Here is a 56,879-nt window from a genome sequence, read left to right on the forward strand (position 1 = left end):
GAAAGATATCGCTGAGCATGTGCTGCTTATGCAGCGTGCTCTCTGCATCCCATCCCGTCAGTTTCTTCAAATAATGATAATTCGAGGCTAATCTTTCGATATCCTTAATGACGAGCTTGCCTCTCCAGCTGTTTGCTTCCTCTAAACTTGGTTCCGACAGCCAAACAAACTGCAGAAAATGAAAAGACAGCGACTCCAGCGTCCTCCTTCGAAAACCAACATGAGGCGGGCAAATAACAAAGTCACCAAATCCCGCTTCACCCTTGTGCTCCCCGATTCCATAGACAAATCTGCCTTCTTCCACAGCAAATAACGTCCAGCAAGGATACGAGTCCTCGTTATACATAAACTCATCTTTACGATGCCAGTAAACATGCGAAATGAGTTTTACCGCGACATCACGAAAAGCCAACCCCTCACCCTCTTCAAGTGAAATAAAGTATATGCTTATTGTAACTGACTGCATGTTCAATAGGAATAGAATCTTTTACAATGAAATCAAAGATATTCTATTAACTAGTGAGGTGCTGGTCATGAAACACGAAATCGTTACATCCGACATCACCGTTGTTGGTGGAGGTTTAGCTGGCGTGTGTGCCGCGATCGCCGCAGCCAGATTAGGTCAAACTGTTTCCCTTGTGCAAAATCGCCCTGTTCTTGGCGGTAATTCCAGTAGTGAAGTACGCGTATGGGTTTGCGGAGCTACTTCCCACGGACTTCATCGGTATGCGCGTGAAACCGGTATCATGGGTGAAATGTTTGTTGAGAATCAATACCGCAATATCGATGGAAACCCCTATCTATGGGATCTGATTGTACTCGAAAAAGTAAAAGCGGAGAAAAATATTACCCTCTTCTTGAATACGGACGTCCATGAAGTCGATGCAGACGGAGACGAAACTTCCCGGACCATCCGATCCGTTACAGGCTGGATGATGGGGTCTGAACGCCGTATCCGCTTCGACAGCCGTGTCTATCTCGACTGCACAGGCGACGGGCTCGTCGGGTTTCTGGCAGGCGCCAAATTCCGTATTGGCCGTGAAGCGCAGGAGGAATTCAATGAAGAATGGGCGCCTCTTGTCCCAGATGATATTACCTTAGGCAGCACTCTGCTCTTCTATACCAAAGATGCCGGCCGACCTGTGAAGTACATCCCGCCAAGCTTCGCCAAAGATATTACGCAGACCACAATTCCGATGAAACGGGTTATTCGCAGCGGCGATAATGGTTGCGCTTACTGGTGGATTGAGTGGGGCGGTGAACTGGATACGGTGCATGATAACGAAAAAATCCGTGATGAACTGTCTTCCGTGATTTACGGGATTTGGGATTATATTAAAAATTCCGGTAAGTTCGAAGCCGATAACCTCACACTCGAGTGGATCGGTTCGGTTCCGGGCAAACGGGAATACCGTCGTTTCGTTGGGGACTACGTACTGAATCAGAATGATGTCATCGCGCAGGAGCTCTTTGAAGACCGCGTCGCCTTCGGCGGCTGGTCGATTGACCTGCATCCGCCGCAAGGCATGTACGCCACGGCAAAGGGCTCCAAGCATATGCATGTGGACGGCAGCTACCACATTCCGTTCCGTTCCCTCTATTCGGTCAATACGACGAATATGCTTATGGCTGGACGCAATATCAGCGCGTCCCACGTCGCTTTCGGCACGACACGCGTCATGGCGACTTGTGCCGTCATCGGCGAAGCCGCAGGAACGGGCGCTGCCCTCTGCGCAGCGAAAGGCATTTCCCCTCGCGAGCTGCACGGCAGCCACCTGAGCGAGCTGCAGCAAACGCTGCTGCGGCAGGATGCCTCCGTGCTCGGGATCAAGAATGCCGACGCAGCCGACCTTGTGCTTGGCGCGACCTTGACAGCATCCAGCACCTTGACCCAGCTGGCGGTTGAAAAGTCCGCGTCGGTGTACCCTCTTGCCGATAGCGTCGCACTTCTTGTGCCCGTAGATCCACATATTGAGGGCTTGGAGCTGTTGCTTGACGCCTCGGAGGCTACGGAACTATCCATCGAGTTATGGAGCACAGGGAAGCCGCAGAACTATGTCCCGCACACACAGGTAACAGCCGTTCAAGTAGCCGTCTCGCAAGGATCGGGGCAGTGGGTCCATGTTCCACTAAGCTGGCATCCGGATACCGCTCAAAATGCATTTATTATTCTGCGCAGCAATCCTGCAATATCGGTTCATAAGTCCGACAAACTACAGTCCGGCGTCCTTGGGCTCAAGCATAAAGATAATAGCAATGCCGCAGATTATGGCGACACGACACCGAACCAACCTGTCGTTGATTGGACACCCGGCGAGTTCAACCGCAAGCCGATCTGCTTCCGACTGCTCTCGCCTACTTCGGCTTTCTCGCCGGATAAAGCAGCTAATGGCTTTAAACGGCCATACGGCGGCCCGAACATGTGGTCTTCCGCTCATCTAGAAGCCGATAAGCCGGAGTGGCTTGAAGTCAGCTGGCCGAATGCCGTGCCAATCCGCATCGTACAACTGACCTTGAATGATGATGTCCATGAGGATTTAATTAATTTGCATCATCATCGGACAGCTTTCGAGATTATTCCTGAGTTGGTTAAAGACTACAAACTCCAAGCCTTTGTTGGTGGGGAATGGAAAACAGTCGCTGAAGAGCTTAATAATCACACTCGCCTTCATACTCATACATTCCCAGAGACCGTTGTAACCAGCCGCTTACGCTTGCTAGTCGAATCAACAAATGGAGCTGAGCGAGCCGAAATCGTAGAGATTCGCTGCTACAGCTAATCCCATAAGCACGCAAAATGGCCTAGCAAATGCTGCCGTTTCGCGTGCTTTTTCCTTTGGTGCCCGGCATCGTTTCCGACATTCTTTTTCCATAAATAGGTCTTAATAACCCTTGTTTAACCTTACATGATATGTTATATTAAAAGTGCGACAAATCAAGGTTTCCTCTTCAAAAAGTTGACATAGGAGTGATGGAAATGGATCAAAATTCTATTCAAATTCGTCAAGGTGAAGAGATTATTTATGTAGAAATGACTGTTAAGGAAGCGCTTGCATTAACAGGTGCGAAGTTCAACTTAAACCACAAGTTAGAAAGAGATGCCATCAAGAAGGTTAAGCAACGTCTCGAAGATAAGCTGCTTCCTCCTAACCATTAATTGTACTCTAGCATCTTCGCATACAGCCCAATGAACGATATCCATCGTTCGTTGGGTTTTTATTTTCCTCTTTGATCTGTATCAAAATCAACCAACTGCTTATAATAATCACGCGCTTTCCAACAACGATATCCAAGGAGGACCGGACATGTCAGCAGATCATAAACAGCAAGGGCAATCACGCAAAAATACAACGACGAAAACCCAGGATCAGAAAAGCAATAAAGGGCACAAGTAAATAAAGAAAAGTCCATGCCTCTCTTCCTTTTAGGCGTGGACTTTTTTTCGCTTAATTGATTTTTCTTCTTGTTAAAATACAGGGAACCCCTCTACCAACAGCCCCCGGTTGAGCCATATGCTCCAAATAACGAAGTCCTCTTGTACATTGTGTTTTACAAACCGCGCACGTAGACGACTCCACTATTCTCATCGTGTACTGCTCTCTGGAAGATACTACTTTCTTCTTAGCAACCTTGCCCTTGCCTTTAGGTGGTGCCATAACCTCGCCTCCCAACCGTCTACTTACTCCAGTATATGAAGTCTGGACAGAACGGTTCTTGAGAAACAAGGTTATGTTCCTGTACTTGTCTACCGGTTAACGGTTTGTAAATCCAGCGCAGTCAGCAGGATCGGGACGATCTCCGCATACAATTCGGCGAAAGATTCCACGGGCAGCGGATTGACGCCTACACCCAGCTCGACTGTGAATCCAGGCCTTCGGAATTGTTGGATGAACCAATCTTTATACCCTGCATCGCTATCGGTTAATTTCACGGCCTCATAACCGCTGACAATCGCTAATTGGTCGGCAAAATACTCCGATTCCGGAGGTTCATACCCACGGTAATTCCAATAAATCTCTCTTCCTTGTGTATGTAAGGCAACGACTAACTCAAACGGGTGGCATTCTGTAAAACGCGCGAGCGCTGCAGTCTCTGGCTCCGAGAGCGGCGTCTCACCGCCATAATCCCGCGGTCCCGGCCCTAGCTGCCCCCTACGCTCAGCCTCTTCTTCCCAATGGGCAGGGAATTGGTCGTTGAGGTCTACGCCCCTTATATTCGCTTTCCAGCTGCTAAAATCTGTCTGACCTCCGTTTAATTCCAGCAGATTGGTTTGGTAGGGATGGTCAGCTCCAATGCCATTAAGGACAAGTTCTACACCATCAGGATTCACCATAGGAACAACCCACAGGGAGTACTCGGATAGCAGGCGTCTGGTGTTTCTGCCCTGCCAAGCCGTTCCTCTGGCATAGGAACAAGCGAGATCCTCTACGAACTGCATAACAAGCGGTGTCGTAATCCATTCATTTGCATGGATCGCTGCGTTGACATGGAGCTCCCTGGCCCCCTGACCGATGCGCAGCGCAGGTATGCCTTTTCCCATCACACTTTCTCCTATAACTTCGACATGCAGGAAAGGATATATCCTGCCCAGCCGATTCAATTCATCACACAACGTCTCATACCCGTAACCCAACATACGACCACCTCACAGCTCTTTGATCTCCTACGTAGGTTATGAATATGCCTGCTCCATTAGAAACATGCGGCGTAACGAAGTTAAGTTACTGCACTCTTCCCACAAAAAAATAGACCCAATTGAGGGTCTATTCAATAAATAGTAGGCACCTGCCATACGACAGGCGTGATGGCTATCTGATCTTTGAGCCAACTTTCTGTAATGCGCTTAAATAACGTAGGTTCTCCGCTGCAAAAAAATTGGTGAATCGGCAATATCCCCGATGTTTCCATCCGATCGCGATGATACAAAATCGTGCTGATTTCTCTTGCCGTTTCATCGGCAGATGAAATCAAGGTAACGTCCGGTCCCATCACCCGGGAGATCGGCTCCATCAAAAATGGATAATGGGTACATCCCAATATTAAACAATCAATGGGCTTGTCGACCAACGGCTGAAGCGATTGCGCTACAATCTCCTGCTCTTGCTCTCTTCCAAAAAGCCCTTTTTCCACGAAAGGCGCCAAAAGCGGGCAAGGCTCACTGTACACCTGTATGCCCGGCGAGATTAACCTCAAGGCATGTTCATATGCCTTGCTTTTGATCGTGCCTTCCGTGCCGATCACCCCGACAACCCCGGTTCGCGTCTGCTTAATTGCGGCTCGCGCGCCTGGCGAGATAACACCTAACACTGGAATCGAGACGCGCTCTCGAATATCTTCTATGGCAACCGCGGTTGCCGTATTACAAGCAATCACAATCATTTTAGGGTTAAATTGAATTAAATAATCCACAATTTGCCGGGTAAATGTACGTACTTCTACAGCTGATCGCGGTCCATAAGGACTTCGAGCCGTATCACCGAAATAGATGACTTTTTCTTGCGGCAGCTGCCTCATGAGTTCTTTTACTACAGTTAATCCTCCGACTCCGGAGTCCAGTACGGCTATCGCTTGCTGCACACCTATCCGCTTCCTTTGCCGGTTAATGAATTTCAAAGGCTACATGGATAGAATATGAACGTACAAGCTGAAAGGTACCTAGGCTTACAACACTGATTCTTGGTGGTCTGTCACCTATTTTTTTGGCTGCAAATCATTCACAAGTGCGAATTCATAGCCCTTCTTCTTAATTTCTTTGCAGATGCGAGCGAGAGCCTGCATGTTCTCCAAAGATCCCTGATGCATCAAAATAACATTGCCGTCATGCAAATTATTCATGATATCGTTGTAAGGATCCTCGGCCCCATTCTCTCTCGGTTCCCAATCACGCATGGCCGTCGACCAGAAGACAGACGTATACCCCATGCTCGATACTAAACTCAAGTTGTGCATATTGTAGTGACCGTAAGGGAAGCGAAAGTATTTCTCGACCTCTTTACCGGTTATCTTCTTATATAAGGCTTCAAAATCCGTAATTTCCTTGCGAATTTGGTCATCGCTCAGCTCATTGAAATCTTTGTGCGTCATCGTATGATTGGCTACGAAATGGCCGTCTGCCACAACTCTTTTCAAATAATCCGGGTTTGACTTGATATTGTTCCCTGAGATGAAAAAGTTCGCTTTCACCCCGTTTTCCTTCAAGGATTTTAACATTAAATCCACTTCAATTAGCGGGCCTCCAGCATCAATCGTCAGATAAACCTTTTTGCCGGTCCCAACCCAAACAGCTTTCTGATCAGCGGTATAAGATTTCGTTTCTTTCGGAAAATCAGGAACCTGCCCCGTTTTCTTCTTCATGTAATACCAGGAGTAGGGGGTCTTGTCCCCTGCGATTGGCTTTGTTTTGGTGGCGTCGGTTGCCGGCTTGGCGGATGCTGCAGGGCTAGGCACAGTCGTAGGATGCGGAGTTGCGCTCGGAACTACGGTCTGTTTGGGAGTCGCTATGGGCTTTGTAGTTGGTTTAGGAGTTGGAGTTGAGATTGGCGTAGGCTCCGCTGCTTTGGTGGTTGCTTGCGGACTTGGTGTCGTTACAGCTTCGGCAGCAGGAGAAAGCAGGCTTTTGTCTGCACAACCGACCAATGTTGCGCTTAAAAGGATCAGCAGTGCAGCACTTTTGGTAATTGATGTCATTGTAGCACCTCGCATGATGGAATACGTTCAGTACTCCTTTCGACAGTGTCAGACAAATTACCTGCCTATTTTTGGTGCGCGGTGTTTATTTCGTAGCTCGGTATGTCAAATATTGGAGAATGGTGATCAAAATAAAAGCTGTCCCGGCAAGCATAGGAATCGTAATAAAACCAAGCCAGTTCAAGTAATCCACGTCACATGGAATTGGCCCGCAACCAGTCGCGGATTCGTGGAACACTCCGGATTGAAGCAAAACGTGATAAACGGAAATACAGGCTCCCCAAATTGTGAGAGGTAATACATAAATCGTCAGCTTGTAGTCTCTGCGCACAGCAGCGATCCCCAGAATGATGGCCAGCGGATACATGAGAATACGTTGATACCAACAAAGTTTGCAAGGTATAAAATGCATAATTTCCGAGAAATACAAGCTCCCTAATGTGGCGATTAAGGCAATCAGCCATGATAGGTGCATACCGTTTTCTCTTAAGAATTTTTTTGACATTTGTGCTCGTCCTCCCCTTCCCCATTATTATAGAAAAATATAGGAGGGAAGTCTAACCTTTTGGGTGAGGTTGCTTTTTGGCTCTCACGGGCGACGACTTGTGTCTACAAACTGCTCGTTGCCCCACCTGAAACGTCGTTTTTCGACGTTAATGTGCGCGGCAGCGGCTGAACATAGCTGTTAGCGTCGTAATACACGCTTAACTTCTACGAATCCAAAAAAACCAAGCAGGCACTTCCCAACCTGCTTGGCTCTATTCATACCGAGAAGCTGTACTCAACTTCGTTCGTTTGTTTCACCAGCCCGCGCCACTGCTCCATCGGAACGATGTCGACGACCGCTTTGATCGGGATGCTCGCAAAGTCCAGCTTCGGCACGGCCTCCAGCTTCATCCGGTTGGTGACCAGCCGGTCAAGCCAACCGGGATACACCCGTTCCATCTGCTGCAGCCGATAGATGGCCGTCTCAAAATCCTTGCGTGCCGCGTTCACCGAACCGATCACACATTTGTTCTCCAGCACCATGCTCTGATTAAGCATGTCGGAGGAAATCTCCAGCTTGCGGTCAGCTGGCGTGACCCCGAGCAGCGCCAGCACGCCGTTCGGCGCTAGCACAACCATAGCCTCGAAGGCCAGCGGGCTGAAGCCCGTGCATTCGAGCACAAAATCTATCGGCTTGCCGAGTCCCTCCGCGTAAGCCGTCAAACCGCCGCCCTCGTCCGCCGTTTGATACACGCCCCCGCAGTCCTTAACAAGCTGCGCTTGCAGGCTATCCTGCGGTGATTTCGACCAAACGTGCACGTCCAAGCCGAGCAGCCTGCATGTTATAGCAGCAAGCAGCCCTAACGGGCCTGAGCCAAGGATGAGCGCTGTCTTCGGCTCCCAGATCAGCCGCTGCTGCACGCGCAACACCTGATCCCACACTTTCTCTACAATACTCTGCGGCTCAACCAGAACGCCATGCTCGAGCAGATCCGTAGGAACTTGTACGAGATAACGGCCATCTTCTCTGTAATATTCGGAGAGGAAACCGTGTGCACCTTTGATACCACGCTCCACAAATTCTCCGGTTTGACAAAAATCAGAGTGACCGTTCCGGCAATTGACACAGCTTTGATTCCGGCAGGGCCGCCGCACAATGGCGGTCACGAGATCTCCTGCTTGGAATCCGCTCTCTGCGCCAGCTTCAGCAACAACCCCTAAGGATTCATGGCCTGTCGTCAAATCATCCTCCCCTTGTGGAGGAACACCGTATTTCTCCTGCAAAATTTCCTTATCCGTGCCGTCTAAACCTACTGCCAACACCTTAACAATTACCTCTTGCGGGTGAGTAATCACGGGATCATCCACGGTTTCCAGCGCAATCGAAGGGTTACCTTGTCGCAGTTGTTTGACGCGAATCGCTTTCATCTCATCATCTCCTCCCAACTATTGATGAACAATCGGCTCCAACACTTTGTCTTCACTGGCATCCGTTGCTTGTTTAGTTCCGCTTGAGGTCAATTTTTTTAGTTTAGATAAATACTCTTGCGTAACTTTGATAAAAGAAGCATGCGACCATGTCAATGGCGAAACGGAAAGCGGCGCCCCTGTGAACGGATGCACCTGCTCCGCCATTGTGCCTGATGGCAGAGCATGGCGTATTGCCCAATACATCAGATTCTCCGCTTCTTGTAGGTCTTCGATCACTTTTGCCGAGGCCACCAGCCATTCCGCATACCATAACGTACAGATAAACCACGGATTGCCTGGCACCTTAGCCACATCATTCGTCACCTGATGGTAGTAGTCATTTTCATACCTGGCAATGCCGCCGATATCCGTATGTACCCACAATTTCTCTTTTAGAATCTTCATCGTCGCCACAAGCCTTGGATCCTCCAGCTCGAACAATCCAAAGTCGAATAACCCGTACATACTCATATCCATCGTATAGTCAGGCACGTATTTATTTTCATCATAACTCCAATATAAAGCACGTAAAAAACGATTCTGGTCAGCCGCAAACAGCTGCTGTTCTGCTGCCTTTTTCACTTGATCCGCGATATCGGCATAATAAACGGAACGCGCTTTATCCTGGTGATAATCGGCGAAACGAGCGGCAGCAACCAGACCCGCATATACGGAGGCGACGGTAAAGGCTAGCACGCCATAACGCTCTTCCCAGAGATCATAGGAGGGCAGCGGAAGCCCGGAAGCATCCCGGTAATGAACGAGAAAGTCCGCAGCGGGTTTCACAAATTTCTCGTAATCTTCTCGGGAACGCTCTATCGTGCCTGCCAGCTTGTGATGATGCCATAACGTATACAGAACGAGTGCCGTTTCATCCTCTTGAATGGCCAACTGCTTTTTCCCCTGACCGTCCACCCATGGGTGCCAGCTTGAGCCTACGGAGCTATCGGGATTGTATTTGTGCATGAGATACCCTTCAGGGGTCAACACTTTTATGCAAAAGTCAAAAAATTTCCTGGACAGCTCGTAATACCCGGCTCGGTCTAAGGCATGAGATACCAGCGCCCCGTCCCGCGGCCACATGTAGGAGTAGGTATCTTTGGCAAACTTCAAAATATCCGAGTCGTTGGCTGCAATAATGGCGCCACGATTGTCAACATTCGTTCTAGTGATCAACAGGCATCTTTTGTAAAAGGAAGCCAATTCCGGTTTCAGCAAGGTAAGCTGATGAGCATCCTGGTTGACCCATCTTACCCAGTGATCATGGGTGCGCTGCAGTAAAGCTTGTGGCGACTCTGTGCGCAGTAAGCTTTCCAATCGCTCTACCTCTTGCTTCGTATGGCCGAAACAAACCCAGAACCACGCTTCTTTTGAGCTTTTGGGAGGCAGCACCATCGTCAACTCAAGTGTCCCGTCAACCGAACCTTGCGCAATCGGATTTCCCCCCAAATGGCCATCTTCCGCATCACGCCATGTGCCTTCAAGGCCATGTATGCCTTTCTGCCCCGTTGCATAACCGCTGGGATACGGCTTATCGGCATCTGGAGATAAACCTGACAACGACATATAGCGATGCCCTTTATAAAACAGAAGCGAATTCAACTCCGGGTCAAAATAAATCGTATCACCGACACCATTGCCATAGATTTGCAAATCCAAATGAAAATAAAGTTTAATCTCTCTTTCCTCATCAAAATGGTTGTCCATCTTTATTTTGCGTAAAAAAATATTTTGCTGAACATCTACACCATCTCGAATAACGAAGCTTAATCCCAATCTCTCATGGGTGCATTCAACGTTCGTAACCAGCGAATCTTCTAGGTATTTCAGCTTTTTCGAAACTTCCGGATGATCGATCCAGAAGAAGTCTCGCGCACACCAAATACCAAAATGTGAAAGATGATCGCTAGATTGATTCTCTTGACCTACTAAAGGGTAATACATGTCACGAATATTATAAGCAGCGTCAAAATTAATGAGTACATTCCCGTTCCCAATGGGTAAATCTCTTGCCATGCGATCAGCCTCTTTCCATGATGATGCTACTAATTTTCCAATCGCTAAGCATAAATATGCACGCAGCCCACATGGCAGGGATTTCAGGGAAATAACACCAATTCAAGCCTACACATTTTCATTTCCGCCAAACTCATTTACAATTAAACAATATGGAGGGATTCATCACTATGAAGCAATTAGAAGGATTCGGTAAATTTTTGGAAAGCTTACGGGGCAAAATGTCCCTGCGCGAAGCAGCTAACAAAAGCGGACTTTCACACGCCTACATCAGAGATTTGGAACTGGAGCGCAATCGCTCGACCAATGAGAAAATCAACCCATCGCCTGTTACGTTAAAAAAGCTGTCGGATGCCTACAACATTCCATACACCGATTTAATGGAGAAAGCCGGCTACCTCGAAAACGAGAGTGAGCAAGCAAGCAGCAGCAAAGAAGCCTTGCAGGAACCAGTTTCCATGAACGATACATTATTTATTGAAGTCAGCTCGAAAGAAATGATTTATCACACTCGTTTTGAACGTATTAGCCAAGCTGTAAATTCGTTGCTTGATTTCAGTCTTTTCTTGGATAAGCTCGAGGAGATGGGCTTTAAAAAGATGGATACCGACCTTTTCGTCAATATGAATCATGTGCAAAAGTATATTGAAAAAGAAGGAAAACTTTATTTTGACGCCCTCGGTATTTCGAAATTTGTTGTTATTGCTGCCATTCGTCAAAAGAAGTACCATGATCTCATTGTGCGCAGCGTAGCCCGGAATACGGGGGTGGGCTTGGAATTTCATTACGAACGCCCTTCCGCAGCAGATTCATTGCTGTCTTCAGTAAAGCGCCCCATCTAATACGAATTGTTAAAAAGGAGTAAAGTTCATGAAGAATGAAACTTTACTCCTTTTTTTTCGTCTATCTATAAAGATTGATTGCATTGATTTTTTGGTAGAGAGGGTTGGTAAAGAATACATGGCTGTACAACAGACCACCTCCACACAATCTCGACTAGCGAGAAAGAACAGAAAACGTTCTGTGGGCATGCGTTTTTTTCTGTATACGATTTTAAGTTTTGTCCTTCTTTCGATTCTGTCCTTATGTTGGTTTTTCCTTACAGCGTCAGGTACGACTGTTCGTCTCATGATGGCGGATACTTTGATTACAACTCAGCATCGCGATTGGGCCAAATATTTAATTGGCTCCGAGGAATTGCAGAAGCGCGTTGAAGCTTATTGGAAGCAATTTGACGAAATGGGCGATGAGAAAGATAAAGGCATTGTTCAGATTGAACCTGTGAGTTCTACAGCCCCGGCGGCCGCAGTCAAGAAGGAGCTCGTCACCATTGAACCTATTTCAGGGACGAACTTCAAAGGGCAGCTTGTCACCATTTCTGATCCTAAGAAGCTTCGAATTGCCGTTCCTGAGAAAGTGGGCAAAGGCGAGAAAGTATCCTCCATGGTCAAAAGAACAGGAGCGATCCTCGGCGTTAATGGCGGAGGTTTCATCGACCCCAACTGGGAGGGGAATGGGTTCCAACCGGAAGGTATCGTCATGTCCGGAGGCAAAATCTTTTACAATGACAAAGGCATGAACGGCACTGTGCAAGTGGTTGGCATCGATAAAGAAGGTCGTATGATCGCCGGCAAATATAAAGTCTCTGAACTGGTAGCGATGGGTGTTCAGGAAGCTGTTTCCTTTTCCCCGCGGTTCATTGTCAACGGTGTTGGACAAATCAAAAGCCAAGCGGATGGTTGGGGAATTGCTCCGCGTACCAGCATGGCGCAAACGAAAGATGGCTCCATTCTATTCGCTGTCATCGACGGTAGGCAGACGCACAGCATAGGAGCAACGCTGTACGATATTCAGGAGATTTTCCTGGCGCATGGCGCTGTCACAGCCGCTAATTTAGACGGTGGAGCTTCTACCGTGCTTGTGCACAATAATGCAATCATCAACAAGCCATCCAGTGAATACGGGGAGAGGTATCTTCCTACGGCATGGCTGGTCTTCGAACATCCAGAAACGGCTCCCATCAAAAACGTATGGGAAGGCTTGGATATTCGCAAGATTGATCCATCGAAGTGGTAAATGCAAAAAGCAGCAAGCTCGAATTCATGAGCTTGCTGCTTTTCATTTTAGCGATTTCCTAGGATGACTAAATCTTCCGCGGCTTCAGATGTTTCCTCATCATCTTGCAAATCCGTATCGTCAATCTTGGACTCTTTCCATGAGCGAACCGTGCCCACCACATTTGTTGCCGTGTCTTTTGCTTTGCCTACGAAATCAGAAGTTGTGGTGCTAACGGATTTTGCAACCTCTTGCGTTTTTTGCGAGACGGAAGTAGCCAGTTGAACCGTCTTGTCGCTAACGGCTTTGGCATTCTCCGCAATGTCTTTTCTAAGCTCGCGACCGGATTTCGGTGCGAACAGCAGAGCTGTCGCTGCACCCAGTAAACCTCCAACAATCGCGCCGATGAGAAGATCTTTACCTTTTTTTTCGCTTGCCATGTGAAATCCACTCCTTAATGGTCTGATTTGGCTTTCCGATTCGCCTGCCACCTCTGCCACAGCTCATAACCCGTCGTTGCCCACTCCATGACGTCCTCTATCCGCTTCTGGTGGGTATGTACAACCCTTTCCGCACCGTGAAGCGACTCACTCATCATGCGTGCACCTTTGCGAAGGACCGAAGCGACATCCCCTATAGCTGCTCCAGTCTTCTCTATGGATTGAACAGTTGACTCTAACGCCAGCACCTGCAAGTGCACCTCTTCGGTTAGCTGCCCCGCTTGCTTCAGCAATTGTTCAGCTTCCTCTGCCGCTTTGGCTACATGTTGTTCCGTTTGAGCAACCGTATCGCTAAGTTGTTGTAACATCCTTTTTGCTGTAATCAGCATGCGAACGGCAAAAACGACGAGCACAATAAAAGCAATAGCCGAACTAACTGCACTAATCTCCATCCAAGTCATGACGAGCACCTCCCGAGTCTGCAAACTGCGTTGATTGATGGCGGCTTCTAGACGAATGCCTATGAATTACTACAGTATAGGTAGGAGCAGCTTGTTTTGACACAAAAAAACTGGAAAAATTTCAGGGACCTGTCATAATGAAAAGCAAATCGAACTTTGAACAACTGGAGGAGCCACATGAACCGAGAGCAAGGATTGAAGGAAATTGAACGAACGCGCATTATCGCCATTGTTCGTGGCGTGAAAGAAGCTCACATTTTTTCCGTAGCTGAAGCACTCTTGAAGGGTGGAGTTACCGTTATGGAGGTGACGCTCAACACACCCGGCGCTTTGACGATGATTAGCGACCTACAAACGAAGTTGGGCGAACAAATGTATATTGGTGCAGGCACCGTACTCGATGTGGAGGATGCGCAAAAAGCTGTACAAGCAGGCGCCTCTTTTCTGATAACGCCGAATTTGGATGAGGACGTCATTCGTTATGCCAACCGTGAGGGGGTTCCGATTTTCCCGGGAGCGATGACACCGACCGAGGTCGTCAAAGCATGGAAAGCAGGCGCTACAGCGATTAAAATTTTCCCGAGCGCGAGCCTTGGTCTCTCCTATATCAAGGAATTGATGGGACCGCTTGACCATATTCCGATGATGGCTGTTGGCGGCGTTACCGAAGAGAACATTAAACAATTTCTGGACCTGGGCTGCTACGGGCTTGGTATCGGCGGGTCGCTTATTAATTTAAAAGAAATCGAAGCCGGCCGCTTCGAGTGGGTGACGGACAAAGCTGCACGGCTTCTTGCGGCTTCGCGTTAACTGCCGGGCAGGAAGAAGATTCCCGCGCGATCTGGGAACCGGAGAAACGCATTCTAACGGACACAGCGGCTCTTATTCGGCGAAATATAGCCGTTTTTAAAATCTAACGGACACTAGCGCAGTTATTCGCTTGTTCATACTGTGATTTTGTCATAAAATCAGCAAATAAGGGCTCCTGGGTCCGTTAGATATGAAACAGGACGTTTTTCACGCTATTAACGTCTGTGGTGTCCTCACCATGGAACGTCTGTGGTGTCCGCTAGAAATAGCTCGCGAGAGCGCCTAGGGTGGTTCCCCCATAAGAAAAGGCTGTCCCATGAGTAGAAATTCTACCTTCTGGGACAGCCTTATTTATTTTTTGCTAATGGTATAGACGCACTTGTTTGCGCCTTTGGCCAAGCATTCGGTGCGCTCCACGTTTGCGTCCAGCAAATTGCGGAACAAAGCAAGCTCGCACTGACAGGCCTGCCCGAACGTATTTGCGACCTGGGAGATCGGGCAATTATGCTCGCTAAATGTATAGGCGTCGACACCTGTCTGTGCCCAATCGACCATATACCCGTTTTCGTTCTGGATATGCGCTAATTCAGCAACGCGCTCTTCCAAGTTCTTATTCACCATGCGCGGCTGGTAGCGAGACTCAAGCTTATCCTGCCTGCCTTCAAAAAGCCGCTCTATCTTCTCATGCCCTTGATCTTCAAGTAACTCATCCAGTAAATCTAGTGTCAACTGCATATATTTCTTGGGAAATAGTTCATCTGCTTTGGGAGCTAACGTGTAAACATTAGTAGGTCTCCCCATCGCCTGCCTAACAAGCTTCGTTTCGAGCAGATCTTCCTTTTCCATAGAATGAATATGCCGCCTGACGGCCATCTCCGTAATTCCGAGCTGTTTGGACATCTCTTGAACACTGAGAGGTCCCCCAGTTTTGAGCATGGAAAGAATCACTTTGCGCGTGGATGTCTCAAGTGCTTGATTCATTAGCTCACCTACCCTCGGAACAATCATTATGCTTCATTTTACAGCATCATATCGAAGTTGTAAATTAAGAAACATCTATGTATGTTATTCCAATTCACTCTTGATGAATGCCCTAACACTCGCAGCAAACTCTGCAAATGCCGCAGGAAGTTTAGGCAGAACGGGGTGCAGCGCTTGACGGTTCCAATCCACAAAGTCTTGCACAAGCGGCTTTCTCAGCTTCACAAGCTCAAGCAGCGTGGCGGTCAATGATTCGGAATAGGCACCTTCGCCGTGTACGATTTCCACGATATCTTCGTAGCTGCTCGCATCTCTTAATATGAAAGCGTCGATCAACAAGCTGCCCACATCGGTCACAGTTTCAATAGCCAAGTGTAGTACCCGCTCCTGAGCCAGCTGCCATACGAGGCCGTTATCGCCTTGCTCCCACTGCTGCTCCAATTGTTTGACTGCATCGGTCAATTCCGAAAGAAACTGAATACGCGCATCAATCTGTTCATGATTAATAAAATACATTGTCTATCTCCGTCCTCTTTTTCGCCATTTCGTCCAAATCAACATTGCAAAAAAAGTAATGATAACTAGGAAAATTAACAATACCGCTTGCATGAGATATTCGTAACTCATGTACAATCACCCTCTTGACTTTCGCTGTTTTCACTTCTATTAGTGTATCGCGCTAGCTGTAGAGCGTCAAGCAAGCACCCTTGCTGCCAAAGACTAGCTCATCTTACTGTGATTTTGGAAACCATATTGTTACTTTGGACTAAATACATGGCGTAGAAACCTCCTTACAATAAAAGAGATGTCGCAAATCAAAAGCAGAATGTATAGCTCTCATTATAGGAGGAACTCTCGTGGGTATGAAAATAGGGATTGTTGGGGCTGGCCAATTCTCACAATGCTTCGTACAGTTGTTTCAAGCTCATCCTTATGTGGATGAGGTTGTATTGGCAGAATTGCACGAGGATCGCCGCGAAAAATTTGCAAAAGCTTTCTCCCTCAATCAAACTTACGCTTCATTAGAGGAGCTGCTGAGCAGCGATGTGGATGCCGTTGCTATTTTTACACAAAGACATTTGCATGGCCCTCAAACCATACAAGCTCTGCAGGCTGGCAAGCATGTCTATTGTGCTGTGCCGATGGCTCAAAGCTTAGAGGAAATATCCGCCATTATCCAGGAAGTGCAGCGGTCCGGATTAATCTACATGACTGGGGAGACAAGTTATTATTACCCCTCTACGGTTTACTGCCGGGACCAATTCAAAGCGGGCCATTTTGGCAACTTTGTCTACGGAGAAGCTCAATATTTGCATGATATGACACATGGGTTCTACGATGCTTTCAAATATTCGGGCGGGAAGGATTGGAAGCAAGTGGCCGGCATTCCGCCAATGTATTATCCGACGCATTCCGTCTCTATGGTTCTGTCTGTTACCGGGGCTAAGGCGACTAAGGTATCCTGTTTAGGCTATGTCGACCAGCATGAGGATCAGATTTTTCAGGAAGGGGCTAACCTATGGGACAATACGTTCAGTAATCAGAGTGCTCTAGTACGTACCTCAGATGGCGGAATGATGCGCCTCAATGAGTTCCGACGTGTGGGCTGGGGAGGGAACAACAGCGTATATATGAGCATGTTCGGAACAAACGGCAGCTATGAGGAGCATGCGGGTGGTTCTGCGTGGACTTCTCTGAAATGGGGGGCGGTCGAGAATCTGACACCGCAGCTTGCCTGCAAGGATCGGTATGTACATGTGAGCGATACCAATATGAATCAAACACTGCAAAACGATTTCCATGCCAGCCTTGCCAAGGTGCATCACAGCTTCCGCTTGCCTCATACCTTTGAGGGGCTTCCTAACGGGCACTTCGGCTCGCACCAATTCCTTGTTGATGATTATTTGAAAGCCATATACACGAAAAAATTGCCGCCAAATAACGCTTGGCGGGCTGCGGATTACTTAGCGCCAGGGTTGGTCGCTCATGAATCCTCCAAACGGGAAGGTGAAATGTTAGACGTCCCTGATTTCGGGTCGCCTCCATCCGAGTGGAAGCTGCTGGATCCAGACAGTTTTGTTGCTTATCGCGATTAATTGACGTGTATTGTCCTCCTTTTTCATTCATGTTACAGTGAACAAAGTGAAAAAAGGAGAAGATTACCGTCATGCCGTCAAGACCCAAACTACCAGAGATCGACCTCATCCGCGCAATCGCCATCATCGCCGTCGTGCTTATTCACAGCACATCGGGCGCTACGCTGCTCCCGATCGGGAGCGGCTCGCAAACCATCTTTTTCATCCTTAACAAAGCCAGTTTATTCACCGTGCCGCTATTCATTTGGATCAGTGGCGTCGTGCTTTTTTATACGTATTACGATCGATGGGGCCCAGGAATGTCGCGTGTTTTCTGGACAAAACGACTGCAAAGAATCCTGATTCCTTATGTCCTGTGGTCCCTTTTCTATTATTTGTTTAACCAGTTTATGTTTCATGGAACCGTTGGTTTTGACATCATTTACTTCATCAAACTGCTTATTTCGGGGAATGCCAGCTATCATCTCTATTATATGGTCATCATTGTTCAGTTCTACCTTTTGTTCCCGCTTCTGATTACGGTAGTGAGACGGTTCTCTTGGGTTCGACGGGCGCTAATTCCGATCGGTATCGTTATTCAAGCCGGAGCCTATGTTATTCATCATGAGGTGCAGCCTCTGCCGGAATATGCCTCGCTTTTTGTCAGCTACTCAGGGGTATTCACTTTTGGAGCTTTCGTGGGCATTCATTATTCAGCTATTGCTGCCTGGTCTGAACGTTACAGACACTTAACGGGGAGCATCATGTGCCTTGCAGGCGCCACTTTCGTGGGGATGCTTCTTCTGCACCAGTATGGTCGGGCCAGCTTCGGCAATAGTTGGTTTGAAATGGCTCTCCTCGTGTATTGTATGGCGGTTCCGCTATGGGCCGTCCAGTGGTCGCTAAGGCGTCTTGCCGATAGCCCGAGGCTTAGCGCTGCACTCACCGAATTAGGAGCCGCTTCTTTCGGCATCTACCTTGTGCATCCCGCGTTGCTTACGCTCTGGGGGCGCCTCACACCGATCCAGGATCAGCTCTGGCTCTATGATCTGCATACCATCGCTTCGATCCTGATTGGAGCGCTCTGCTCCTGGCTGCTCGTACGGATGTACGCAGCCATGAAAAAAGGTTCCGCTTAGCAGCGGAACCTTTTCATTTGAAGCGTGCCAGCATGGCCCAGCGTCGCTGCTGTCTGCGGCTGTATCGCGGCAAGCCGCGGTAAATGTCCAACGCTTCGCGGAACGTTGCTTTCGCATCATTACTGCGCCCAAGCTGCTGATACAGCAAGCCAAGGCGGTAATACGCCTCGACCGATGAGGTGTGCAGATCACGGAACTGCTCGATGAGCTGCGCAGCCCTTTCGGGTGCAACAGGCGCTAAGGCTTCCCCTAGGCGTAAATAGGCCTCGCCATATTTAACCCTCGGGTTCAGCTCTACCGCTTGGAGCATGAAGCTCTCTCCCTTTTTCAAATCCCCCAGCTTCAGGTAACAAAGTCCGATTTCGTAATGTACATCCGCGGAATCTTCCATAATAGGCAGCGCTTGTTCCAAGTAAGGAAGCGCTTCTTGGAATTTATTGCGCTGCAGCAAGTTCCTTGCAAGCTCCAGCTTCGCAGAGGTATGATGTGGGTTCGCATGCAATTCCGTTCGTAGCCTAGACGCCCTGCGCCTTAATTGAAATGGCTTAAAAATATTCGGCGTTAATCCGATAAATCTTCTATCTAACACATATAAAATGATTAATAGAATAAGAAGTGCAAGAAATGGATTGCCGACAAGTCGCCATAACAGGCCAAAAGCAAGAAATTTAAGCAGCAAAGCGATACCTCCTTTCAACTTCCTTATACTACCATAATATGAGGACTTTGGTCATCTCTTCCATTAAAAAAAGCTTCCGTCCTATGACTAGCATATGAATGGAGGCTTCTTATGAATACTGATTCGAGATTTATTTCAAGCAATGCTATAATAAAAAGAAAAAGGGAGTTTCGATATGAACGAGGATCCACGCAAGGCCATATGGCTGAAAAGAAAACAGCTTGGCAGAAACAAATATTTAGTGAATTTCGGCCTTCTCCCCTGGGGTGTTGGGCTTACGGCCTTATTTAGCATCATTGAACTACTAAACACGCATGAGATTAGCTTAGTGTGGGTGCCTATTCGATTAGTTCTGTTCTTTTTCATTGGGTTTTTCGTTGCGAATGCTCGCTGGATGGCAATGGAAAACCGTTACGAGCCTAGAAACCGACGACCTTAACGGTCGTTTTTTTATTTGGTAGGAACTAGAAAATTAATGCAAGTAGGTTTGGTCCTCCACATCTTCCGTATGAAATAAGGCTGCCGTGCGGCTAAGCTGAAAATGCTCTTTCAACTCTTCGCGAATAGAGCCGAAAGCAAGGATTTCCTCTTCAAAATCTTCACGTTTCCCCCATTTTTTCGATTCATGGGATTTGGTTCCGAATAGCTCTTTGGAAACGTCTTCATAGGCATTGTGCAAATGATTATCATACCAATCAATTTCACGGGACATGTTTTTTCGGTACACGTGACTCATCTCGAATTGACTCCCTTTGGTCGACGAGAATTCAGCAACCAGCATACCTGAGATACCTTCAGCGATGACTTCGACATCTGCGCACCACACATCGTGACGTTCAAGAAAACGAACGAGATTAGCCTCTTTTATTTTGCTCATACCCATGCCCTCCTGGTATTTCATGATTGTTACCAAGAGTATTTCCAGTTCATCCAAGATTTATCAAGTACTAGGCGTGAACCATATTTTCCGAAAATCAACCCAGCCCAAATCGTTAATGCATACGCCTCTGATCGAATCATGGTAAGTCGTTTGCTGAGAACGGTGAAGAACGAACAAAAACGTTTTCTCCTCCTGAAGCACCTCAACCACCTCGTGAAGTCTCCTAATCCTTTCGTCCCGGGATGTAATCGTAAGAATATGGTCAATTTCCTCATCGATCCATGCCATACGTTCCCGACTTAAGTGAGCCCGAACATAGCTGTTGCACTGTTTCAGCGTCTGAATAATATGAAGATCGTATTCACTCTCCAGACAAATGTGATAAAAAATGAGATCGGCCTCGTGAATCGTGTCCATCTGCGTCATTTCCCCCATGCTTCGGGTTGTGAGCTCGATGCGAATTCCAGCTTTGGCGCACTGCGCACCAATCCATTGGGCATCCTCACTGTTATTGCTGTAGATGTACATTTGAATCGGCTCGCCGTTATATCCCATCTCCTCAAGCAGGCGTTTCGCCTCCTCCACATCGGTGCGGTATTCTGCTGACGTACGTTTGAGATTCATCGTTGGCAAAAAAGAGCTGGCCGGCGCTTCCCTGAAGCCTCCGAGCTGTTCAACCATTTTTTCCCGATCGATGACCAAATCAATCGCCTTGCGAAAGTTCCGATGGCGTTGCGGCCCCATTTTACCCTCATTAAACGTTAGCAAGCTGCAGCCCAGAATCGACTGCTCAATCTGATGCCATTCGGCATCTTTGCCGACGGCACCAGCCGGCTTCCGGGAATTCGTATGATCGCACAGCACCTGCACCATATCCCAGCTGGGTCCAACCTCGGACAGTTCATGCGGCAGCAGCCAAATTTCCAATTGATCCAAATGTGGCCTGACCCCAAAATAGCCGTCAAATGCCCGAAGCTTACAGATGTAATCATCGTTTCGCTCCAGTTTGAACGGCCCGGTCCCTATCGGCATACGCCCGAATATGTTTTCGTTATCCCGGCAAATTTCCTCCGGCACGATCGCTAAAGAAGTATGCGCCAACTGCTGCAAAAAAAGCTCATTTGGCTGCTTCAGCTCAATCGCAATGGCACTTCGGTTCAGCACCCGTATATTCTCGATGCTTTCCGTCATCCACCCTTGACAAGCCTTGGCACCAAGTTCCTTGACTCTGGACAGCGAGTAATACACGTCGTTCGCCGTCATTTCTCTGCCGTGATGAAAGAGGACGCCTTTTCGCAAATAAAACGTATAATGAAGACCGTCCTCACTTTTCTCCCAGTAATGCGCCAAATGCGGCTCGGCTACCATCGTACCGGGGTTGTACAGAACGAGTGTGTCGAAAATTTGATTCATCAAATGCGTATCAAAAGCAAAAAAAGAAAAAGCCGGATCAAGCGATACCAGCCATTTGTACACCGGGAAACGGAGCGTATCCCTGGAGCACTCCTCTTGAACGACCGCGCGATAGCCAAAGTAGCTGAACAGCCAATCGACAAAAGAGTCCTGTAACGACTCTCCCCTGCCCAATTGGTGGATCAGTTCGATCGTTCCACGATAATCCCCTTGAGCCGCCAGTTCCATCGCCTGTTGGGACACCATGTCCTCCGCCGAAACCAGAAACGTCAGCTCCGAAACATTCCCTCGGCCTCTTCCGGGCTTCCAGGAAATCCAGTCCTGCTCCATCATTTTTTTCAGCAAAATCTTAACATTCCGTGTCGTGCAATACATTCTTTCCGATAATTCTTCTAACGTAATAGGCTGCGGTTCATGCTCTATATCATGGGCAAAGCTGGCACGCAGCTCCAAAAAATGAGATAACAGCTGCATGTTCCACCTCCTTCTCCAAAAGGGGAAATTGTTAAAGTGAATTATACACTTTTTGTTCCCCTTATTCTAGATGTAAACTGGATCTAACAGGAAAAGAAAGGAAGGTGAATCGAATCATGCAACCATCCAACTTATATGTATCTGAGAAATTAATGCAGTGGCAGCAGCACGAATTGGAAGTAGAAGCTCGCGAACTTTGGAAATTCAAATCCATCAAAAAAAGAAAAGTGTATATGATGATTACAAGCTTGTTCTTCTTCGTCTAATCGAAGCGCGGATCCCGAGAACCGCCAGTACCAAAAAAACAGCCAAGAGTGCTCCTATGGCATCGACGACCACGTCAATCGCATGACCTGTGCGGCCTTCAATGAACGTTTGATGCCACTCATCGGTCACTGCATACAAAATAGAAATGATAAAGGAGGTGAGCAGTGCCATGTTTACTTGTACTCGTTTTGCAAGTAATGCCAAGATCCAGAGCAGGGTAAGTAAAGCGAACTCGCTTACGTGCCCTGCTTTTCTTATGAAGAATTCGATAACGCCGGCGGGGTCCTGCCACGACAGTTTTTGCCCATCGTAGGTGAATGCCAAATGCGGGGAGTAATTTAAAAGATGAGATCCACTAAGCTTTGATTCTAAAAGTGGACGCAGTGTCTGCTGCTGATAGGTCTGCCCTGACTTAAAAAAAATAAAGGCCATCCATAGGACGGCAGCAATTGTAAAGACATAAAAGTAAACCTTAGAAGAAGATTGTGTCATCAAGAAACCATCCCTCTACGAATTCATTTTCTTGCGAATGCTAAATAGCGCAAAAAACTCGATGACCATCAAATTCACGGCCGATACCCCATAAAACGCCATCCCAAACATCATGCGGAACGGATCCCCCGTCACTGATTTCCACCAGAATGCTGCAGCTAAAGTCAATATAATATTTAAGGCTGTCGTTATCCAGAAAGAGAATCCGAGCCGGTTCGTTTTCCGCATTAACCACACACCGATCACAAATGGCAACACAAATGATATTCCCAAATAAACCCAATACAAAACCCCGTTTGACACTCTTTCGTCACTCCTACACGATCAACTAGTTTCTGTTACTAGGTTAGCATGAAAATGTGAATGAAAACAACGTTTGGCACCGTTTGCAACAGAAACGTCGCAGGCATAAAAGACAATATGAAATATCTGCACAAAGGGCTTGCCTGCTTCAAATATTTCATGTATAATACGAAAAGTCGACGTTAATTCACGTCATTTCGGGGCCTTAGCTCAGCTGGGAGAGCGCATCGCTGGCAGCGATGAGGTCAGGGGTTCGATCCCCCTAGGCTCCATACAAGTAAAAACCTCGATCCCTTGGGATCGAGGTTTTTTGTATGGACCATGGGGGTGAGAACCCCCGAGGGTTCGCCCGCGCGGACGGAACAGATGTGTTGACTTCGTAGCTTTGCTTCGAGTGCAGGAGCACGGTGTTTGAATCTACCGCTAGGCTTGGCCTCGTCGAGTTTACTTCGTCAGCCTTTTAAATCGGGATTCATACATCCCCCTAGGCTCCATAATAAAAAACCGCGATCCTTCGGGATCGCGGTTTTTTGTATGGAACCGTGGGTTGAGAGCCCCGATGGGTTCGCCCGCGCGGACGGAACGGATGCGTAGACTTCGTAGCTTTGCTTCGAGTGTAGGAGCACGGCGTCTGAATCTTCCGCTAGGCTTGTCCTCGTCGAGTTGCTTCGTCAGCCATTTAAATCGGGATTCATACATCCCCCTAGGCTCCACCCCTAGGCTCCATAGAAAAAGAAGCATCACAACCATTTTGGTTGTGGTGCTTCTTTCTTTTGGAGCCTTGGGGAGAGAACCCCGATGGGTTCGCCCGCGCGGACGAAACGGATGTGTTGACTTCGTAGCTTTTGCTACGAGTGCAGGAGCACGGCGTCTGAATCTTCCGCTAGGCTTGTCCTCCCTCGTCATGCAAAGCCTTTTGTCTCATCTCATAGAGCCACCGCGCATCTGCGTCTTGACTAAGGAATTCCAAAACACTCATCGCTTTGCCGAGTTCAGGTTCTTGCAGTTTCAGCACCTCCCAATTTCTGTATTGTCACTTTTAAGAAAAAGTAACCAATTTAACAATCCACCAGACGCAACGGTCTGTTGATGGTTCAATAAATGAATTTCAAGATCGTCTGTTAATGTACATACTCCAACCTCCGTTGGTTTTTTTCATACAATAATTATCTAAACTTAATCTTGGTTTAATCTTAATTCGTTACTCTAAAGACCACCCCACTGTTAGAGCATAAAGAAAATTGGACTTACAGCCCTAGAAAGCTGTAGGTCTAATTTTCATTTACAAGACTCAATCTCTCCACGGTCACATTCATATCTTCTCTGGTAATCTTTCTCCTCGGCAAGTTCTTCTTTCGATTCCGAAGCAATTCTTTTGTATTTCTCCGATTGAAAAAAATTGCTTTTTATCAGAGCACATTTATCATCCCAAACATACTATTTATAGGTGAATGTCATCAAATAAGGCTTGAAGCAGTCCCATACTGCATGAAATCGGAGATGAAATCATGGATAGAAAGAAAACAAAATTGACCGCGAAACTCATACGCCCAGCGGATGCATCGCTTGTTGAGAAGCGCAGGAACGCAGACAATGCTAATGGATCGGCGAAATACTGGGGTTTTCCAGTTCAAATGAGAAATTCTGGGATTTACCGAGGCAAGGGAATAACAAAAAGATTCAACAAAGTTTTTTTCAATAATGATAAAAATCCCGACCAGACCATATATCAAGACGATCGCAGTATACTTAATCAACCGATTGGGCCAAGTGCCAACAATTTAATTGGTAAGGGAACAAAAGTTCATCCCAAAGGAAGTATTACCGATGTTCCGGGTGTCCTGGTGGGGCATGCAGAGGATAAAACCGGTCGTACTGGTTGTACGGTTATTTTATATCCTGAGGGCGCAGTTCCCGGCGTGGATGTTAGAGGCGGCTTTCCGGGTACGGAGCAGACAGATGCTATTAAACCCGGAACTTCAACGGACCTCATACAAGGAGTTCTTCTTACGGGCGGCAGTAACTTCGGCCTTGCGGCAACAGCAGGGGTCGTGAACTGGCTTGCAGAGCATGGGTATGGTACTCCGACAGGTGTTGGACCACTTCCTACCGTACCTGCGGCTGTTATTTTTGACCTTTATTATGCGAAAGGCTCCCGCAGACCTGACGCACAACTAGGCTACAAAGCAGCAAAAGCTGCGAAGGCCGGTACCGTGGCACAAGGCAGTGTTGGTGCTGGAGCAGGTGCGACGGTAGGGAAAATCTACGGTACACCGATGAAGGGCGGAGTTGGAACCGCCTCTTGGCAAATCCCGGGCGGGCCTATAGTAGCTGCTATTGTAGTAGTTAATGCCCTTGGAGATATTTGGGATCATGACCATATCATAGCCGGGGCACTCAAACCTAATGGTAAATTCGTTAACCAAACCAAGGCAATTCTTGAAGGAATACCCCCAATGCCGAGCTCGATCCAGAACAGGAGCACAACCATCGCCGTTATCGCAACCACTGCCAAACTAGACAAAGCTGAGGCGGGTAGGGTAGCGACACTCGCCCATGACGGAATGGCGCGAGCGATTTCACCGGTGCATATTCAAGCCGACGGCGATACTGTATTCTGTATAGCTACCGGAACCGATAGAAGCGGGCTTATAGGCAATGCTGCTGTGACAGCAGTCGGGACAGTAGCTGCGGTAGTGCTCGAGCAAGCCATCGTTAGAGGAGTAATGGCAGCCCAAGCAGGAATTAAACAACAACAAAATACAAAGTAAATGATATTTCAGTCCCATATGATTTGTCCGAAGCCTTATAGAGAAATCCACTTAGCACTGCTTCATTAAATTGAGGTATTGATCGTTCGCAAACTCTATGTATTAAGATGTTGAGATATTTTAGGGATTGTGAAAATGACTACGGTGGTAGGGGGCATCCGCTCGTACAGTAACGAGAAGGAAGTGAATTGTCCACTACTCGACCAAGTTCAGTTCAAAGAAATCATTACAACGAGATCTCTGAGTTTTGCCATAATTTGATGAACCTGTCTACATTACGAAAAATGGCCAAGGCGATCTTGTTGTAATGAGTATTGAAAAATACGAAAGAATAGTTGGTAAATTCAAACTGTATAAACTGCTGGATGAAGGTATGAAAGCTTTGAAAAAGCAGAAAGTACGACCTTTTCGTGAAGCACTCGCAGACATCGAGAAAGGTATTCCTGAGTGAGTTTAGTGCCGTTACAATTATTCGGATTCTTAGTAAAAAAATGATTTGGAGCAGCTTGCTCTAAACGATTAAAGCTCATCTTTTCGGATCATAATGTGTGTATTACAAACATGGATGGTCATACTCATGGATACGATACTCCTTTGGTCCGCTTGGATCGTTACTGTTATTCTGCTGTTAATATTTATCAACCGAAAAAACCTGCTACAAGCAATTCTCAGCTTTTTATTTATGCAAGTACCTTCCTGGTTGTTCGGAGCTTTAGTTGTCGAAGGCGGATTAATTTGAGTATCCTGTCGGCATTCTACAAATGGCTTACAAAGCGAGTTTTTCTTTTGAGTTTTTCATCTTACCAGCTGTGAGTGCCATTTTTAATGTCTATTTCCCGAAGCAAAAAACATGGCTGTTTAAAACAATTTATACACTTAGTTTTCCAACGGTAATTACAATAATTGAAGTCGTTTTAGAGACTCATACAGAATTAATCAAATACATACATTGGACTTGGTATTTGAGCTACATCACATTAACAATTACTTTATTAATTTCATACTGGTTTTACCTCTGGTTTTTTAAAAAAATCAAAGAAAAATACCAGTAACTAAAAAAAACATAGACGAATTCATTGAAAGAAATGCCAGCCAACTGCCTTACTGCAAAAGGTCTTGGGCAGTTATTGCATTTTCGATTGAACAGCCTGGGGATTCTGAGCGAAACAATCCTTTGAATCCTAACGGACATTCTGACGTTATTTGATTTATAATCATGGGATAATTTGTAAAAATAATGATATTCGCACTGGTTCATTTATCCAACCTTTTCCAACTAGATTTGAATCTAATAATAGTGGAAAGGTGGAGGGTATATGATGAACTTACATGAGCTCAACCGAACAACGTATGATTTAGTTGCTAGCTTGGGACAGAACTGTGATCCGGCAGGTCACCTTAGGAGACACAAGTTAAGAAAATTTTCGATGCCTTTGGATTGGGTTATTTCTACATCGCTTACCGATGTAAATAGATTATTAGCTAATAAATTCCAAGGATTTATGGATCTCTCCAACTTGCGAGTAGTAGAGGGCAGTTCACAGTATGTCGATGAATTTGCAGCCGTTGTTCAAAAAGTACCCTCCTATTTCATCAAAGACACGCACTATAATGTGACCTCCGTTCATGACTTTCCTATTATTCCAAATGAAAGTTGGTACTACACTTATCATGTTTATAAAGCGAAATTGAATTTGCGCATTCGGCGGTTTCTAGAAGAATCCTCGGCATCTAACTCCTCACTTTTTGTTAGACTCCTTGCCACCTATGACCAAGCGGCCGAATTGCAGTCAGTTTTGCGGGAGATTACAAAAGGTGATTTTAAAATACTTATCGTTAATCCTATTGCGAATTTAGAGCGAGTTATGGAGTTAGATTGGGGATTGGATCATGTCTGTGTGGTCCAGATTCCAAGCACGAACAACTTGAAAGAATGGGATTATATTTTAACTGGACTTAAAATAAAACTGTAAGCTGGCGTCCTTCCTAACCCGCGTCCCTTTCGGATCGCGGTTTTTTTATTACTCTGCATGACCGCCTTGCGCCACGGCCCCTCGCTTCCATCTCCTTGTTGCACTTTGTACAACATAAAACAGCTTTAAACCCCACCACATCGCTCTTCATTGCACTAAGTGCAATGATTTCAATCGAAATAGCATGAAAACTGCTCTATCCTGCCCAAATCGTTGTACTTTGTACAACGTATAAGGCATTAACGGCCGGCCTAAGGCCTTAATATTGCATAAAATGCAACATAGAGATAGCAGTTGCCTTTGCTCAGGTCTGGCAAGAAACTCTTTATCTAGCAAGCTATGATTGATCTCACGGACCTGCTAGATTATAATACAAGCTTGGAATGGTACATTACACTAAAGGAACTGATGACATGCTTACAAATAGCCCTGAATACTGGATTTCTAAACTGGAACTCGAAGCTCATCCCGAAGGCGGTTATTATAAAAGGACTTTCCAAGCTGAAGAAAAAATTACGGATCAAGAGTTGTCCGTCGCGTTTAACGGCTCACGCCTGCTTTATACGAGCATCTACTTTCTGCTGCAATCTCATGATGTCTCGCATTTCCATCGCTTGAAGTCGGATGAGTTATGGTATTTTCACGCTGGAAGCCCGCTTACGATTCATGTCATTCACGAGGATGGCACGTATGAGGAAGTCAAGCTAGGACTTCATTTGGATAATGGAGAAACCCCACAATATTTGGTGCCAAAAAACTGCATTTTCGGATCTTCGGTCATGGAAGAAAATACGTTTTCGCTTGTCGGATGCATGGTAGCGCCTGGATTTGATTTTCAGGATTTTGAACTATTTTCCCAAGAAGAACTGCTTAAGCTGTACCCGCAACACAAGGATGTTATCAAAAAGTTAGCCTATGAACTGCTTCCTGTTTAAAAGGAGGCGAAACCAACACGTCAATCTGACGTGTTTTTTATTTTTGGCGCTATTTGTTGTAGAATGACAGTATCAAATAAGACCTTTGGGGAATAGCTATCCGATTGGAGAATATCATGATCTATCAAAATTTAGAAGAATGCCTCATTGATTTAGAGAACAACGGACATTTGGTTCGTATTCATGAAGAAGTCGATCCTGAGCTTGAGATGGCCGCCATTCATATGAAAGTTCATGCTGCTGGGGGCCCTGCTTTGTTATTCGAAAATGTAAAAGGATCGAAGTTTCGCGCGGTATCCAACCTTTTTGGCACGGTTGAGCGCAGCAAATATATTTTTCGTCATACGTGGGAAGGCGTACAGCAGGTCATTTCTTTGCGAAGCGATCCCATGAAGGCCATGAAAAGCCCTTTGAAACATTTCGGAACAGGGCTTGCTGCATGGAAAGCACTGCCGCTCCAAGTATCCGGCGGACTGCCAGCTTCTTTCGAAGAAGTCAGCATCGCTGATCTCCCTCTGATTCGACACTGGCCGGAGGATGGCGGTGCCTTCGTCACTTTGCCCCAGGTGTACTCGGAAGATCCGGAGAAACCGGGCATTATGAATTCCAATTTGGGGATGTATCGGATTCAACTGAGCGGAAACGAATACGAATTGAATAAAGAGATCGGCCTGCATTATCAGATTCATCGCGGCATCGGCGTGCACCAGGACAAAGCAACCAAGAAGGGACTTCCTTTGAAGGTAAGTATTTTTATCGGGGGGCCGCCGGCCCATACGTTATCAGCCGTGATGCCTTTGCCGGAAGGCATGAGTGAGATCACTTTTGCCGGCTTGCTTTCAGGACGCCGCTTCCGCTACAGCTATATAGATGGATACTGCATTAGCCATGATGCTGATTTTGTTATCACAGGCGAAATATATCCGGGTGAAACCAAGCCGGAAGGCCCTTTCGGCGATCATTTGGGCTATTACAGCCTGACGCATCCTTTTCCACTCATGAGAGTGCATAAAGTATACGCCAAGAAAAATGCGGTCTTTCCATTTACTGTCGTTGGCAGGCCTCCTCAAGAGGATACGGCGTTCGGCGCTTTAATTCATGAACTAACCGGAGATGCGATCAAGCAAGAAATTCCTGGTGTCAAAGAAGTCCATGCCGTCGATGCAGCGGGAGTGCATCCCTTGCTCTTTGCGATCGGAAGTGAACGGTATACCCCTTATCAACAAGTCAAACAACCGGCGGAGCTGCTCACAATTGCCAATCGCATTCTAGGAACGGGGCAAGTGAGCTTGGCCAAATATTTATTCATTACGGCGGAAGAGAGCCAGCCTCTGGATTCGCATGATGTCGAGCATTTTTTAACGTACATTTTAGCTAGAATGGATCTTCATCGCGACCTTCATTTTCATACAAATACGACCATCGATACGCTCGATTACTCGGGTACTGGGCTCAATAGCGGAAGTAAGGTTGTTTTTGCGGCCGTTGGGGATGTAAAAAGAGAATTGTGCCTTGAGGTGCCTGAAGTTTTAAATGACATAAAGGGAATTGAACACGCTCATTTGGTCATGCCGGGAATCGTCGCGATTCAGGTTTCTGAATTTAAAAGTTACGACGAGACGCAAACGGAAATGAGAGAATTATGCGAGGCCATCGCGGCAAAAGGCCCGCTCCCCACTTGTCCGCTCCTCATCGTCTGCGATGACAGCCAATTTATAAGCGAATCCATTGACAATTTCGTTTGGGGTACCTTTACGCGCAGCAACCCCTCCCATGATATTCATGGGGTGAACAGTTATTATGAGAATAAACATTGGGCATGCGATAATATCGTCATTGATGCCCGAATCAAACCGCACCAAGCGCCTCCTTTAATACCGGATCCAACCGTAGAGACTAACATCATGCGATTTTTCGCCGATGGCGCGAGTTTAAGCGGCTTACACATGTAAGACTGTCACAGCAATGAGCAGCATCACGACCAATCAGGTTGTGGTGCTGTTTTCATTTGCATAAAATTATCCCTGTTCTCCCTTCAATAAATATGGTAGATTGATTGTATCATCCGTTGGAGGTACTTCACTTTGAAAGCAGTCACCGAGAAGCTCATCAAGCAGCATCAACACTATTTGTCTGATAACCCCAGTGAGCTTAAAGATTATGGTTCAATCTATGATCATATGCTTTATTACTTCACAAGCGTGCTAGGAATTGATGAGCAGCAAGCTTTGTATACCATACAAGATTTTAAATCGGATCTTTCCTGTGATGTACTTAAGAATATCGTGCAAACCAAGGTGAATTTGTAAACTTGGGTCACTTATTGCCGCGGCACGAATACCACTGAGTTCAGCTACGAAATCCCTTCCCTTGAGGTTATGCCTCGAGGGATTTTTTTGCTTTCAATTTGCGTGCACCAACAAGCCAAAATTAGCACGATTCTTTTTAGTTTACGGCAAATTCTTTGATCTTTTGAAACGCTTTCAAGTTCTATGGCATGATCGGAATCATCCGTTGTATGATAGAGATAATTCTTCCTACTAGGATAAATACAGGAATGGTGACGGCCATGAATCTATTGCGAAGTCCCTTCAAAACACTGCGCGGGAAAATTCTTATTTCCCTGTTTGTTCTCATCATTTTACCCGTCGTCATCATTCTTTACCGTTTCTACAATTCCTCTGAGCTTATTGTCCAGATGCAGCTCAATCAATCCAACCAAGCCGCTGTGGCGCAAAAAGCAGACATGATGAACGATCTGGCCGTTCGTATTATTAAAGCCTCCAGCCTTATTATCAACGATCCGGAAACTGAAAAATTCCTTCGAGAGCCTGCTGATTGGTCCGATAGTTACAGCTCTTTCATTAAACTGACCAGCTTGCAAAAAAAACTGTCTAACGTGAAAGACCTGCTGCTTGACAGCGATGCTTACTTAGGGCTCTATGACAACCGGGGTTATACACACACCACCTGGTCAGCGGTCACCAAGACGGATATTGCCTCCTATCGCAAGGAAAGCTGGTATCAACCCACCCTGCAGCTTGGCGGCTCTCCCTATTGGTCTGTGCCCTATACGCTGCGCACGGCGGCTGGCAGCCAAGACCTCGTTGCCATGACCAGACAAGTCAATGGCGAATATACGAGCAATTACGGTATTTTCATGATCGGGGTACCGATCCCGATATTTTTCTATAACGCGCAGGAGCTACGCCAGCAGCAGGAGTCCGGCGTCATCTCTTTTCTGTTAGACCAGGACCAGAAGCTCTTGCTCGGGGACAGTACGTCCAGTCATTTTAAAGCCTCAGAGTCACTCCAAAACATGCACAAAGACGCCAGCGGCATTCAGAAAATAACCTTGGACGGCCAGAGTTACCTCGTAAATGACGCCTATGTCCCCCAGTTGGGCTGGCGGCTGGTCCAACTAATGAACCAAAAGGATTTTGCCACACAGCTAAGCCGTGAGAAAGATAAGTCCATCGGTTGGGTCATCGCTTGGTTTTTCTTATTTGCGATCGCTTTCATTATCTTGATGCTTCGCGTGACAAGTCCTTTCAAACAGCTCGCCAAGTCGATGAACAGAGTTGGAAAAGGCGAATTTAATACGATGGTCACGATAAAAGGCGAAGATGAAATCGCCGTCCTGGGGAGTAACTTCAACAAAATGGTCAGCCATCTGCAGCATTTGATTGCAAACTTATACGATGAGGAACAGCGCAAGCAGAAGGCGCAGTTTCAAGCGCTTCAAGCACAAATTAATCCTCATTTTCTGCTGAATACGCTTAATTCCATTAAGTGGATGGCAATTCTTTCGGGCGCAGAGCACGTCAGCGAAATGATTACGAAGCTGGGCAAGCTGCTGGGCTTCACGATGCGCAATGAACAGGAGTTCGTGACGCTCCGTGAAGAACTGGATTACATACAGGTCTACCTTTCCTTGCAGGAAATTCGTTATCATGACCAAATCAAGTTCTCTTGCGATATTCCGGAATCGCTGCTCGACTGTGAAGTGTTGAAATTTACGCTTCAGCCCGCTATCGAGAATAGCATTATTCACGGCAACCACTTTCCATTAAGGATTGAGCTCCAAGCTATCGAAGTCGCCGGTAAACTTCACATCCTCCTGCAGGATAACGGTGTCGGCATGAGCTTGGAGAAAATCCAACAAGTGGAGAACGAACTCCATCAACCCCACGTCAAGTTCAGCGGGATCGGCATTCGGAATGTGAATGAAAGAATCAAGCTGCATTTCGGCGCACAATACGGCATACACATCGCCAGCTCTCCGAACGAAGGTGTTCGATTGACATTGATACTGCCACATAACAGGAGGGAGCCTCATGATGCGCATTCTGATCGTAGATGATGAGATTTTGGTACGTATTGGGTTAAAAACGATTATTCCTATGAATAACGAGGAATTCCAAGTGATCGGCGAAGCAGCGAGCGGCCTCGAAGCTTTGGCGATTCTGGAAAATCATCCTTGTGAAATCGTGCTTACGGATATCCGTATGCCGGACATGGACGGCCTGGAGCTGCTCCAAATCATCCGAGAACGCTGGCCGGCCATGAAATGCCTCATTCTATCGAATCATAGCGATTTCGCGTATGTGCAGAAGGCCCTGCGGCTTGGGGCTACGGAATACATAACGAAGCTGGAAATTCAACCTTCCGAGCTTATGCAGAAGCTTCGTGCCATTAAGGAACAGCTTCAGATTGAGAAGCAGGGCCAAACCGCCTATACAAAGCTGGAGCAAAAAGTGAATCAATACAGCAGCGAAGTAAAGGAAAAGCGGCTGCGCGAGCTCGTACTGGGCCATTCCTCCCGCAGAGAAATCGAGCAGGAATTCATTGAATTTCAACTGGAGCCTTTCCCTCCTCCTCTGTCCGCGATTGCGATTCAAATCGAATCTTATGAGGAACTAACGCATAACAACCGGTTTCAAAGCGATCGGCTTCTGACATACACAGTGAAGAATGTACTCAGCGAGATTTTAAAAAAATATAGAAATGGGGAATTGCTCGAGATCGGCGGCGGCAAATTTTGCGTGCTCATCGGCCAATTGAACCCTGCGGTCCTGCAGGAAATGCAAAACGCGGTGCACACTTTCCTCAAAATTTCCATTTCCTGCGGTGTTTCACCGCCACTAGAAGATCCTTATCTACTTCAACAAGCCTATGAGAAGGCCGATTATTCGCTTAGCTATCGGTTTTATTTCGGACGCTCATGTATCGTTGCCTATCACCAGATCCCACCTGCTGCACACCGGCTGTCGGACCCTTGGGACGAAGAGAACTTACGTAAACGAATTGATGAACAGGATGAGTCCGGACTTAGGCAGCGGTTGAAGGACTGGACGCAAGAGCTCCTGAGTAAAAAAGACGTACCGCCACTTATGCTGCGCGAAACGTGGCTCAGTCTGCTGCATATGTTTTCCCGCAGTCTTAAAGCGGATGGCAACGATATTTACTCCGTAACGCTTCACGAGAATCAATACCCGTATCATGTAATCCGGAACGCGGAAACGCTGCAGGAATTGGCGGATTGGTTCGTCGGCTGGATTCCTGTCTTCATGGATTACAAGCGGCAGCATGGCAAAGAAAAGCTGCGCCCTGAAATTCAAACCGTCATACGCATCATTACGGATCAGTACAATTTGCCCATGAAAGTAGCGGATTTGGCGTGCAAAGTCGGTTACACCGAAAATTACTTGAGCATGTTATTTAAAAAGGAAACCGGTAAAACGATCACGGATTATGTGACCAACGTTCGGATGAAAACGGCTAGAGAACTGCTCAAAAATCCCGATTACAAAATATTCGAAATCTCGGAGAAAATCGGCTACGCCGACCCGAATCATTTCAGCCGCAGCTTTAAACAACTCGAAGGTATGTATCCAACTGAATTCCGCAAATTGTATTTCGGCGGTCGATCATCATAGAATAATGCTTAATTTTGAAAGAATCGTGCGTGTCTTTTTCTGGAGGATTCCATTACGATTTAATTACCAAAAGAAAAGGGGATGAACACATGAAGAAACTCTTTGGAGTAAGTGCATCGCTCGCTCTCGCTGTAAGCGTTTTCGTAGCTGGCTGCGCAAAAACCGATGTCGCACCCGCAGCTTCCGCCACTGCAGCGCCAGCAGCAGCAGCAACGGCTGCCGCAGCTCCGACACCTGAAGCCCAGAAGCCGGTTTCACTGAAGTTTTGGGGAGGCGTACCGCCCGAAAGCGGTCCGCAAGAAGCCGTCGACAATTGGAACAAAGCGAACCCGAACATTAAGGTTGAATATATCCGTTATGTGAATGACGACCCCGGTAACTTGAAGCTTGAGACTGCTCTGCTCTCCAATACAGACGCACCGGACATTTATATGAACTACGGCGATGATAAAATGACGAAGCGCCAAGCCGCCGGCATGGCAGAACCTCTCGACGATCTGATTGCCAAAGCGGGGTTTGACGTGGAAGGGATTATCGGCAGCGCCAATATCAAGAAATTTGCAGACGGCAAATATTATTATCTGCCTGCCAACAAGAACGTCGGTGCCGTGCTTTTCAATAAAAAGGCATTAGACGAAGCCGGCGAGAAGCTGCCCACCGCCTGGACCTGGGATGACTTCAGCGCCCTTGCGGCGAAGCTCAACAAAGGCGAGCGCAAAGGCACGATGCTTGACCCCGCTTTGTCCACCTTCGGGGAAATTATCCTGCAAACCGGCAAAGCCAAAGACTCCTTCATCGCAGATGACGGCACGTCCAACTTCAACAGCCCCGCTCTGAAGAAAGGTTTGGAGCTGCAACAAAGCCTGGAGAGCAAAGGCATTATGATGAAATATTCCGAAGCCGTCGCCGGCAAAATTACAGTGCAGAACGAGCTGCTGACAGGTAAAGCGGCTATGACGCCTTCTCAAATCTATATCATCCGTTATATCAAAGATACGAAGAGCTTCCCTCACGATTTCAAAGTTGCTTTCGCTCCGTATCCGCAATTTACGGCTGGGGGCAACGTTAACCCCGGCGGCGGTATGGGTGACTATATGTCCATTAACAAAAACAGTAAAAACAAAGAAGCTGCCATGAAGTTCATTTCCTGGTACCTGCAAGAAGGCAACATGTCGATGGTTCCCGGCGGTCGTATCCCGACGAATAAAAAAGCCGATGCAGGCAAAATCGCTTCTATCCTAATCGGCGATGCCAAAGATTTGATTGATGAAGATTCCTTGAAAGCATTGCTCGCTGGAAACTACACATTCCCAACAGCTTACAATGTACCTGTCCCTACAGAGCTGAAAGCCATCTACAAGGACGAAATGGAGAAGTATTTACTCGGCGTCCAACCGATTGATAAAACGCTCGAAACGATGAAAACCCGCTCCGATACAACGATCAAAGGCGCCAAAAAATAAGTTCACGCTGCCAAGGAAGCTGTCCCCACAAGTCATTCAGTGACCTGGGGATAGCTTTTTCATAAAGGAAGCCTAACACATGAAACGAAAGGATGACTCGCCCATGAGACCATTCTGGCAAACCGCGAAATTCAGGGAGAATCTCGCCGGTTACCTGTTCATTTTACCTAATCTTACCGGGTATCTCGCATTTATTTTATTGCCCATTCTATTCAGTCTTTATCTGGTCTTTGTGGACTGGGAGTACCTCAAAGGATTCGCCGGTATCACTTGGGTTGGCTTCGATAATTTCAAAGCGCTGCCAAGTGATCCGAAATTTCTTAAATCGCTGCAAAATAATACCGTGTTTACCTTAGTCAGCGTACCCGCTTCCATCGTAATCGGCTTGTTCATGGCCGTTATTCTAAACAAATATGTGTTTTTCAAAAATACGATGCGGCTGCTGATTTTTTTACCTTACGTCTCTTCCCTTGTTGCCGTCTCCGTCATATGGAGCATCATGTACCGTGCAACGAACGGACCCATCAACCAATTCCTGTTATCGATCGGTATCGAACATCCGCCAGGCTGGCTATCAAGTCCGAAATCCGCGCTTTTTACCATTATTATCATGTCCGTATGGGTCACCATCGGTTATGCCATGGTCATTTACTTGGCAGGCCTACAAGGCATTTCTAAAGATTTGTACGAAGCGGCCGAGATTGACGGCGCCTCAAAGATGCGGCAATTTTTCCAAATCACCGTCCCCATGCTAACACCGACCACATTTCTCATTGCCATTACGCTCATCATTTGGTCCTTCCAAGTGTTCGGTCCAGTCGCCGTTATGACGCAAGGAGGTCCGATTGATTCAACGATGGTGCTGTCCTATCACATCTATCTGCTTGCTTTCCGTTTCTATAAAATGGGCTATGCGGCTGCGGTGTCGTGGGTGCTGTTCACCATTATCTTCATCATTACGCTCATTCAGTGGCAAAGCCAAAAGCGTTGGCAGGATCACTTTTAGGAAGAAAGGAGAACTATCATGGAAATGGAAACTACCTATCCGGTGCAATCCACCCAACAAAAAACGCGAGCTAAAAACAAGCAGCTGTCTTGGGTTATCAAAGCCATCATTACCATCGTATTGGCAGCCTTCGCGCTAATCATGATACTGCCTTATATCTGGATGATTTCTACTTCTTTTAAAATCAATGGCGAAGTTTTCAAGTATCCGATTGATTGGATTCCAAAAACATGGCATTTTGAAAATTACAAGCAAGTATGGACGGGTCCTAACCCCTTTTATCTGTTCTATTTGAACTCCATTAAAATTACCGGGATTACAGTTGCTGGAAACTTACTCACGAGTGCAATGGCTGGCTATGCTTTCGCCAAAATCCGCTTCAAAGGCCGCAACTTCCTGTTCCTGCTCTACCTATCAACGATGATGATTCCAAGCCAAGTGCTTCTACTCCCGCGTTTTATCTTGTTCGATTCGATGAAACTGATTAACACGCACTATTCACTTATTTTGCCAGGTTTGTTTACAGTATTTGGCACATTTTTGATGAGACAGTTCTTCAGCACGCTGCCCAATGAATTGCTCGAAGCCGCCCGTGTAGACGGAGCCGGGTACTGGCGCACCTTCTGGCAAATTTCATTGCCGCTGATCAAACCTGCCATCGTCACCCTGCTCATTCTCTCCTTCACTTCCCATTGGAATGAATACGAAGGTCCGCTTATTTACCTCAGAGACAAACATCTCTTTACGATTCCACTGGGGTTAACCAGCTACGTCGAAGAGTTCGGGACCAATTATGTCCTTACCATGGCTGCTTCGGTATCCGCTCTGCTGCCTCTTCTCATCGTCGTAATCGTCTGTCAGAAATGGTTCGTTGAGGGCTTCGCCAGCTCAGGGTTGAAAGGGTAGCAGGCAGCGGGCAGAAGGCAACCCCCTAGGATATTCAATCAACTTGTAGATAGGATGCCTAGGGGAGCCTCATTGGATGATTTCCAATGAACTGGCTTTATTTGCAGGCTAAACATACATTTCATTGGACGAAATCCAACGAACTCCGCAGCACAAAGCCCCTATTACTGCCTTATATTCTATCTCGGCATTGGATTTCATCCAATGAAATTGCCGTTTCAGCAGCCAAAACCATACTTTCATTGGATTACGTCCAACGACGTGCCAATCCAAACGCGCTATCCTCATCCTTTCACCTTACTTCGAAGTCGAATCCGCTCTTTTTACCCATATACCCTTATCTCCACCACTTCCGCGCTCGGACTCCCATTCGTCGACTCGACGATCAATCGCAATTGCGCAGCAGAAACGCAGCTTGCCAACTCATGTCTTCGCGTCCTTTTCCGGTTGTTCGTCTCCCGCAGCAGAACGACCCACGTCCCGTCCACGCAAGCCTCAATCCGGTAGTCTTTCACCAATTCCGGCATGACGTCAAAGGACGTCCTGAACGCGTGCAAATTGATCAGATCCTGATTCACATTGTCATTGAAAGTCACCTGCACCCGCTTCATCTCCTTCGGCTCCTCCCATGCCAGCTCAAGCCACTCTTCCCTGCCTGCTGCCATCGGCTCCGACATCCACAGATGCGGAGTGCCGTAAGGACGCAGATAGCCGTCCGTCACACGCTCAGCCGAGAAAGCCGTTGACGCTTCCGGTGATCGGAAGCAGATCGGCTTGCGGTCTAAGCCGCCTTTCATGCTCCACAGCACAACCGGCTGCTCCGGCTGATGATCCTCCAGCTTCGGATCAACAATCGGCTTCGCGCCCTTTACGAAAGCGATCGTCCCTGTTACCGGCTCATTTGCATGGTAAACAGTCACGTTCTCGTTCGCTTTGACAATGACGAACGCGTTCTGCTCCACCTCCGGCTCCCAGCGTAGATCAAAACCCACCCACTGGCGCTCACCTGTCGCAACACGGGCTGATACAGCCGCAATCAAGCTCTTCGGCACATAGTTCTCAGCGCGTCCCGTATCCCACAGCTCCACGGTCATCGTCGTAGCCTCCGAGACATCCGTCAGAAGCTCGAAGCCCCGCAGCGCTGGAGCTACCGGGAATACCACAGCCACGTCCGTGTGCAAGCGTCTGGGCTCCACAGCCCGCTCCACGCCCACCTGGCGTAATGTACTCGACGCCGTTACCTGGGCCCTGCGGGCCAGATCCGCTTCATCTTCGCTGCGCAGGCCAATGATCGAAGCATCCTGACGCAGCAACGTCATCTGCAGCTCCTTCAGATGCTTCTGATGCAGCTCGCGGGGCATCACTTGCTTTTGCACGCACAGGGCCGCCCCCGTCCCTGCCGCCTCTCCAATGACGGCGCACGTGGCCATGACCCGCGTCGTCCCGAACGCAACATGCGAAGCGCTGATATTGCGTCCCGCCATCAACAGATTGCTGACATTCACCGAGTACAGTGAACGAAACGGAATATGGTAGATGCCGTCGGCATGCAAGTGCTTAGAGCCGCTTTCCTTCGCGTACATTCCCTGCGGAGGATGCAAATCAATCGACCACCCGCCGAAGGCGATACGATCCTCAAAAGGCGTCTGCGCCATAATGTCGTTTTGAGTCAGGACATAATCGCCGACAAATCGCCGGTACTCCCTTTTTCCGGGCAAAGCACCGACCCACTCAAGCGTCATCTGCTGCGCTTCGAAGTTGCCGGAGTTTTTAATATAATCCCAAATTCCGTAGATGACGGACCATAGCTCATCACGAATCTTTTCATTTTCATGCACAGTGTCCAGCTCGCCGCCCCACTCAATCCACCAATAATGACAGCCCGAATCTCCACTGCGTATAACTCTTTTGATCGGTATCGATGTCTTCGTAATATCTTTGGCAAAGCTCGGAGGATGGAATTTAACGGGATGGCCCACATCTTTCGTGTAAAATAAAATCGTGCTGCCCAGCGTGATCCCATCCGCCACCTCCGGCGCCCAATCCTCGCCATGCTCCGCTCTCGCTTCACGTCCAATCCGGTACTTCGCACCAGCCAGAAACCCGATGAGCCCATCCCCTGTGCAATCCAGAAATACTTCGCTTTCGAAACGGATTTTTCGCTCAGAACCCATCATCCAACCTGTAACACTGCGGATCATCCGATGATCCTCTTCGCCATCAGCCTCCACCTCATGAACGTCCGTGTTGAGAAAAAGCTGAATACGGCACTCTGCGCGCACCGCTTCGAGCACCGTCAAATCCCATAAATACGGATTGCCGTCCATATTCTGAAACTGGTTTTCGACGAACAGCTCCCCCATAATGCCAGTTTCCCGCGCATAGCGGTTGACTCCGTGCCCTGTCGCGCCGCAGACCCAAACACGCACCTCGCTGGAGGAGTTTCCGCCTAATACAGGCCGATTCTGGATGAGCGCTACCGTTTGCCCAAGCCTTGCCGCAGCAATGGCTGCACACACACCGGATAACCCGCCGCCAATAACGGAAATATCCGTTTTTACCCGTTCCTCTTTCATTTACCTTTCCCCCTCAACGCTTGCTTATGTCCTCATTTTAATGTATAGTAAGCGCTTTACTCCATGCACGACTGCAACATAAACTTATACAAAATTTCATTCCTATCTATCTTGCTTCTACGGTTTCGTATATGCTAGTCATGTGGGACAAATTGGCAGAAGTGAGGGGCAAATCGTGCGAGTACGCGATATAACAAACACGAAACCGGAAGTGATCAGCCATGTCTACTGGAAGGAGAAAGCCGCCTTTCAAGTTCAAGTGGACATCAACGACTTCTGGGTGGTATTTGGCGTGGAAGATGGCAGTTTCACTTATAGCATCGGTCCGCACGAAGGTACGGCTTCGTTCGGTGATCTCGTGTTTTGTCCGCCTGGCGTTGCTTTTCAGAGAGAAATGGTCCATCCCTTGTCTTTTCACGTGTTTTTGCTGCGATGGGTACATGAAGAGGACGGTGCCTTGCTTACGGAGGACAACATCCCTGCCGGCAAAGTAACCGTCCATGATCTGCATCGGCTGACATCCACTTATACGTATTTACGGAAGTGGACGGAGCTTCATACAGAGGCCTCCACTGCTTTACGTCATCACTTTGTGACGGATATCTGGATGCAGGTTGTGGAAGAATGGCAGTCAGATTCTCGCACACCTTCGGGTGAGGACATCCTTGTGCAGAAAGCTATTGCCTACATGCTGGAGCATGCAGCGTCCTCGTTCAATTTGAAACAGCTCGCCATGGAGCTAGGGCTGACACAGGTGCAGTTTACGCGGAGATTCAAAAAAACGACCGGCATGGCGCCGCTGGATTACCTCACTTCTTTGAGATTGCAGAAGGTACAGAAACTTTTGCTCGATAGCGACTTGACGCTGCAGCAAATTGCGGGAAGATGCGGGTTCGAGAATGAATTCTACTTGAGCCGCGTGTTTAAAAAGCGCATGCGCATTACGCCTTCGCATTACCGGAAGCTGCATCGGTTATGAACCCTTTTTAGCGGAAACAATGGAAGTAAAGAGAGAGGTGTGATCTCATTGAACGTTCTTCTTTTCGGAGCCACCGGCATGGTAGGGCAATCTGTGCTGCGGGAATGTCTCCTTGATACTCGGATCAAGCGCGTAGTAACCATCGGGCGGAATGCGACTGGCCAACAGCACCCGAAACTCAACGAGCTCGTGCACGTGAATTTGCTGGATCTGTCAGCCTTGGAGGGCAAACTGTCCGGATTTGATGCTTGCTTTTTCTGCCTTGGCGTCTCTTCTGCGGGTATGAGCGAGGAGAAATATAAAGCGATAACGTACGATTTAACGATGAGTGTGGCAAAAACGTTAGTGAGGCTGAACCCCGCCATGACGTTCACCTATGTGACTGGAGCCGGTACGGATAGCTCTGAGCGAGGGCGCAGCATGTGGGCGCGGATCAAAGGCAAAACAGAAAATGACCTGCTCAAACTGCCTTTTACAGCGGCGTATATGTTCAGACCTGGTGGCATTCTGCCTCTGCATGGCGTCAGATCCAAAACGAAGCTCTATCAGGCCGTTTATACGGTCATGAAACCTTTTTACCCGATGCTGGAAAAATGGTTCCCGAATTCGGTCACGACCTCGGAAAAGGTTGGCCGCGCCATGATTGAAGTGGCTATTAACGGCTATCCCAAGCCGATCATTGAGAGCAGTGATTTGAATCAGTTCTAACTCGCAAAAGAAAAAGGACTCCTCGCGGAGTCCTTTTCGACGGTGACAAATTGATGGTACTTTTGCCTTGAAACCTACTTCGCTCGGTAACTACCTCATCACATTCCTGCAGTTTTTGACTACATTAATGGCCTGCGGCACATCTCCTCGCTTTACGGTAGATTCAACAACAACTTCCCTGGTATTTCGTCTACATAATATGCGACACAACACCTCTCTGAATCACCGTCGAAAATTAGTATGTCCGATCTCCACTATCTTATACAGAACACCTCAAAATGATTTGACGAATATATATGCTAAGAATATAATTGCTATAGCAACTAATTTTCGAGAAGAGGTTTGTGTTATGCAGATGGATCATTCCCTGGGGTTTATTCTGAATCATGCCGGGCGCCGAATGACACAGCTTTTGGGCTCTCAATTTCAGCCATACGATATGACGACGGAACAGTGGGTCGTGCTTCATCGTCTGGCCTGCGAGGACGGGATTACCCAGAAACTGCTCGCTACTCGAGCGGAGAAGGATCAGACGAATATTACCCGAATACTCGACCAATTGGAGCGCAAAGGGATGATTGAGCGCCGCGCTAATGAACAGGATCGCCGATCCTTTCTAACGTTCATTACGGAACAGGGCAGAGCTATGAACGACATCCTCACCCCGATTGAGCAGAAGGTCATCGCTTCACTGCTCAGCAGCTTCACGGAGGAACAGGCTGCCCTGCTCAAGTCGCTGCTCATTCAAATCACCCAAGAAGCCAATGCACGCATTAAGGAAGTGGAGGAATCACAGTGAATACCGAGACCGATCAGAAATTGTGGAATCGCGATTTTGTAGCTGTATGTCTCAGCAGCTTTTTTTTATTCATGACGTTTTATATTCTAGCCGTAACGTTACCTATCTTTGTCACCGATACGTTGCATGCCGGGCAGCAGCAAATTGGTCTGGTGATGACCGTCTTTATTATTTCAACCGTTATTTTACGTCCATTAACCGGCAAATGGATGGACGAATGGAATCGGAAGAAGATCATCTCCTTCTCCCTTGTCCTGTTTATGATTTGCACCGCGATGTATCCGTTTATTCATCAGTATGGTGTCTTGCTAGGCGTACGGTTTCTTCATGGCATCGGCTTTGGGATGGCTACCACAGCCGCTGGGGCTGTCGCCATTGATCTTGTGCCGGATCGACGCAAAGGCGAGGGCATCGGCTATTTCAGTCTTTTCATGAGCCTGGCGATGGTTGTAGGACCGTTTCTCGGTTTAACGATTATGCAGTCTAACAATAATGCGCTGCTGTTTGGCGTCTGTATCGTGTTCGCCGTTCTTTCCCTTATGTTCGGGTTATCCCTCCGTATTCCGAAGCGCGTTGTACAGGCATCCGTGAAGCCGGAAAAGGGCTGGAGAAAATTCATCGAGCCGCGCGCGATCCCGATTTCCCTGACAGGCAGCGTACTCGCCTTCTCCTATGGCGCCATCACCACGTTCCTGTCCGTTTACGCAAAATCGAACGGATTGGAGAAATACGCAAGCTACTTCTTCATGGTGTTTGCTTTGATGATTGTCATTTCCAGGCCGTTTACGGGCAAATGGTTCGATCGTTCAGGACCTAACGGCTTAGTTTACCCAGGCGTTGTTTTGTTCACGCTGGGGATGATTAGCCTCAGCCTGACATCGTCCCCCGTGCCCTTTTTAGTGGCCGGCGGACTGCTGGGACTTGGCTTCGGCGCCATGCTGCCGAGCTTTCAAACCATCGCGATCCAAGCGGCGCCCGTGCACCGCAGAGGACTTGCCACCGGCACGTATTTCTTGCTCTTCGATACCGGCTATGGCATCGGCTCGTATGTGCTTGGCCTCGTCGCATCCAAAACAGACTATCATACGATGTACTTCGTGGCCGGCATCGTTGTTGCATGTTCGTCACTGCTGTATTACGGGCTGCATCACCGGAAATCGAGTGTCGCCCTGAAGTCCGGTCCAGCGGCTTCGATGAAATAAGCAAACGCCGTTTCTCACTAACACTTCTGAGTGGTAGGGAGGGACGGCGTTTTTATCATTTTCACAGGAAGTTACAGGGAATAGCAATTGACATTAAATTGGCGGAGTGATATAAAAATAATGTGTAGCACTCAAGTAGAGAGAGTGCTAATATTGAACTATTGTTACATATCGAAAGGAGATTTATCCGTGGAAAAGAAACAGTTTCAGGCTGAGTCCAAAAGACTATTAGAAATGATGATTAACTCCATTTACACGCAAAGAGAAATCTTCTTGAGAGAGCTCATCTCCAATTCCAGCGATGCCATTGATAAAATTTACTACAAAGCACTCACAGACGACTCATTGGTATTTGATAAAGACAATTACTTTATCAAAGTCATTGCAGACAAAACGAACAGAACATTAACGATCCGCGATACCGGTATCGGGATGACAAAAGAAGATTTGGAGAACAATTTAGGGATCATCGCGAAAAGCGGTTCTCTTGCGTTCAAAAAAGAAAACGAAGCCAAAGACGGCCACAATATCATCGGCCAATTCGGCGTAGGCTTCTACTCCGCGTTCATGGTAGCTGATGTTGTTACGGTGACAAGTAGAGCTCTTGGCAGCGACACGGCTTACAAATGGGAATCCACTGGCGCTGACGGTTATACCATCGAAACAGCCGAGAAAGATTCCATTGGTACAGAAATCGTACTGCAAATCAAAGCGAATACCGAAGATGACAACTACGACGAATATTTGGACGAGTACCGCCTGAAAGCGATCATCAAAAAATATTCCGACTTCATTCGTTATCCGATCAAAATGGACGTTGCCGGCAAAAGACTTAAAGAAGGCACGGAAAATGAATTCGAGGATTATCAAGAAGAGCAGCAGCTCAACAGCATGGTGCCTATCTGGAGAAAAAACAAAAGCGAGCTAACGCCTGAGGATTATGAGAAGTTCTATCATGAGAAGCATTACGGCTTCGATAAGCCGCTTAAGCATATTCATGTTAGCGCGGACGGAGCTGTTGTCTACCAAGCGATCCTCTTTGTTCCGGAAAGCATGCCTTTCGACTACTATTCCAAGGAATATGAAAAAGGCTTGGAGCTATACGCCAATGGCGTTTTGATCATGAACAAATGCGCGGACCTGCTGCCCGACTATTTCAGCTTCGTGAAAGGGATGGTCGATTCCGAAAGCTTGTCTCTGAACATTTCCAGAGAGATGCTGCAGCATGATCGTCAATTAAAGTTGATTGCCAAAAACATTCAGAGCAAAATCAAAGGCCAACTTCAATCCATGTTGAAGGATGAGAGAGAGAAATACGAGACCTTCTACAAAGCGTTTGGCCGTCAGCTCAAATTCGGCGTCTACAGCGACTACGGCACCCATAAAGACGTTCTGCAGGACTTGTTGATGTTCCACTCCTCCAAAGAGAAGAAGCTCGTTACACTCGACGAATACATCGCGAGAATGCCGGAAGATCAGAAGTACATTTACTATGCATCCGGGGAGTCTATGGAGCGCATCGATAAGCTTCCGCAAACGGAGCTTGTTACGGATAAAGGCTATGAAATCTTGTATTTCACAGACGATATCGATGAATTCGCAATCAAAATGATCATGACTTACAAGGAAAAAGAATTCAAATCGGTTTCCAGCGGCGATCTCGGCATTGAAGCTGATGATAAATCCGAAACCGAAGCGGACAAAAACGATAACAAAGAGCTTTTCGACTACATGACCAGCTTATTGTCCGGTAAAGTTACGAACGTCAAAGCATCCAAACGACTCAAGAAGCATCCGGTTTGCCTGTCTACAGACGGTGACGTAACCATCGAGATGGAAAAAATCTTGAATGCGATGCCGAATAATCCGAATGTGAAAGCTGAAAAAGTTCTTGAAATCAACATGAACCATGAAGTGTTCGGCTCGTTGAAGGACGCTTTCGAAAAAGACAAAGAGAAACTGAACCTTTACACGGCCCTCTTGTACAACCAAGCACTCCTCATCGAAGGCTTGCCGCTTCAAGACCCGGTTGAGTTCACGAATGACATCTGTAAAATTATGGTGTAAATCTTTCGCCATAATCAAGAGCACTGCCGCCGCTATGGTTGCAGTGCTCTTTCTTGTAATCAGGAATGCTCATCAAGCCTGATCATCGGCTGCGCGGCTCTATCCTCACTCCGATTATTTGCCTCCATATTCGAATACACATAAGCCAATAATCGATCTTGATCAATTCCTAAGGAGCTAGCTACCTTCATAATATCTAATTCATAAGAAAAACCTGGAATTTGATTGGATTTGACGGACATATGCTTCAACCATCCTTCGAATAGATGTAATAATTGGAAATAATGTGATATAGTTTTCTTACAAGCATTAATCGGCACGACAAAGGCAAAACCACTGAAAAGTGGTGACGCAAAGCTATAGGGGCTAATTTGGACTAATTTCCATGTCCAAAATGTCAGCCAGCTGCCAAGACCGCCTCCGTCCGATTAATGTAGAAATGACTAGGAGGAGCTGAAAAGGATGGAGAAAATTGTGTTGAATGGAAACATGAGCTTGGATGTGGAGCACTTGATTGCTAACCTGCATCTACCGGAAAGTGATATTTTGAACATGTTCTCCTTTAAGTTTAATAACAACCTGCTGTCCCACGAAGAATCCATTCGGTTTATTCAATTTCTTAGGAGTGAACTGGACAAACGTACCCAATAACAGAATTATGCACGAACGCCCACAAAAATGCAGTCGGTTGGTGTCTATAGCATTATTTTTTTTAAAATCGAAAGAAATCGCGCCATAATAGCTTTTTAAGAATAAACACAGCAAAAAGACAACGGGAATCCCGCTGTCTTTTTCTTATTTTTTGTCAGATTTAAGGTTTAAAGTTTAGTGGATTTTCATACGCTAACATCCAATAATTTCCAAATACACAACATATACTATACTAGATTACTAGATTAGTCCTTGAGTTGAGGATAGAAAGGGAGAATGACGATGAGTTCAGGCTTGATTACCTTGCATTTGACTGCAACCATCACGGTTTCGGGGACCATATTAACAATGCCCTTACGATTGGCGTTACGGTCGTCTTGGAGACGCTCTCCTTTACGGCTACCTCTTCTTCTACTTCAACGACAAATAATTTAGTAGTCACTACGGTTATTCACTCTATCTAACAAATAAAAGCCGATCTGATCACGTTCAATCGAACGAATCAGAACCGGCTTTCTTTATTTGTCCCGGAGTAGGCCGGGATCATGCTTTCCCAATATTTGCGTTAACTCTTTGAGGAACATGTTAATGTCCTTGAATTGCCGGTAAACGGAGGCGAAGCGAATGTAAGCCACTTCATCGACTGGGTACAATTGCTCCATGACGATTTCGCCAATGCCTAAACTGTCTACTTCCGCATGAGCCGTCGTGCGAAGCTGCATCTCAACTTCGGATACAAGCATCTCGAGTCTCTCCATAGACACCGGACGTTTCTCACAGGCACGTATTAAGCCTCTTAATATTTTCTCACGACTAAATTCTTCCCTGCTGCCATCTTTTTTAATCACAATAAGCGGAGTTTCTTCCACCATCTCAAAGGTGGTGAATCTTCGGGCGCATTTCTCACATTCCCGGCGACGGCGGATCGATTTGTTTTCATTAGCTGAACGTGAGTCAAGCACTTTCGTACCGGAATAATCACAGAACGGACACTTCATTCGCTATCTCTCCTTTCTCTTCTATCTGATGGATTACCATATGTTACATGTCATGAACGATGAAGAAGTGCGCACAATACTAGTACCAACCGACAAGGAGGTGAACAGACATGAGCGCAGGAAACAGCAACACACTAGTTGTTCCTCAAGCTAACGCAGCGTTGGATCAGTTGAAATACGAAGTAGCCCAAGAACTTGGTATCTCTATCCCACAAGATGGATACTACGGTAACATGGCTACTCGTGACACTGGTGCCATCGGTGGTCACATTACTCGTCGCCTGGTGCAAATCGCAGAACAATCTTTGGCTGGTCAATTCAAGTAATCTTGAGTAGAAGTAGCCGCTGAATCTGCAAACGGGAAGCATTGGACTTTAAGCCCCCACAAAGGAGCTAGTCCAATGCTTCTTTGTTATGTAGAGACTTCATTTGCTCACTCTTCCATTGTTCTTGTTCGGAGTAAAGCTTTGTGTATTTCTCGTAATAATAAATAACTCTCTGAACATAATGACGCGTTTCGCCGAATGGGATTTGGTCAATGCGCTCTTGTGAGCCGTCCCAAACGTTCGTTTGCTTCCATTTATTCACATTCCCTTGTCCTGCATTGTAAGCTGCAATCGCATAAATTAAATTTCCATTGTAATGCTTGTTCAGCCAGCTTAAATACCAAGAACCGAGATTAATGTTCACATCCGCTTTTAACAAATCCTCCTGGGTATGTGGTCCTAAATTCGTGGACTCTACAATCCATTCTGCCGTGTCCGGCATCAACTGCATAAGCCCCAAAGCACCTTTTTTCGATTCCAAATGATGCTTATAGTTCGTCTCCACCCTGATGATGGCTGCAATGAGAAAAGGGTCTATATTGTGCTTCGCCGCACTTTGCTTAATTTCCTGCTCAAAATAGATTGGATACAACTTTCTTCCTATAAAATTGCTGTTCATAAAGAGGACTAGAACGAAACAAACGAGTAAAAGGGCGAACACTCGTTTTTTGCGCAAAAACTTCATGAAAGCCCCTTCCCTAGCCAAAACCGTTCGACCGAAGATAAGGTATCTTCCCAGGTTCCGCTGTTGTCGATCACGATATCCGCCAATTTGCGTTTTTCTTCTATCGACATCTGCGCGTTGATTCGCTTGTTGGCCGCGCTTTCCGTTAAGTTGTCTCTTCGCATTAAACGTTCTACTTGAATGTGAGGAGGCACATACACGACCAGAACCTCTTCGAACATAAAAGATAGGTTCGATTCAAACAATAAAGGAATATCGACGACAACCAGTTTGTCAGGAAATTGCTTCTCATACGCTTCCATCTGTTCTCTGATCATCCTGCGGATAGGCGGGTGCAAGATGTGTTCTAGTTGTTTACGGGCATCCGTATTCCCAAATACGATCTCACCCAGCTTTTTACGGTGCAGTGAGCCGTCTTCCTGAATGACCGCTTGTCCAAAATGCGCAGCAACCTGTTCGAGAACAGGGCTGCCGGGCTGGACAACATCGCGCGCAATTTGATCCGCATCTACTAATAGGGCGCCGCGGCTAACCAGCATGGCGCTAACTGTGCTTTTGCCGCAAGCGATTCCTCCTGTTAACCCGATATTCATAGGCAAATCTCTCCTAAATGTTTTCCTGTTACTACAGCATTTTCAATAAACCCATAAGTATAAGTACACACCCCGGAAGAATAGATAACTTCTTCATCCACGTCATTTCCGCGTAACGAAAGCCAATGCGCAAGCCTAGTGCAATAAACGAACCGCTCGAAATCGAAATAACGGATGCCGTTAACAAAGGAACAAAACCAATTAATGCAGCGCCAATACCCGCTCCAAATGCGTCCAATGAAAGGGCTAGCCCTAGCAAAGTAGCTTCGGAAGCTGAAATATTACCTGATTTATCCACATCAGCAATGGAGGGTGTACGCAAAATTTGAATAACCAAACCAAAACGCTTGAGCTCGATATTCAGAATTTCCTTCGTCCTTTGCAGCGTATCGAGCGTGGCGGGCTCATTGCCGGAAGGGGGAATACTGCTGAGAGATATCTGGTCGTCAGACGGTTTGGCTGCCTCTTGGGGATCCTGCGACTTCTGTTGTCTCTGTTGATAAAGCGCCCAAATGCCAATCCCGATCAGGATGAGTGCACCGATACGTTTGGCAAACTCGGGAGACATAAAAGAAGACATCAGGACGCCTATTTGCATCGAACTATAAATAATGATACCAGACCAAAGGGATATAATACCAATAGAGAGAAATGGAATTCGAATTTTGCGTAATCCGTACATGACGCCAACGCCGAAACCGTCTAATGAAACTGCGAAAGCCAGAACCAGCAAAGAAAGCACCGGAAGCATAATACCCCTCCTAAGAGTTTTACCACTGACGATAATAAGTTGGGTAACAGATCATCATCTGGGCTAAGTACTCCATATCATATGGGAAGGGCGCGCTTCACGTGCCTATTTCTCAGACTTCTTTATGATTCTCTTTCGCTTTAACGGTTGACAGGTTGGACAAATGTGCGTTCCGCGACCGCCAACCACGGTTTTGTAGATTTCGCTGCCGCATGTTTTGCAGCTTTGCGACTGTCTGCCATAAATGTTCAGCTGATGCTGGAATAAGCCGATTTCACCTTGGCCGTTGACATACGATTTAATTGAAGATCCACCCACCTCAACGGAATCGCTCAGTGTACGAATAATCGCCCCATGCAGCAGCACGAGCTCCTTCTTGCTGAGCGACGACGCCTCGCGTTCAGGATGAATACCGGCCAGGAAAAGGGACTCGTCTACATAAATATTACCGATGCCGACAATATATTCTTGATTCAGGAGCAGCGGCTTAATCTTCGTCTTTTTGTGGGCGATCCGATCCCGGAAAGCTTCAAAAGTGAAGCCCTCATCCAGCGGCTCCAAACCAAGTTTATGCAGCGGCGGCTGTGTGAGTTCTTCCCCTCTCGGGAACAAATGCATCGTACCAAATTGTCTGACATCCTTGTACCGCAGCTCGCTGCCGTCGGTAAACCGAAATAACACATGCGTATGAGACTCCAGCGGATCTTCCGTGTTGTACAGGCCATAGCGGCCTTCCATCCGCAGATGGGAGACCATGACGTAATCAGTTAAAACAAATCGCAAAAACTTGCCTCTGCGCTCAATCGTTTCAATCTGCTGCCCTTGCAGCAGCACTTCAAACATCTGGATATCATCAGGCTTCTGAATAATGCGGGGCAGTCTGACCTGAACCTGCTCGATCGTTTTACCGGTGATCAGATTGTTCAGTGTGCGCTTGACCGTCTCGACTTCGGGTAGTTCAGGCACGGATGTTCACCTCTTTTTGAATTTGTTCAGTTTCCTTACTTGGCGTCATACCAAGTAAGGCCATAATCCACGTCCGCGCTCAGCGGCACGTCCAGTTTCAATGCCCCGGCCATGACTTCCGGCACCAGGCGGCGCATCGTCTCGAGTTCCTCTTCCGGGACCTCGAAGACGAGCTCATCGTGTACTTGAAGCAGCATGCGGCTCTTCAAGCCCTCTTTCTTCAAGCGGGCATCCATCTGCACCATAGCAAGCTTAATGATGTCTGCCGCCGTACCTTGAATCGGCGTGTTCATCGCGGTACGCTCCGCAAAGGAGCGGAGGTTGAAGTTCGAGTGCGTAATCTCCGGCAAATACCGGCGGCGCTGCAGCAGCGTCGTCACATAGCCGTCTCGGCGCGCATCCTTCACGATATCGTCCATATATTTGCGTACGCCCTGGAAGACAGCAAAGTATTGTTCAATGAACTGTGCTGCATCCCGGCGAGTAATGTCCAAGTTCTGAGACAAGCCATAGTCGCTGATCCCGTAAACGATCCCGAAGTTAACAGCTTTCGCTTGACGACGCATGTTCGCGTCGACGGCGCTTTCTTCCACGCCGAAGACGTCCATCGCCGTCTTCGTGTGGATGTCCATATTCTGAAGGAAAGCTTCCTTCAGCTTCTCATCCTGCGAGATGTGCGCCAGCACGCGCAGCTCGATCTGCGAGTAATCCGCAGCGAGAATGTACCATCCAGGCTCGGATGGCACGAACACTTTGCGGATCTTCCGGCCCTCCTCCAGACGAATCGGAATGTTCTGGAGGTTCGGGAACTGGCTGCTGAGCCGTCCTGTGGCGGCAATTGTCTGCCGGTAATAGGTATGCACCTTACCGGTCTCCGGCCGCACCTCTTTCAGCAGCCCTTCGACGTACGTCGATTGCAGCTTCGCCAGCTGACGGTAATTCAAAATCTGCCCGACCACTTCGTTGTAGGGCGCAAGGCGCTCCAGCACCTCGGCATCGGTCGAGTAGCCGGTTTTGGTCTTCTTCCAAGCTGGCAGCCCCAGCTTCTCGAACAGAATCTCGCCAAGCTGCTTCGGCGAGTTGATGTTGAACTCGACGCCAGCGAGCTTGTAAATGCTGGACATAATCGTGTCCAGCTTATTGACAAGTTCCACGCCGAGCGCTTTAAGCCCTTCGGCATCTACGGCGATGCCGCGCAGCTCCATCTCTGCCAGCACGCTGGCCAGCGGCTGCTCCAGTTCATAGAAGAGCTGATGCATCTCGCCCTTCTCCAGCTCTTCCGCCAGCACCGGCACCAGGCGCGCGGTCGCCATTGCTTTGCGTCCCAAGTGGTCGCTAAGCGCTGTTAACTCCGGCAGGCGGAATTTCGCGCCTTTGCCGAACACATCTTCGTCTGCCTTCAGACCAGGCAGGCTGTATTTCGCCGATAAGCCGCTCAACGTTAGATTCGACTCCGTTGGGTCGAGCAGGTAAGCGGCGAGCAAGACGTCGAAATCCACGCCTTTGAGCACGATGCCCTGCCAAGCCAAAGCGAGAATCGAGCGATGCAGATCGAAAAGCTGCTTCTTCTTCGAATCATCCGCCAGCCATGCCCGCAGCGGCTCGCCAGCTTCTCCTTTGAGCAGCTGGAATGGCACGTAATAGGACGTATTCACGTCCTCATCATGCGTAAACCAGACCACGCCGACATTGACGGCTTGATGTGGATTTTCACCGACAGCTTCCACATGGATCACTCCGCTGTCGCTTAATTTGCCAACTAACTCACCCACATTGGCTTCCGTAACGACAACCGCTTCCATGCTTTCAACAACTTGTCCTTCCGCTTCCAAGTCCACAGCGCCGAAATCCATTTTCTCCAGCAAGGATTTAAATTCGAGCTTACGGAACATGCCAGCCAAGGCTTGTCCGTCATATCCATCGTAACGGAACGTATCCCACTCGGTTTCCATCGGCACTTCGCGGAAAATCGTCGCGAGCTCTTTACTCATAATCGCGTCTTTCGCGTGCTCCTCGACCTTTTCTTTCATCTTGCCCTTCAGGCTGGCTGTATTCGCAAGCACTTCTTCCACGGTGCCGAATTCATGAAGCATCTTGAGCGCAGTCTTCTCTCCAACTCCCGGAATACCAGGGATGTTATCTGAGGTATCGCCCATGAGTCCCTTTAGATCAATAATCTGCGCAGGTGTAAGACCGTACTTCTCTTTGATCTCAGCCGGGTTATATAACTCAACTTCCGTAATTCCTTTGCGCGTTATCGCAACGGTGACGTGATCGGAAGCGAGCTGCAGCATATCCTTGTCTCCCGAAACAAGAAGCACTTTCTCGCCTTTGGCGTCTGCGGCTTTGGTCAGCGTGCCGATGATGTCGTCAGCTTCATAGCCGGATAGCTCAAACTGCGGGATTTTGAATGCTTTCAGCAGTTCTTTGATCAGTGGAAATTGTTCGGAAAGCTCTGACGGCGTTTTGGCCCGTCCACCCTTGTATTCCGTATATTCTTTATGTCGAAACGTAATCTTCCCGGCATCAAAAGCAACAAGAAAATGCGTCGGCTTTTCTTCTTCTATTAATTTGAGCAGCATGGTTGTAAAACCATAAACGGCATTCGTGTGCAATCCGCTAGAATTGCTGAGAAGCGGTAAAGCATAGAAAGCTCTGTTTGCAATAGAATTCCCATCAATAATAATAAGCTTATCCATAAGTTCACACCCCGTTTTTAGACATACTTCCTTCATCATAGCATACGAAATTAAAATAAAAAAACGCTAGCGCACATAAACATGTAAGGAATCCATTAATCGATGTTCCGGTCTTCAAAAGGAGGTTCTCCGAATGAGCCCTTTTTTCTCACCAACACGTAAAAAGGTTATATTTTTCGATATGAACAATACGATTCTGGATCGCAGACAATGCTTTGACTCTGCATTCCTTGAGGTCATGAATGACTACACGGCGAGGTGGGAGCCGGACGAAACTCTCTTCACAGCCCAAGACGTTCTTCAGAGTTATAAAATGGAATGGAGCCGGCACCGCAAAGCACCGGTGCGCAGCCCTTTATCACCGGATGAGCTGCGGCACATTTGTTTGCGCAAGGCGCTGCATCCTCTGCCAGTGAATGTGAGCACGGCGTTTACCCGAGCTTTTTTCGAACAGGTCGAGGAGCAAGAGGATCATTTTGTTGCGCTTTTTCCCGGCGTAGAGGACACGCTCGAAGCGTTATCCCAGAATTATAAGCTTGCCATCATCAGCAACGGAAACCGCAGAAGATTGCAGAGTAATTTGGATAAATTGAAGCTGACCCGGTGGATTACAGAGGATCGCTTATTTAGCTCGGAGAAGGACGGTCCGCGTAAACCGCACCCAGCTATATTTGAGAGGGCTCTGAAGACCATGAACGCGGCTTCAAGCCAAAGTGTGATGGTTGGTAACTCGTGGCGCAATGACGTGGTAGGAGCCGCTTCCAGCGGTCTGGACGCTATCTGGATCCATCCCGGGAATATGAAGAAAATTTCCGAACGGCGAATCGGCAAACAGAAGGTTGTTATCATCCGTTCATTTAAACAGTTGATCTACACCTTCTAATGTTTCACCCTATATTCTGGAAATAATAAATACTGCCTGGATACGCTTTGGCTTTCTTCTTGAGAGCAGCCGCGGTTTGTGAAATATGTTCAAGTGAAATGGGAGATTCACAGGTGCAAACGACTAATGACAGCGATAGTGTGACTCCCTCGCTTTTAACTTTATTGCCGCTCCGGTCCCATACATACTCCCATTCCTCATCTTCATAAAACATCTGCACGCCCATTTCGAACCTGCGAATCATTTCCTGGCACAGAAGCTCAGGCTCATCCGTAGAAGAAATCGCGATGAAATCATCGCCTCCCACATGCCCCACGAAATCAAGCGGGGTTCCGCAAACCGAAATCGCCTGCTGCATAATGTCAGCTGTATATTGAATCAATTGATCCCCTTTTTGAAAACCGAACCTGTCATTGAACCATTTGAAATAGTCCAGATCCGCATAGACAACATGAAATGGCTTACTTTCATGAATCCGTTTATTCAATTCCCTATTAATTTGCAAATTCCCCGGCAAGCCCGTTAATGGATTCGCCACTCGAGCGGACTCCATCCGGACATTGGTTATACTCTCCAGAATGGCTCTGATCGAAGCAATACCCGCCATCTTTCCGCTACTTGTTATAATTACGAGGTCATACAAATGATGAATCGACCGCGAAGTCGCCATCTGGGACACCTGCTCGACGGAAATAAACTCGTCCACAATTAGCGGCGAGTCGTCCATGATATTGTCAATCGTCCGGTTCCAAAACAAAGAGAACGCATATTGTCCCGCCAACTGCTGGAACAAGCGATCTCTCATCATAAGGCCGACCGGTTCTTCTTCACTAACGATGACAGCTCCCACAGATTCCTGGTTTTTTTTGAAATAATCCGCCACTTCCGAAATAGGCACTTTCTTATCGAACACTTTCACCGGTGTTTTGAGATCGCCAATTGCCCAGGTCATATGTCCTCCTTGTACTTTGCGCTGCTGCCAAATCAACATCTTCAAGCTGTCCTGAATCGTTGCAGGATCCGCCTGTGGTCTCCCCAGCAAAAAGCCTTGGGCATAATGAACCCCAAGCCTCGCCAATTTGGTCAGCTCATCGACATGTTCAATGCCCTCAGCGATCAAAGAGATGTTCATTTTTTGTGCAAAAGTAACGAATGTTTCCAATATGTACTCTTTGACTTTATTGATATGAATATCCTGGATGAGCGACCGGTCGATCTTGATGAAATCCGGTTGAAGCTCGGCAATGGCTTGCATGGACGAATATCCGGCCCCGGCATCATCGATCGCAATTCGATAACCTTGCTTCCGGTAATGAGCCAATATTTTTTGAGCTAGGGAAAAATCCTCAATGGAGGTTCTTTCTGTTATTTCAAAAACAACGTTGTTTGGACGAAGCCCGTATTTCTGTAAAATTTCCAGTGTTTTCCCCGGAACGAACCCAGGATCATACAGGACATGCGAAGAAATATTAATAAAAAGCAATTGCTGCGGATGCTCCAAAATAGACCCCTGAATGGCTTTCTCTCTTGTCAACTGTTCCAGCTTGTACAGTTCACCGTGCTGCTCTGCGAATTGAAACATGGTTAGCGGCGAGTGAAAATTACTATCTTTGGGACCACGAATTAGTGCTTCGTACCCCATTACCAGACCATCTTGCATAGAAACAATAGGCTGATAGACAGAATAAATGGAACCTTTTTCAATGATATCGTAAAATTGGAGGAGCTCTTCTGACTGAATACCCATGTCCATCATCCCTTGCGTCATTTAAGTTTATTATCAGTCTATCAAACCAAATGGCAGGCTTTATTATCAATATGTAAAATGTGTGTAAAGAGTTCAAATAAAAAAGAGGGAATTGCCTTTTAGCCACG

Annotated in this window: 56 protein-coding genes, 1 tRNA gene, 2 pseudogenes and 1 riboswitch (1 of these 60 cut by a window edge); of the genes and pseudogenes, 32 read left to right on the plus strand and 27 right to left on the minus strand. The window is 47.3% G+C overall.

Going from position 1 to position 56,879, the window contains the following annotated elements:
- Positions 1-412, minus strand: partial view of an AraC family transcriptional regulator gene (locus tag RQP52_RS24210; RefSeq protein ID WP_315954221.1) — the 5' portion only. The gene continues 371 nt to the left of window position 1, outside the view; the window shows 412 of its 783 coding nt (coding positions 1-412); the start codon lies at positions 410-412; the stop codon falls past the left edge of the window.
- Between the two features lie 121 nt (positions 413-533).
- On the opposite strand from RQP52_RS24210, the gene RQP52_RS24215 reads away from it, so the two are divergent.
- Together RQP52_RS24215 and RQP52_RS24220 are read left to right on the plus strand one after the other, a co-directional pair.
- Positions 534-2,780 carry an FAD-dependent oxidoreductase gene (locus RQP52_RS24215; RefSeq protein ID WP_315954222.1) on the plus strand — a complete coding sequence of 749 codons (2,247 nt, stop codon included), beginning with the start codon at positions 534-536 and terminating at the stop codon, positions 2,778-2,780.
- A 197-nt stretch (positions 2,781-2,977) separates the two neighbouring features.
- Positions 2,978-3,157: a hypothetical protein gene (locus RQP52_RS24220; protein ID WP_315954223.1), complete on the plus strand. Its 180-nt coding sequence runs from the start codon at positions 2,978-2,980 to the stop codon at positions 3,155-3,157.
- A 289-nt stretch (positions 3,158-3,446) separates the two neighbouring features.
- Here the strand turns inward: RQP52_RS24220 and RQP52_RS24225 are convergent, their stop codons facing one another.
- The 7 genes from RQP52_RS24225 to RQP52_RS24255 all read right to left on the minus strand — a co-directional run bounded on the left by RQP52_RS24225 (position 3,447) and on the right by RQP52_RS24255 (position 10,659).
- Entirely contained in the window at positions 3,447-3,656 is a 210-nt protein-coding gene (locus RQP52_RS24225) for a hypothetical protein (RefSeq protein WP_315954224.1), read from the minus strand.
- Between the two features lie 89 nt (positions 3,657-3,745).
- Positions 3,746-4,636: a M14 family metallopeptidase gene (locus RQP52_RS24230; protein ID WP_315954225.1), complete on the minus strand. Its 891-nt coding sequence runs from the start codon at positions 4,634-4,636 to the stop codon at positions 3,746-3,748.
- A 131-nt stretch (positions 4,637-4,767) separates the two neighbouring features.
- Positions 4,768-5,577 carry a glutamate racemase gene (racE, locus tag RQP52_RS24235; RefSeq protein WP_315954226.1) on the minus strand — a complete coding sequence of 270 codons (810 nt, stop codon included), beginning with the start codon at positions 5,575-5,577 and terminating at the stop codon, positions 4,768-4,770.
- 114 nt (positions 5,578-5,691) lie between these two features.
- Entirely contained in the window at positions 5,692-6,687 is a 996-nt protein-coding gene (locus RQP52_RS24240; RefSeq protein ID WP_315954227.1) for a polysaccharide deacetylase family protein, read from the minus strand.
- Positions 6,688-6,772: 85 nt separating this feature from the next.
- The gene (locus RQP52_RS24245; protein ID WP_127454697.1) at positions 6,773-7,192 is read right to left on the minus strand and encodes a disulfide oxidoreductase; all 420 of its coding nucleotides are present in this window, start codon (positions 7,190-7,192) and stop codon (positions 6,773-6,775) included.
- A gap of 257 nt (positions 7,193-7,449) precedes the next feature.
- Entirely contained in the window at positions 7,450-8,601 is a 1,152-nt protein-coding gene (locus RQP52_RS24250; protein ID WP_315954228.1) for a glucose 1-dehydrogenase, read from the minus strand.
- 18 nt (positions 8,602-8,619) lie between these two features.
- Positions 8,620-10,659, minus strand: coding sequence for a glycoside hydrolase family 15 protein (locus tag RQP52_RS24255; protein ID WP_315954229.1), 2,040 nt, complete (start codon positions 10,657-10,659; stop codon positions 8,620-8,622).
- Between the two features lie 170 nt (positions 10,660-10,829).
- Between RQP52_RS24255 and RQP52_RS24260 the strand changes: the two genes are divergently transcribed.
- Positions 10,830-11,501, plus strand: a complete 672-nt coding sequence (locus RQP52_RS24260) for a helix-turn-helix domain-containing protein (protein ID WP_315954230.1) — start codon at positions 10,830-10,832, stop codon at positions 11,499-11,501.
- 118 nt (positions 11,502-11,619) lie between these two features.
- On the plus strand, positions 11,620-12,735 hold the full coding sequence (locus RQP52_RS24265; RefSeq protein WP_315954231.1) for a phosphodiester glycosidase family protein: 1,116 nt from the start codon (positions 11,620-11,622) through the stop codon (positions 12,733-12,735).
- Positions 12,736-12,782: 47 nt separating this feature from the next.
- Here RQP52_RS24265 and RQP52_RS24270 read toward each other — a convergent pair whose 3' ends face one another.
- Both RQP52_RS24270 and RQP52_RS24275 read right to left on the minus strand, forming a co-directional pair.
- Positions 12,783-13,154, minus strand: a complete 372-nt coding sequence (locus RQP52_RS24270; protein ID WP_315954232.1) for a YtxH domain-containing protein — start codon at positions 13,152-13,154, stop codon at positions 12,783-12,785.
- Between the two features lie 14 nt (positions 13,155-13,168).
- Complete coding sequence (locus RQP52_RS24275) at positions 13,169-13,615, minus strand: DUF948 domain-containing protein (RefSeq protein WP_315954233.1); 447 nt, start codon at positions 13,613-13,615, stop codon at positions 13,169-13,171.
- A 177-nt stretch (positions 13,616-13,792) separates the two neighbouring features.
- Here RQP52_RS24275 and RQP52_RS24280 point away from each other — a divergent pair, with 177 nt between their 5' ends.
- Positions 13,793-14,425: a bifunctional 4-hydroxy-2-oxoglutarate aldolase/2-dehydro-3-deoxy-phosphogluconate aldolase gene (locus RQP52_RS24280; RefSeq protein ID WP_315954234.1), complete on the plus strand. Its 633-nt coding sequence runs from the start codon at positions 13,793-13,795 to the stop codon at positions 14,423-14,425.
- Between the two features lie 351 nt (positions 14,426-14,776).
- Here RQP52_RS24280 and RQP52_RS24285 read toward each other — a convergent pair whose 3' ends face one another.
- Together RQP52_RS24285 and RQP52_RS24290 are read right to left on the minus strand one after the other, a co-directional pair.
- The gene (locus RQP52_RS24285) at positions 14,777-15,406 is read right to left on the minus strand and encodes a helix-turn-helix transcriptional regulator (RefSeq protein ID WP_315954235.1); all 630 of its coding nucleotides are present in this window, start codon (positions 15,404-15,406) and stop codon (positions 14,777-14,779) included.
- A gap of 84 nt (positions 15,407-15,490) precedes the next feature.
- Positions 15,491-15,922 (minus strand): DUF86 domain-containing protein, encoded by a 432-nt coding sequence (locus RQP52_RS24290; protein ID WP_315954236.1) that lies wholly within the window; start codon positions 15,920-15,922, stop codon positions 15,491-15,493.
- 347 nt (positions 15,923-16,269) lie between these two features.
- On the opposite strand from RQP52_RS24290, the gene RQP52_RS24295 reads away from it, so the two are divergent.
- A complete protein-coding gene (locus RQP52_RS24295; protein ID WP_315954325.1) occupies positions 16,270-17,502 on the plus strand; it encodes a Gfo/Idh/MocA family protein in 1,233 nt (410 codons plus the stop codon).
- Positions 17,503-17,573: 71 nt separating this feature from the next.
- Positions 17,574-18,620 carry an acyltransferase gene (locus tag RQP52_RS24300; RefSeq protein ID WP_315954237.1) on the plus strand — a complete coding sequence of 349 codons (1,047 nt, stop codon included), beginning with the start codon at positions 17,574-17,576 and terminating at the stop codon, positions 18,618-18,620.
- 13 nt (positions 18,621-18,633) lie between these two features.
- Here RQP52_RS24300 and RQP52_RS24305 read toward each other — a convergent pair whose 3' ends face one another.
- Entirely contained in the window at positions 18,634-19,299 is a 666-nt protein-coding gene (locus RQP52_RS24305; protein ID WP_315954238.1) for a tetratricopeptide repeat protein, read from the minus strand.
- A 175-nt stretch (positions 19,300-19,474) separates the two neighbouring features.
- Between RQP52_RS24305 and RQP52_RS24310 the strand changes: the two genes are divergently transcribed.
- A complete protein-coding gene (locus tag RQP52_RS24310; RefSeq protein WP_315954239.1) occupies positions 19,475-19,738 on the plus strand; it encodes a hypothetical protein in 264 nt (87 codons plus the stop codon).
- Positions 19,739-19,771: 33 nt separating this feature from the next.
- On the opposite strand, the gene RQP52_RS24315 is transcribed toward RQP52_RS24310, so the two are convergent.
- The gene (locus RQP52_RS24315) at positions 19,772-20,176 is read right to left on the minus strand and encodes a hypothetical protein (RefSeq protein WP_315954240.1); all 405 of its coding nucleotides are present in this window, start codon (positions 20,174-20,176) and stop codon (positions 19,772-19,774) included.
- A 63-nt stretch (positions 20,177-20,239) separates the two neighbouring features.
- Positions 20,240-22,066, minus strand: a complete 1,827-nt coding sequence (locus tag RQP52_RS24320) for an ABC transporter substrate-binding protein (RefSeq protein ID WP_315954241.1) — start codon at positions 22,064-22,066, stop codon at positions 20,240-20,242.
- A 116-nt stretch (positions 22,067-22,182) separates the two neighbouring features.
- Here RQP52_RS24320 and RQP52_RS24325 point away from each other — a divergent pair, with 116 nt between their 5' ends.
- Positions 22,183-22,332 carry a hypothetical protein gene (locus RQP52_RS24325; RefSeq protein ID WP_157322777.1) on the plus strand — a complete coding sequence of 50 codons (150 nt, stop codon included), beginning with the start codon at positions 22,183-22,185 and terminating at the stop codon, positions 22,330-22,332.
- On the opposite strand, the gene RQP52_RS24330 is transcribed toward RQP52_RS24325, so the two are convergent.
- Together RQP52_RS24330 and RQP52_RS24335 are read right to left on the minus strand one after the other, a co-directional pair.
- Complete coding sequence (locus RQP52_RS24330) at positions 22,307-22,825, minus strand: VanZ family protein (protein WP_315954326.1); 519 nt, start codon at positions 22,823-22,825, stop codon at positions 22,307-22,309. The two genes, RQP52_RS24325 and RQP52_RS24330, sit on opposite strands and share 26 nt — an antisense overlap.
- A 15-nt stretch (positions 22,826-22,840) precedes the next feature.
- The gene (locus RQP52_RS24335; RefSeq protein WP_315954242.1) at positions 22,841-23,128 is read right to left on the minus strand and encodes a hypothetical protein; all 288 of its coding nucleotides are present in this window, start codon (positions 23,126-23,128) and stop codon (positions 22,841-22,843) included.
- A 199-nt stretch (positions 23,129-23,327) separates the two neighbouring features.
- Between RQP52_RS24335 and RQP52_RS24340 the strand changes: the two genes are divergently transcribed.
- Positions 23,328-23,400 (plus strand) — tRNA-Ala (locus RQP52_RS24340).
- Positions 23,401-24,026: 626 nt separating this feature from the next.
- On the opposite strand, the pseudogene RQP52_RS36635 reads toward RQP52_RS24340, so the two are convergent.
- Positions 24,027-24,253: pseudogene (locus tag RQP52_RS36635) on the minus strand (PD-(D/E)XK nuclease family transposase); the annotation flags it as partial.
- A gap of 383 nt (positions 24,254-24,636) precedes the next feature.
- On the opposite strand from RQP52_RS36635, the gene RQP52_RS24350 reads away from it, so the two are divergent.
- The 13 genes and pseudogenes from RQP52_RS24350 (at position 24,637) to RQP52_RS24410 (ending at position 38,121) form a co-directional block, all read left to right on the plus strand.
- Positions 24,637-25,899 carry a P1 family peptidase gene (locus RQP52_RS24350; protein WP_315954243.1) on the plus strand — a complete coding sequence of 421 codons (1,263 nt, stop codon included), beginning with the start codon at positions 24,637-24,639 and terminating at the stop codon, positions 25,897-25,899.
- 307 nt (positions 25,900-26,206) lie between these two features.
- Positions 26,207-26,350, plus strand: a complete 144-nt coding sequence (locus RQP52_RS24355; protein ID WP_315954244.1) for a hypothetical protein — start codon at positions 26,207-26,209, stop codon at positions 26,348-26,350.
- A 126-nt stretch (positions 26,351-26,476) separates the two neighbouring features.
- A complete protein-coding gene (locus RQP52_RS24360) occupies positions 26,477-26,638 on the plus strand; it encodes a hypothetical protein (protein WP_315954245.1) in 162 nt (53 codons plus the stop codon).
- 10 nt (positions 26,639-26,648) lie between these two features.
- Positions 26,649-26,951, plus strand: a pseudogene (locus tag RQP52_RS24365) (CBO0543 family protein); the annotation flags it as partial.
- Between the two features lie 267 nt (positions 26,952-27,218).
- Positions 27,219-27,872, plus strand: coding sequence for a DUF1796 family putative cysteine peptidase (locus RQP52_RS24370; protein ID WP_315954246.1), 654 nt, complete (start codon positions 27,219-27,221; stop codon positions 27,870-27,872).
- A 413-nt stretch (positions 27,873-28,285) separates the two neighbouring features.
- On the plus strand, positions 28,286-28,807 hold the full coding sequence (locus RQP52_RS24375; RefSeq protein ID WP_315954247.1) for a cupin domain-containing protein: 522 nt from the start codon (positions 28,286-28,288) through the stop codon (positions 28,805-28,807).
- 116 nt (positions 28,808-28,923) lie between these two features.
- The gene (locus RQP52_RS24380) at positions 28,924-30,759 is read left to right on the plus strand and encodes a UbiD family decarboxylase (protein ID WP_315954248.1); all 1,836 of its coding nucleotides are present in this window, start codon (positions 28,924-28,926) and stop codon (positions 30,757-30,759) included.
- A gap of 132 nt (positions 30,760-30,891) precedes the next feature.
- On the plus strand, positions 30,892-31,116 hold the full coding sequence (locus tag RQP52_RS24385) for a hypothetical protein (protein ID WP_315954249.1): 225 nt from the start codon (positions 30,892-30,894) through the stop codon (positions 31,114-31,116).
- Positions 31,117-31,376: 260 nt separating this feature from the next.
- Positions 31,377-33,170, plus strand: a complete 1,794-nt coding sequence (locus RQP52_RS24390; protein WP_315954250.1) for a cache domain-containing sensor histidine kinase — start codon at positions 31,377-31,379, stop codon at positions 33,168-33,170.
- Positions 33,145-34,746, plus strand: a complete 1,602-nt coding sequence (locus RQP52_RS24395; protein WP_315954251.1) for a response regulator transcription factor — start codon at positions 33,145-33,147, stop codon at positions 34,744-34,746. Before RQP52_RS24390 ends, RQP52_RS24395 begins: the two co-directional genes overlap by 26 nt.
- An 89-nt stretch (positions 34,747-34,835) precedes the next feature.
- Positions 34,836-36,209 carry an ABC transporter substrate-binding protein gene (locus RQP52_RS24400; RefSeq protein WP_315954252.1) on the plus strand — a complete coding sequence of 458 codons (1,374 nt, stop codon included), beginning with the start codon at positions 34,836-34,838 and terminating at the stop codon, positions 36,207-36,209.
- Positions 36,210-36,288: 79 nt separating this feature from the next.
- A complete protein-coding gene (locus RQP52_RS24405) occupies positions 36,289-37,215 on the plus strand; it encodes a carbohydrate ABC transporter permease (protein ID WP_315954253.1) in 927 nt (308 codons plus the stop codon).
- Positions 37,216-37,233: 18 nt separating this feature from the next.
- The gene (locus RQP52_RS24410) at positions 37,234-38,121 is read left to right on the plus strand and encodes a carbohydrate ABC transporter permease (RefSeq protein ID WP_315954254.1); all 888 of its coding nucleotides are present in this window, start codon (positions 37,234-37,236) and stop codon (positions 38,119-38,121) included.
- 323 nt (positions 38,122-38,444) lie between these two features.
- On the opposite strand, the gene RQP52_RS24415 is transcribed toward RQP52_RS24410, so the two are convergent.
- Positions 38,445-40,697, minus strand: coding sequence for an FAD-dependent oxidoreductase (locus RQP52_RS24415; RefSeq protein WP_315954255.1), 2,253 nt, complete (start codon positions 40,695-40,697; stop codon positions 38,445-38,447).
- Between the two features lie 175 nt (positions 40,698-40,872).
- On the opposite strand from RQP52_RS24415, the gene RQP52_RS24420 reads away from it, so the two are divergent.
- From RQP52_RS24420 to htpG, 5 genes are all read left to right on the plus strand, one after another.
- The gene (locus tag RQP52_RS24420) at positions 40,873-41,676 is read left to right on the plus strand and encodes an AraC family transcriptional regulator (protein ID WP_315954256.1); all 804 of its coding nucleotides are present in this window, start codon (positions 40,873-40,875) and stop codon (positions 41,674-41,676) included.
- 48 nt (positions 41,677-41,724) lie between these two features.
- Positions 41,725-42,384, plus strand: a complete 660-nt coding sequence (locus tag RQP52_RS24425) for an NAD-dependent epimerase/dehydratase family protein (RefSeq protein WP_315954257.1) — start codon at positions 41,725-41,727, stop codon at positions 42,382-42,384.
- A 349-nt stretch (positions 42,385-42,733) separates the two neighbouring features.
- Complete coding sequence (locus tag RQP52_RS24430; protein WP_315954258.1) at positions 42,734-43,183, plus strand: MarR family winged helix-turn-helix transcriptional regulator; 450 nt, start codon at positions 42,734-42,736, stop codon at positions 43,181-43,183.
- Positions 43,180-44,385, plus strand: a complete 1,206-nt coding sequence (locus tag RQP52_RS24435; protein WP_315954259.1) for an MFS transporter — start codon at positions 43,180-43,182, stop codon at positions 44,383-44,385. The genes RQP52_RS24430 and RQP52_RS24435 overlap by 4 nt, the downstream gene beginning before the upstream one ends.
- Before the next feature lie 189 nt (positions 44,386-44,574).
- The gene (gene htpG / locus RQP52_RS24440; RefSeq protein WP_315954260.1) at positions 44,575-46,452 is read left to right on the plus strand and encodes a molecular chaperone HtpG; all 1,878 of its coding nucleotides are present in this window, start codon (positions 44,575-44,577) and stop codon (positions 46,450-46,452) included.
- A 59-nt stretch (positions 46,453-46,511) separates the two neighbouring features.
- Here the strand turns inward: htpG and RQP52_RS24445 are convergent, their stop codons facing one another.
- Positions 46,512-46,694: a hypothetical protein gene (locus RQP52_RS24445; RefSeq protein ID WP_315954261.1), complete on the minus strand. Its 183-nt coding sequence runs from the start codon at positions 46,692-46,694 to the stop codon at positions 46,512-46,514.
- Between the two features lie 74 nt (positions 46,695-46,768).
- Positions 46,769-46,865, plus strand: a riboswitch (cyclic di-GMP riboswitch).
- A 49-nt stretch (positions 46,866-46,914) separates the two neighbouring features.
- Here RQP52_RS24445 and RQP52_RS24450 point away from each other — a divergent pair.
- Both RQP52_RS24450 and RQP52_RS24455 read left to right on the plus strand, forming a co-directional pair.
- Positions 46,915-47,103 carry a hypothetical protein gene (locus RQP52_RS24450; protein ID WP_315954262.1) on the plus strand — a complete coding sequence of 63 codons (189 nt, stop codon included), beginning with the start codon at positions 46,915-46,917 and terminating at the stop codon, positions 47,101-47,103.
- Positions 47,104-47,360: 257 nt separating this feature from the next.
- The gene (locus RQP52_RS24455; protein WP_315954263.1) at positions 47,361-47,567 is read left to right on the plus strand and encodes a hypothetical protein; all 207 of its coding nucleotides are present in this window, start codon (positions 47,361-47,363) and stop codon (positions 47,565-47,567) included.
- A 54-nt stretch (positions 47,568-47,621) separates the two neighbouring features.
- Here RQP52_RS24455 and nrdR read toward each other — a convergent pair whose 3' ends face one another.
- The gene (nrdR, locus tag RQP52_RS24460; RefSeq protein ID WP_127458074.1) at positions 47,622-48,101 is read right to left on the minus strand and encodes a transcriptional regulator NrdR; all 480 of its coding nucleotides are present in this window, start codon (positions 48,099-48,101) and stop codon (positions 47,622-47,624) included.
- 110 nt (positions 48,102-48,211) lie between these two features.
- Between nrdR and RQP52_RS24465 the strand changes: the two genes are divergently transcribed.
- Positions 48,212-48,427, plus strand: a complete 216-nt coding sequence (locus RQP52_RS24465) for an alpha/beta-type small acid-soluble spore protein (RefSeq protein ID WP_127458075.1) — start codon at positions 48,212-48,214, stop codon at positions 48,425-48,427.
- A 67-nt stretch (positions 48,428-48,494) separates the two neighbouring features.
- Here the strand turns inward: RQP52_RS24465 and RQP52_RS24470 are convergent, their stop codons facing one another.
- From RQP52_RS24470 to polA, 5 genes are all read right to left on the minus strand, one after another.
- A complete protein-coding gene (locus tag RQP52_RS24470; protein WP_315954264.1) occupies positions 48,495-49,112 on the minus strand; it encodes a lytic transglycosylase domain-containing protein in 618 nt (205 codons plus the stop codon).
- A complete protein-coding gene (coaE, locus tag RQP52_RS24475; RefSeq protein ID WP_315954265.1) occupies positions 49,109-49,705 on the minus strand; it encodes a dephospho-CoA kinase in 597 nt (198 codons plus the stop codon). Before coaE ends, RQP52_RS24470 begins: the two co-directional genes overlap by 4 nt.
- Before the next feature lie 31 nt (positions 49,706-49,736).
- The gene (locus RQP52_RS24480; RefSeq protein ID WP_315954266.1) at positions 49,737-50,456 is read right to left on the minus strand and encodes an MntP/YtaF family protein; all 720 of its coding nucleotides are present in this window, start codon (positions 50,454-50,456) and stop codon (positions 49,737-49,739) included.
- 105 nt (positions 50,457-50,561) lie between these two features.
- Positions 50,562-51,422 (minus strand): DNA-formamidopyrimidine glycosylase, encoded by an 861-nt coding sequence (mutM, locus tag RQP52_RS24485; protein WP_315954267.1) that lies wholly within the window; start codon positions 51,420-51,422, stop codon positions 50,562-50,564.
- Between the two features lie 35 nt (positions 51,423-51,457).
- The gene (gene polA, locus RQP52_RS24490) at positions 51,458-54,121 is read right to left on the minus strand and encodes a DNA polymerase I (RefSeq protein ID WP_315954268.1); all 2,664 of its coding nucleotides are present in this window, start codon (positions 54,119-54,121) and stop codon (positions 51,458-51,460) included.
- Positions 54,122-54,254: 133 nt separating this feature from the next.
- Between polA and RQP52_RS24495 the strand changes: the two genes are divergently transcribed.
- Entirely contained in the window at positions 54,255-55,004 is a 750-nt protein-coding gene (locus RQP52_RS24495) for an HAD family hydrolase (protein ID WP_157322823.1), read from the plus strand.
- 4 nt (positions 55,005-55,008) lie between these two features.
- On the opposite strand, the gene RQP52_RS24500 is transcribed toward RQP52_RS24495, so the two are convergent.
- Positions 55,009-56,772, minus strand: a complete 1,764-nt coding sequence (locus tag RQP52_RS24500) for a GGDEF domain-containing protein (RefSeq protein ID WP_315954269.1) — start codon at positions 56,770-56,772, stop codon at positions 55,009-55,011.
- Positions 56,773-56,879 lie beyond the last annotated feature (107 nt).

The sequence above is a fragment of the Paenibacillus violae genome, assembly GCF_032461945.1.
GTDB lineage: Bacteria > Bacillota > Bacilli > Paenibacillales > NBRC-103111 > Paenibacillus_E > Paenibacillus_E violae.

What these genes read in the sequence shown, in the direction of transcription:
- polA (WP_315954268.1), bottom strand. Translation starts at nt 54,121, where the DNA reads ATGGATAAGCTTATTATTATTGATGGGAATTCTATTGCAAACAGAGCT.
- RQP52_RS24280 (WP_315954234.1), top strand. Translation starts at nt 13,793, where the DNA reads ATGAACCGAGAGCAAGGATTGAAGGAAATTGAACGAACGCGCATTATC.
- RQP52_RS24330 (WP_315954326.1), bottom strand. Translation starts at nt 22,825, where the DNA reads ATGACACAATCTTCTTCTAAGGTTTACTTTTATGTCTTTACAATTGCT.
- RQP52_RS24355 (WP_315954244.1), top strand. Translation starts at nt 26,207, where the DNA reads ATGAGTATTGAAAAATACGAAAGAATAGTTGGTAAATTCAAACTGTAT.
- RQP52_RS24265 (WP_315954231.1), top strand. Translation starts at nt 11,620, where the DNA reads ATGGCTGTACAACAGACCACCTCCACACAATCTCGACTAGCGAGAAAG.
- RQP52_RS24415 (WP_315954255.1), bottom strand. Translation starts at nt 40,697, where the DNA reads ATGAAAGAGGAACGGGTAAAAACGGATATTTCCGTTATTGGCGGCGGG.
- RQP52_RS24295 (WP_315954325.1), top strand. Translation starts at nt 16,270, where the DNA reads ATGAAAATAGGGATTGTTGGGGCTGGCCAATTCTCACAATGCTTCGTA.
- RQP52_RS24215 (WP_315954222.1), top strand. Translation starts at nt 534, where the DNA reads ATGAAACACGAAATCGTTACATCCGACATCACCGTTGTTGGTGGAGGT.
- RQP52_RS24260 (WP_315954230.1), top strand. Translation starts at nt 10,830, where the DNA reads ATGAAGCAATTAGAAGGATTCGGTAAATTTTTGGAAAGCTTACGGGGC.
- RQP52_RS24495 (WP_157322823.1), top strand. Translation starts at nt 54,255, where the DNA reads ATGAGCCCTTTTTTCTCACCAACACGTAAAAAGGTTATATTTTTCGAT.
- RQP52_RS24290 (WP_315954236.1), bottom strand. Translation starts at nt 15,922, where the DNA reads ATGTATTTTATTAATCATGAACAGATTGATGCGCGTATTCAGTTTCTT.
- RQP52_RS24380 (WP_315954248.1), top strand. Translation starts at nt 28,924, where the DNA reads ATGATCTATCAAAATTTAGAAGAATGCCTCATTGATTTAGAGAACAAC.
- RQP52_RS24240 (WP_315954227.1), bottom strand. Translation starts at nt 6,687, where the DNA reads ATGACATCAATTACCAAAAGTGCTGCACTGCTGATCCTTTTAAGCGCA.
- RQP52_RS24275 (WP_315954233.1), bottom strand. Translation starts at nt 13,615, where the DNA reads ATGACTTGGATGGAGATTAGTGCAGTTAGTTCGGCTATTGCTTTTATT.
- RQP52_RS24270 (WP_315954232.1), bottom strand. Translation starts at nt 13,154, where the DNA reads ATGGCAAGCGAAAAAAAAGGTAAAGATCTTCTCATCGGCGCGATTGTT.
- RQP52_RS24430 (WP_315954258.1), top strand. Translation starts at nt 42,734, where the DNA reads ATGCAGATGGATCATTCCCTGGGGTTTATTCTGAATCATGCCGGGCGC.
- RQP52_RS24465 (WP_127458075.1), top strand. Translation starts at nt 48,212, where the DNA reads ATGAGCGCAGGAAACAGCAACACACTAGTTGTTCCTCAAGCTAACGCA.
- RQP52_RS24300 (WP_315954237.1), top strand. Translation starts at nt 17,574, where the DNA reads ATGCCGTCAAGACCCAAACTACCAGAGATCGACCTCATCCGCGCAATC.
- RQP52_RS24370 (WP_315954246.1), top strand. Translation starts at nt 27,219, where the DNA reads ATGAACTTACATGAGCTCAACCGAACAACGTATGATTTAGTTGCTAGC.
- RQP52_RS24500 (WP_315954269.1), bottom strand. Translation starts at nt 56,772, where the DNA reads ATGACGCAAGGGATGATGGACATGGGTATTCAGTCAGAAGAGCTCCTC.
- RQP52_RS24470 (WP_315954264.1), bottom strand. Translation starts at nt 49,112, where the DNA reads ATGAAGTTTTTGCGCAAAAAACGAGTGTTCGCCCTTTTACTCGTTTGT.
- RQP52_RS24350 (WP_315954243.1), top strand. Translation starts at nt 24,637, where the DNA reads ATGGATAGAAAGAAAACAAAATTGACCGCGAAACTCATACGCCCAGCG.
- RQP52_RS24230 (WP_315954225.1), bottom strand. Translation starts at nt 4,636, where the DNA reads ATGTTGGGTTACGGGTATGAGACGTTGTGTGATGAATTGAATCGGCTG.
- RQP52_RS24400 (WP_315954252.1), top strand. Translation starts at nt 34,836, where the DNA reads ATGAAGAAACTCTTTGGAGTAAGTGCATCGCTCGCTCTCGCTGTAAGC.
- RQP52_RS24410 (WP_315954254.1), top strand. Translation starts at nt 37,234, where the DNA reads ATGGAAATGGAAACTACCTATCCGGTGCAATCCACCCAACAAAAAACG.
- RQP52_RS24480 (WP_315954266.1), bottom strand. Translation starts at nt 50,456, where the DNA reads ATGCTTCCGGTGCTTTCTTTGCTGGTTCTGGCTTTCGCAGTTTCATTA.
- coaE (WP_315954265.1), bottom strand. Translation starts at nt 49,705, where the DNA reads ATGAATATCGGGTTAACAGGAGGAATCGCTTGCGGCAAAAGCACAGTT.
- RQP52_RS24255 (WP_315954229.1), bottom strand. Translation starts at nt 10,659, where the DNA reads ATGGCAAGAGATTTACCCATTGGGAACGGGAATGTACTCATTAATTTT.
- RQP52_RS24360 (WP_315954245.1), top strand. Translation starts at nt 26,477, where the DNA reads ATGGATACGATACTCCTTTGGTCCGCTTGGATCGTTACTGTTATTCTG.
- RQP52_RS24245 (WP_127454697.1), bottom strand. Translation starts at nt 7,192, where the DNA reads ATGTCAAAAAAATTCTTAAGAGAAAACGGTATGCACCTATCATGGCTG.
- RQP52_RS24390 (WP_315954250.1), top strand. Translation starts at nt 31,377, where the DNA reads ATGAATCTATTGCGAAGTCCCTTCAAAACACTGCGCGGGAAAATTCTT.
- RQP52_RS24375 (WP_315954247.1), top strand. Translation starts at nt 28,286, where the DNA reads ATGCTTACAAATAGCCCTGAATACTGGATTTCTAAACTGGAACTCGAA.
- RQP52_RS24320 (WP_315954241.1), bottom strand. Translation starts at nt 22,066, where the DNA reads ATGCAGCTGTTATCTCATTTTTTGGAGCTGCGTGCCAGCTTTGCCCAT.
- RQP52_RS24310 (WP_315954239.1), top strand. Translation starts at nt 19,475, where the DNA reads ATGAACGAGGATCCACGCAAGGCCATATGGCTGAAAAGAAAACAGCTT.
- RQP52_RS24325 (WP_157322777.1), top strand. Translation starts at nt 22,183, where the DNA reads ATGCAACCATCCAACTTATATGTATCTGAGAAATTAATGCAGTGGCAG.
- RQP52_RS24225 (WP_315954224.1), bottom strand. Translation starts at nt 3,656, where the DNA reads ATGGCACCACCTAAAGGCAAGGGCAAGGTTGCTAAGAAGAAAGTAGTA.
- RQP52_RS24395 (WP_315954251.1), top strand. Translation starts at nt 33,145, where the DNA reads ATGATGCGCATTCTGATCGTAGATGATGAGATTTTGGTACGTATTGGG.
- RQP52_RS24315 (WP_315954240.1), bottom strand. Translation starts at nt 20,176, where the DNA reads ATGAGCAAAATAAAAGAGGCTAATCTCGTTCGTTTTCTTGAACGTCAC.
- RQP52_RS24285 (WP_315954235.1), bottom strand. Translation starts at nt 15,406, where the DNA reads ATGAATCAAGCACTTGAGACATCCACGCGCAAAGTGATTCTTTCCATG.
- RQP52_RS24250 (WP_315954228.1), bottom strand. Translation starts at nt 8,601, where the DNA reads ATGAAAGCGATTCGCGTCAAACAACTGCGACAAGGTAACCCTTCGATT.
- RQP52_RS24405 (WP_315954253.1), top strand. Translation starts at nt 36,289, where the DNA reads ATGAAACGAAAGGATGACTCGCCCATGAGACCATTCTGGCAAACCGCG.
- nrdR (WP_127458074.1), bottom strand. Translation starts at nt 48,101, where the DNA reads ATGAAGTGTCCGTTCTGTGATTATTCCGGTACGAAAGTGCTTGACTCA.
- RQP52_RS24450 (WP_315954262.1), top strand. Translation starts at nt 46,915, where the DNA reads ATGGAGAAAATTGTGTTGAATGGAAACATGAGCTTGGATGTGGAGCAC.
- RQP52_RS24445 (WP_315954261.1), bottom strand. Translation starts at nt 46,694, where the DNA reads ATGTCCGTCAAATCCAATCAAATTCCAGGTTTTTCTTATGAATTAGAT.
- RQP52_RS24220 (WP_315954223.1), top strand. Translation starts at nt 2,978, where the DNA reads ATGGATCAAAATTCTATTCAAATTCGTCAAGGTGAAGAGATTATTTAT.